At 44.3% G+C, this 54,042-nt stretch carries 41 protein-coding genes and 1 riboswitch; of the genes, 10 read left to right on the forward strand and 31 right to left on the reverse strand.

What is annotated here, in order from left to right:
• Positions 1 to 246 precede the first annotated feature (246 nt).
• The 5 genes from ACWB0I_RS08790 to mutT all read left to right on the forward strand — a co-directional run bounded on the left by ACWB0I_RS08790 (position 247) and on the right by mutT (position 4,208).
• On the forward strand, positions 247 to 879 hold the full coding sequence (locus tag ACWB0I_RS08790) for a DUF1684 domain-containing protein (RefSeq protein ID WP_479387684.1): 633 nt from the start codon (positions 247 to 249) through the stop codon (positions 877 to 879).
• Positions 880 to 894: 15 nt separating this feature from the next.
• The gene (locus ACWB0I_RS08795) at positions 895 to 1,851 is read left to right on the forward strand and encodes a 3'(2'),5'-bisphosphate nucleotidase (protein ID WP_479387685.1); all 957 of its coding nucleotides are present in this window, start codon (positions 895 to 897) and stop codon (positions 1,849 to 1,851) included.
• Positions 1,852 to 1,853: 2 nt separating this feature from the next.
• Positions 1,854 to 2,651 carry an inositol monophosphatase family protein gene (locus ACWB0I_RS08800; protein WP_479387686.1) on the forward strand — a complete coding sequence of 266 codons (798 nt, stop codon included), beginning with the start codon at positions 1,854 to 1,856 and terminating at the stop codon, positions 2,649 to 2,651.
• Positions 2,652 to 2,667: 16 nt separating this feature from the next.
• Complete coding sequence (locus ACWB0I_RS08805) at positions 2,668 to 3,714, forward strand: ribose-phosphate diphosphokinase (protein WP_479387687.1); 1,047 nt, start codon at positions 2,668 to 2,670, stop codon at positions 3,712 to 3,714.
• A gap of 74 nt (positions 3,715 to 3,788) precedes the next feature.
• Positions 3,789 to 4,208: an 8-oxo-dGTP diphosphatase MutT gene (gene mutT, locus ACWB0I_RS08810; RefSeq protein ID WP_479387688.1), complete on the forward strand. Its 420-nt coding sequence runs from the start codon at positions 3,789 to 3,791 to the stop codon at positions 4,206 to 4,208.
• An 11-nt stretch (positions 4,209 to 4,219) separates the two neighbouring features.
• On the opposite strand, the gene ACWB0I_RS08815 is transcribed toward mutT, so the two are convergent.
• From ACWB0I_RS08815 to ACWB0I_RS08865, 11 genes are all read right to left on the reverse strand, one after another.
• Positions 4,220 to 4,972 (reverse strand): Nif3-like dinuclear metal center hexameric protein, encoded by a 753-nt coding sequence (locus tag ACWB0I_RS08815; RefSeq protein ID WP_479387689.1) that lies wholly within the window; start codon positions 4,970 to 4,972, stop codon positions 4,220 to 4,222.
• Between the two features lie 27 nt (positions 4,973 to 4,999).
• Complete coding sequence (locus ACWB0I_RS08820; protein WP_479387690.1) at positions 5,000 to 6,010, reverse strand: TRAP transporter substrate-binding protein; 1,011 nt, start codon at positions 6,008 to 6,010, stop codon at positions 5,000 to 5,002.
• A 14-nt stretch (positions 6,011 to 6,024) separates the two neighbouring features.
• Positions 6,025 to 6,897, reverse strand: coding sequence for a TRAP transporter TatT component family protein (locus ACWB0I_RS08825; protein ID WP_479387691.1), 873 nt, complete (start codon positions 6,895 to 6,897; stop codon positions 6,025 to 6,027).
• Between the two features lie 236 nt (positions 6,898 to 7,133).
• Complete coding sequence (locus ACWB0I_RS08830; protein ID WP_479387692.1) at positions 7,134 to 7,919, reverse strand: slipin family protein; 786 nt, start codon at positions 7,917 to 7,919, stop codon at positions 7,134 to 7,136.
• A 16-nt stretch (positions 7,920 to 7,935) separates the two neighbouring features.
• A complete protein-coding gene (locus tag ACWB0I_RS08835; RefSeq protein ID WP_479387693.1) occupies positions 7,936 to 9,240 on the reverse strand; it encodes an NfeD family protein in 1,305 nt (434 codons plus the stop codon).
• Between the two features lie 608 nt (positions 9,241 to 9,848).
• Entirely contained in the window at positions 9,849 to 12,491 is a 2,643-nt protein-coding gene (locus ACWB0I_RS08840; protein ID WP_479387694.1) for a DUF5916 domain-containing protein, read from the reverse strand.
• A gap of 88 nt (positions 12,492 to 12,579) precedes the next feature.
• A complete protein-coding gene (locus ACWB0I_RS08845) occupies positions 12,580 to 13,974 on the reverse strand; it encodes a DUF4352 domain-containing protein (RefSeq protein ID WP_479387695.1) in 1,395 nt (464 codons plus the stop codon).
• Between the two features lie 4 nt (positions 13,975 to 13,978).
• Entirely contained in the window at positions 13,979 to 14,512 is a 534-nt protein-coding gene (locus ACWB0I_RS08850) for a hypothetical protein (RefSeq protein ID WP_479387696.1), read from the reverse strand.
• Between the two features lie 2 nt (positions 14,513 to 14,514).
• Positions 14,515 to 14,988 carry a hypothetical protein gene (locus tag ACWB0I_RS08855; protein WP_479387697.1) on the reverse strand — a complete coding sequence of 158 codons (474 nt, stop codon included), beginning with the start codon at positions 14,986 to 14,988 and terminating at the stop codon, positions 14,515 to 14,517.
• 15 nt (positions 14,989 to 15,003) lie between these two features.
• Positions 15,004 to 16,371 carry a MotA/TolQ/ExbB proton channel family protein gene (locus ACWB0I_RS08860; protein WP_479387698.1) on the reverse strand — a complete coding sequence of 456 codons (1,368 nt, stop codon included), beginning with the start codon at positions 16,369 to 16,371 and terminating at the stop codon, positions 15,004 to 15,006.
• An 18-nt stretch (positions 16,372 to 16,389) separates the two neighbouring features.
• On the reverse strand, positions 16,390 to 21,174 hold the full coding sequence (locus ACWB0I_RS08865; RefSeq protein ID WP_479387699.1) for a tetratricopeptide repeat protein: 4,785 nt from the start codon (positions 21,172 to 21,174) through the stop codon (positions 16,390 to 16,392).
• A gap of 305 nt (positions 21,175 to 21,479) precedes the next feature.
• Between ACWB0I_RS08865 and pepF the strand changes: the two genes are divergently transcribed.
• Positions 21,480 to 23,348: an oligoendopeptidase F gene (gene pepF, locus ACWB0I_RS08870; protein ID WP_479387700.1), complete on the forward strand. Its 1,869-nt coding sequence runs from the start codon at positions 21,480 to 21,482 to the stop codon at positions 23,346 to 23,348.
• A gap of 31 nt (positions 23,349 to 23,379) precedes the next feature.
• Here pepF and ACWB0I_RS08875 read toward each other — a convergent pair whose 3' ends face one another.
• The 9 genes from ACWB0I_RS08875 to ACWB0I_RS08915 form a co-directional block, all read right to left on the reverse strand.
• Positions 23,380 to 23,643 carry a hypothetical protein gene (locus tag ACWB0I_RS08875; RefSeq protein WP_479387701.1) on the reverse strand — a complete coding sequence of 88 codons (264 nt, stop codon included), beginning with the start codon at positions 23,641 to 23,643 and terminating at the stop codon, positions 23,380 to 23,382.
• 74 nt (positions 23,644 to 23,717) lie between these two features.
• Positions 23,718 to 25,082, reverse strand: coding sequence for a TrpB-like pyridoxal phosphate-dependent enzyme (locus tag ACWB0I_RS08880; protein WP_479387702.1), 1,365 nt, complete (start codon positions 25,080 to 25,082; stop codon positions 23,718 to 23,720).
• 33 nt (positions 25,083 to 25,115) lie between these two features.
• On the reverse strand, positions 25,116 to 25,385 hold the full coding sequence (locus ACWB0I_RS08885) for a Trp family transcriptional regulator (RefSeq protein ID WP_479387703.1): 270 nt from the start codon (positions 25,383 to 25,385) through the stop codon (positions 25,116 to 25,118).
• Positions 25,386 to 26,021: 636 nt separating this feature from the next.
• The gene (locus ACWB0I_RS08890; protein ID WP_479387704.1) at positions 26,022 to 26,738 is read right to left on the reverse strand and encodes an SDR family oxidoreductase; all 717 of its coding nucleotides are present in this window, start codon (positions 26,736 to 26,738) and stop codon (positions 26,022 to 26,024) included.
• Complete coding sequence (gene folE / locus ACWB0I_RS08895; protein WP_479387705.1) at positions 26,719 to 27,291, reverse strand: GTP cyclohydrolase I FolE; 573 nt, start codon at positions 27,289 to 27,291, stop codon at positions 26,719 to 26,721. Before folE ends, ACWB0I_RS08890 begins: the two co-directional genes overlap by 20 nt.
• A gap of 1 nt (position 27,292) precedes the next feature.
• Entirely contained in the window at positions 27,293 to 27,709 is a 417-nt protein-coding gene (locus ACWB0I_RS08900; RefSeq protein ID WP_479387706.1) for a 6-carboxytetrahydropterin synthase, read from the reverse strand.
• Positions 27,706 to 28,131: a 6-pyruvoyl trahydropterin synthase family protein gene (locus ACWB0I_RS08905; RefSeq protein ID WP_479387707.1), complete on the reverse strand. Its 426-nt coding sequence runs from the start codon at positions 28,129 to 28,131 to the stop codon at positions 27,706 to 27,708. The genes ACWB0I_RS08900 and ACWB0I_RS08905 overlap by 4 nt, the downstream gene beginning before the upstream one ends.
• 349 nt (positions 28,132 to 28,480) lie before the next feature.
• Positions 28,481 to 29,566 carry a glycosyltransferase family 4 protein gene (locus tag ACWB0I_RS08910; protein ID WP_479387708.1) on the reverse strand — a complete coding sequence of 362 codons (1,086 nt, stop codon included), beginning with the start codon at positions 29,564 to 29,566 and terminating at the stop codon, positions 28,481 to 28,483.
• Positions 29,559 to 31,337 carry a response regulator gene (locus ACWB0I_RS08915; protein ID WP_479387709.1) on the reverse strand — a complete coding sequence of 593 codons (1,779 nt, stop codon included), beginning with the start codon at positions 31,335 to 31,337 and terminating at the stop codon, positions 29,559 to 29,561. The genes ACWB0I_RS08910 and ACWB0I_RS08915 overlap by 8 nt, the downstream gene beginning before the upstream one ends.
• A gap of 128 nt (positions 31,338 to 31,465) precedes the next feature.
• Here ACWB0I_RS08915 and ACWB0I_RS08920 point away from each other — a divergent pair, with 128 nt between their 5' ends.
• The 4 genes from ACWB0I_RS08920 (at position 31,466) to ACWB0I_RS08935 (ending at position 36,928) form a co-directional block, all read left to right on the forward strand.
• Positions 31,466 to 31,900, forward strand: a complete 435-nt coding sequence (locus ACWB0I_RS08920; protein WP_479387710.1) for a hypothetical protein — start codon at positions 31,466 to 31,468, stop codon at positions 31,898 to 31,900.
• A 35-nt stretch (positions 31,901 to 31,935) separates the two neighbouring features.
• Positions 31,936 to 32,042: riboswitch (TPP riboswitch) on the forward strand.
• Between the two features lie 203 nt (positions 32,043 to 32,245).
• Entirely contained in the window at positions 32,246 to 34,702 is a 2,457-nt protein-coding gene (locus ACWB0I_RS08925; RefSeq protein WP_479387711.1) for a TonB-dependent receptor, read from the forward strand.
• Positions 34,703 to 34,908: 206 nt separating this feature from the next.
• Positions 34,909 to 35,541: a thiamine diphosphokinase gene (locus ACWB0I_RS08930; RefSeq protein WP_479387712.1), complete on the forward strand. Its 633-nt coding sequence runs from the start codon at positions 34,909 to 34,911 to the stop codon at positions 35,539 to 35,541.
• Entirely contained in the window at positions 35,534 to 36,928 is a 1,395-nt protein-coding gene (locus tag ACWB0I_RS08935; protein WP_479387713.1) for a sodium:solute symporter family protein, read from the forward strand. The genes ACWB0I_RS08930 and ACWB0I_RS08935 overlap by 8 nt, the downstream gene beginning before the upstream one ends.
• Here the strand turns inward: ACWB0I_RS08935 and ACWB0I_RS08940 are convergent.
• The 11 genes from ACWB0I_RS08940 to ACWB0I_RS08990 form a co-directional block, all read right to left on the reverse strand.
• Positions 36,906 to 38,135, reverse strand: a complete 1,230-nt coding sequence (locus tag ACWB0I_RS08940) for an ABC transporter permease (protein WP_479387714.1) — start codon at positions 38,133 to 38,135, stop codon at positions 36,906 to 36,908. The two genes, ACWB0I_RS08935 and ACWB0I_RS08940, sit on opposite strands and share 23 nt — an antisense overlap.
• A gap of 12 nt (positions 38,136 to 38,147) precedes the next feature.
• Positions 38,148 to 39,383 carry an ABC transporter permease gene (locus ACWB0I_RS08945; protein WP_479387715.1) on the reverse strand — a complete coding sequence of 412 codons (1,236 nt, stop codon included), beginning with the start codon at positions 39,381 to 39,383 and terminating at the stop codon, positions 38,148 to 38,150.
• Positions 39,383 to 40,063 (reverse strand): ABC transporter ATP-binding protein, encoded by a 681-nt coding sequence (locus ACWB0I_RS08950; RefSeq protein WP_479387716.1) that lies wholly within the window; start codon positions 40,061 to 40,063, stop codon positions 39,383 to 39,385. Before ACWB0I_RS08950 ends, ACWB0I_RS08945 begins: the two co-directional genes overlap by 1 nt.
• Positions 40,063 to 41,262, reverse strand: a complete 1,200-nt coding sequence (locus ACWB0I_RS08955) for an efflux RND transporter periplasmic adaptor subunit (protein WP_479387717.1) — start codon at positions 41,260 to 41,262, stop codon at positions 40,063 to 40,065. Before ACWB0I_RS08955 ends, ACWB0I_RS08950 begins: the two co-directional genes overlap by 1 nt.
• Before the next feature lie 157 nt (positions 41,263 to 41,419).
• Positions 41,420 to 42,832, reverse strand: coding sequence for a TolC family protein (locus tag ACWB0I_RS08960; RefSeq protein WP_479387718.1), 1,413 nt, complete (start codon positions 42,830 to 42,832; stop codon positions 41,420 to 41,422).
• A 15-nt stretch (positions 42,833 to 42,847) separates the two neighbouring features.
• Positions 42,848 to 43,615 carry a Yip1 family protein gene (locus ACWB0I_RS08965; protein WP_479387719.1) on the reverse strand — a complete coding sequence of 256 codons (768 nt, stop codon included), beginning with the start codon at positions 43,613 to 43,615 and terminating at the stop codon, positions 42,848 to 42,850.
• A gap of 348 nt (positions 43,616 to 43,963) precedes the next feature.
• On the reverse strand, positions 43,964 to 47,104 hold the full coding sequence (locus ACWB0I_RS08970; protein WP_479387720.1) for a DEAD/DEAH box helicase: 3,141 nt from the start codon (positions 47,102 to 47,104) through the stop codon (positions 43,964 to 43,966).
• A gap of 544 nt (positions 47,105 to 47,648) precedes the next feature.
• Complete coding sequence (locus ACWB0I_RS08975; RefSeq protein ID WP_479387721.1) at positions 47,649 to 48,098, reverse strand: hypothetical protein; 450 nt, start codon at positions 48,096 to 48,098, stop codon at positions 47,649 to 47,651.
• Positions 48,099 to 48,106: 8 nt separating this feature from the next.
• A complete protein-coding gene (locus tag ACWB0I_RS08980) occupies positions 48,107 to 50,905 on the reverse strand; it encodes a LamG-like jellyroll fold domain-containing protein (RefSeq protein WP_479387722.1) in 2,799 nt (932 codons plus the stop codon).
• Between the two features lie 669 nt (positions 50,906 to 51,574).
• Positions 51,575 to 52,423: a hypothetical protein gene (locus ACWB0I_RS08985; RefSeq protein ID WP_479387723.1), complete on the reverse strand. Its 849-nt coding sequence runs from the start codon at positions 52,421 to 52,423 to the stop codon at positions 51,575 to 51,577.
• A 647-nt stretch (positions 52,424 to 53,070) separates the two neighbouring features.
• A complete protein-coding gene (locus tag ACWB0I_RS08990) occupies positions 53,071 to 53,847 on the reverse strand; it encodes a T9SS type A sorting domain-containing protein (protein ID WP_479387724.1) in 777 nt (258 codons plus the stop codon).
• Positions 53,848 to 54,042: the final 195 nt, after the last annotated feature.

Consider the following 54,042-nt stretch of genomic DNA (forward strand, 5'->3'; position numbering starts at 1 on the left):
TAAAATTTGTTGACATGTAAGGCGAAGACTCAGCAAAGCGGCACAATTCGCTCCCCCTTCCCTTTATTAAAAAAGGGAAGGGGGCCGGGGGGTTAGGATCTTTAACATAAAAATTTTCGCATCCCGCCTTGGCGGGACTAGATCTTTTAAAGGAAGTATTCTAAACATCCGGCCCCGCCACACAGATTTGCAAAACAAAGATGACTTCAATAAATTTGAGCCGACTTCTTAATACCTGGAGAGAAGATGAGACAAACGAGACTGAGTTTATTGATCGTGTTCATGGCGGCGTTGATGCACTTTTCCTGTAAGACAAGGACTAACAAACAGCAAGAGCAATGGGCGTTAAACTGGCAGAAATACGTTAGTGAAAAGGATTCTCTGTTCAAAAACGCCGAATGGTCGCCTTTGCCTGTAGAAGACCGACTCCATTTCGAAGGTTTGAACTATTTTGACTACAATCCATCGTGGCGTTTTGAGCTGGCACTTTATCCCTATCCTTCGCCTCAAAAAATGATGATCAAAGGGTCTAAACCAGGGGATGAACGGCCGGCCCTGCGCTTTGGCTATTTTCAATTTGCTTACCATGGCGTTCCGATCAAGCTGGATGTCATTAAGATTTTGCCGGAAGAACCGGAGGGAGAGGACCATCTCTTTCTGGGTTTCTGGGATAAAACTTCCGGCAAGGAGACCTATGCCGGTGGCCGTTACCTTGATCTAAAAAAGAATGACAAGGGGACGTACATCGTCGATTTCAATTACGCATACAATCCGTATTGCGCTTACAGCGATCGTTACAGTTGCGCAATACCTCCTTTTTCCAATCAGATACCGGTGGCTGTCAATGCCGGAGAAAAGAACTACAAGCTACACCATTAAATAAGGAAACAGAATATGAAAAAATATTTAGACGTTGCTTTGCAGGCCGTTGAACAGGCGGCTCAGGTTTGTCGCGCTGTGCAGGCTCAGTTAGTGGCTGAAGACACATTGACCAAAAAAGACCGCAGTCCGGTGACTGTAGCCGATTTTGCCTCACAGGCATTTATTTGTAAAACCTTAACAGATCATTTTCCGGAAATTGAAATCGTTGGTGAAGAAGACGCGCAAAGTTTGCGCCAGGAAGACAATCGGGAAATCGTCAATAAAATTCAACAATTTTTACCCGGCTGGACTTTGGCCGAGATAATGGACAGCATCGATCTGGGCAACGGTCAACCAGATGGATTATTCTGGACTCTGGATCCCATCGACGGTACCAAAGGCTTTTTAAGACAGGATCAATACGCTATTGCTCTGGCTTTGTTAAGAGACGGCGAACCAGTATTGGGCGTTTTGGGGTGTCCCAACCTTCCTTTTGCAGAGAATGGGGAGCTGCAGGGCACGCTGATGTGGGCCGTCAAAGGTCAGGGGAGTTTTACGCGTCCACTGGCAGGAGGCCATTCCAGACCGGTCCATGTGTCTGGTCATGAGCCTCATGAAATCGTGCGAATTTTAGAAAGCGTAGAGGCCGCTCACAGCGATCATTCCTTGCAGAGCCAATTGATGGCCCATTTTGGCCAAAGAGCGCAATCGGTTCGTTTTGACAGCCAGGTGAAATATGCCGTGCTGGCCAGCGGGCAGGCCGAGGTTTACTTACGTTTACCCAATCCTGCCAGCCCGGGCTACCGTGAAAAAATCTGGGATCATGCCGCCGGCGCCATTATTGTTCAGGAAGCCGGAGGCCGGGTTACCGATATGTTCGGCAAACCTCTGGAATTTAATCATGGTAAACGATTGGAAGCCAATAGGGGACTGGTGGTGACCAACGGCAAATTGCACCAAAAAATTATTGAATTGCTCAATCGGGGATGACCATGATCCAGGTTGCTAAAGAAGCTGCCCTTCAGGCTGGTCAGATTTTGATGGAGCATTTTCGTAAAATTCCCGCGCATCAAATCAGGCGCAAATTAAAAAATGATTTTCTCTCCTTTGTGGATGAACAGGCAGAACAAACCATTTTAAATGTGATTCGCCGGACTTATCCGGAGCACGCTTTTTTAGCCGAAGAAAGAGGCGCTTCGCTTGCTCAGAACGATTACCTGTGGATTATCGATCCCTTAGACGGCACAACGAACTTTCTACAGGGCATTCCCATATTTGCCGTTTCGATTGGTCTTTTGCACAAAGGGACGCCCCAACTCGGCGTCATCTATGATCCGGTTCACCGTGAAATGTTCTGGGCCGAACGGGGAAAGGGCGCCTTTTTAAATGATGATCCCATTCAGGTCAGTAAGAAAGCCTCGCTGGAAGAGAGTTTTATTGCCACCGGTTTCCCCTTTAAAGCCAAACATTTCTTAGCGCAATATCTGAAAGCCTTTGAAGGGTTGTTCAAAGAGTGCATCGGTCAGCGACGGATGGGAGCCGCAGCCATTGATCTGGCCTACGTGGCTGCCGGACGGTTTGACGGCTTCTGGGAATTGGGGCTAAGCCCCTGGGACCAGGCCGCAGGCTGGATCCTCATTCAGGAAGCGGGGGGCAGGGTAACCGACTTCTGGGGCAATCCCGATTTTTTGTACAAACACTACACTCTGGCCAGCAATGGACTGATTCACGAACAAATGATCAGTAAAATCAAAGAACATTTTCAGGAATTTAAAGAAGTGTACACTTAAAAATAGGAGAATCAAATTGGATTCTACCACAATCGTTCGTACCAAAGGTGAACGGGGCGCCATGAGCATTATGGCCTGCGCATCCGGTCAGGCCTTTGCCCAGCGTATTATTCACCATTTAAATGAAATTATTCAGCATGAAATCCATAGCTTACCCTTGCGCTTGATTAAATCCGAAGAGATTACCTTTTCCAATGGCGAAATAAAAACCGTTTTACACGAAAATATTCGCGGCGACGACCACTACATCGTTCAATGCATCGACGATCCGCTGAGCGGCAAGACAATTAATGACAATCTGATGGCCCTTCTTACAGCCATCAATGCCGCCTTTCAATCCGATGCCGATTCCATCACAGCCGTGATTCCTCAATTTCCTTACTCTCGACAGGAACGCAAAAAAACGCGCGAGTGCATTACGGCCAAGCAGATTGCTCAATTCATCGAGGTCTCCGGCGCCAATCGCGTCATCACGCTCGATGTGCATGCCGAAGCCATTATGGGCTTTTTCACTACAGCCAAATTGGAAAATTTACACGCTTCCAACTTCATTATTAAACATTTCAAGCAAAAGTATCAGGTACAAAATCTGGTCATTACCGCAGCCGATGTGGGCGGCGCTGAGCGAGCCCGTTACTATTCCAAAATGTTGCATGCCGACCTGGCTATTGTGGACAAGGCCCGCGATTATTCCCAGAAGAGTAAAATCAAAAGCATGCGTCTGGTAGGTGAGGTTAAAGGAAAAAACGTCCTGATTCCGGATGATATGATCAGCACCGGGGGGACAATCATCAATGCAGCCAGACTTTTAAAGGAAAAGGGCGCTAAGGATATCTATGTGGCCTGTAGTCTGCCCTTTTTTAATGGCGATGCCGTAGAAATATTGAGTAGGGCCTATGAAGAGGGGGTTATTTCGGGGGTTATTGGTACAGATGCCGTTTTTCACGGCTCTGATTTTGTAAAAAACACCCCCTGGTACGATGAGGTGTCCATCGCACCGTTGTTTGCAGAGGTGATTTACAATATTAATCAAAAACGTTCGGTTTCGGAGTTGTTAAAGTAAATGGGCCGCGACTAACTTTAGGCGGAGTCTGGTGTGTTTGGGAATTTCATTGTCAGCCAAATTGCGGGGGGCTTTTGACAGACAGAACGCAGATTAAGGTTGTTGCCGCAGTGATCGTCAACCAGCAGAAACAGATATTAATTACCCAACGTCTCCCGCAAAGCCATTTGTCCGGTTACTGGGAATTCCCGGGAGGCAAGATTGACCACAATGAAACCCCGGAACAGGCTTTGAGACGGGAAATCAAAGAAGAGTTGGGAGCTGAAATCGAGGTGAATGAGCTGCTCTGGAAGGAACGCTTTGCTTACCCGCAGAAGGAGATCGAAATTTCCTTTTACGCTTGTCAATTACATTCGCCGACTCAAGAATTAAAAGCGCTGCAGGTCGCTGATTTTCGCTGGATTTCGATTGGCCAGATCAATGCTTTTCAATTTCCACCGGCCGATGCTGCCTTTATTAAAAAATTGAAGGAAGAATTTTCTACTCTATTTTAGAAACATTTGGGTTAAACAGGATTCGGAATGTCGATGAATTCCACTTCCAGGTTGAATTTGCTCCTTAAATGACGGCTCAGGGCAATAATGCCATAGCGTTCTGTGGCGTAGTGCCCGGCGGCAATAAAGTGAATACCTTCTTCTTTGGCAAAATGCATGATGTGTTCGCTCACTTCCCCGGTAATGTAAACATCGAGTCCTTTTAGCACGGCCTGCTTAACTTCTTTTTGCGCACCGCCGCTAATAATGCCAACCGATTTGATTTTTTGTGGGCCAAAGGGAAAGATTAGCGCGTTTTCATTGATTAAGGTTTTAACGCGATTAAAAAACTGTTTGCTGGTAATGGGTCCAATCTGACCGCTAAAGCCAATGGCCCTGCCCTTGTAATCGCCAAAGGGTTCAATGTCTAAAAGTTCTAACTGTTTGGCGATTTGAATGTTGTTGCCCACAATTTCGTGCGCGTCCAGAGGCAGGTGATAGGCCAGCAGATTCAGATCATTTTCCAGTAGCAGTTTAATCCGTTTTTTGTAGCTACCGCGATAGATAGGCCGTTCAAAATTCCAGATGATGCCATGATGGACAATAACAGCCTGCGCATGGTGGGCTACCGCTTTTTCAAAGAGTTCGACACAGGCTGTTACTCCGCTAACAATTTTGGTTATTTCCTTTTGACCTTCCACCTGCAGGCCGTTTGGGCCCAGATCATCAAATTCATCAATCTTCAAAAAGCGATTTAAATAGTCAACTAATTTTTCACGATCCATTAAAAGATTCTCCTGTAAATGATTCAACTATTCCCTGTTGATCTTTGAACGGTATTCCTGCAAAGTCGTTTCAACGTCTTGCAATAATCCATTATCGTAGAGTTTGCCCACCAGCGCCTGTCGGGCCTTGCGCCCGATTTGTTCAAAGTGCTCTAAATTTTGCGGGGAAGAGAGATGCAACAGCTCAATACCGTTTTGCATCATCTGTTCTAAAGAACGGGCATTATCCTGGCGGCTGACCAGGGTTAATCGCCGGAAGTACTTGTAGCCCAGGTTTTTGATCAGTTCCTGATGTTCAGGGCTGATTTTTTTGAAGGCGCGATTAGAAATCAAAACCGCCCCATTGGAAATGGTTAAGGGAACATCGACCACATATTTTACTCTGGTAAACCATTGCAAAACCAGGCAGGCCAGGGGCGAGGTGTAAACCCCTTCGATAAGGCCGGTTTGCAAACTGGTTAAAACATCGGTAATGGAAAGCGGAATGGGATTAAGATCAAAAGCCTTAAAGGTGGCTTCGGCCACCGGATCGCCTTCCCAGATCCACATTTTGATGTGCTTAAATTCATCCACACCGCTGATTTTTTTGGATGTAAAAATGTACACTTTTCCCACTTCGGCCCAGCCAATGAGCGTAAATCCCTTTTGTTTAAAATGTTCTGAAAAATAAGGATCGAACTTTTGAATGACATAATCTAATTCATCAAAATCTTTAAAAAAGAACGGTGTGTCCAGAATGCGCACTTCGGGCAGAATTTCGCCCATGCCCACGCCCGTAAATCCGGCGCCCTGTAATTGATTGATTCGGATTTTACGCAGCACATCCTTTTCATCGCCTTGAATGCCGCCCGGGTAAATCTTAAACCGTACCTGGCCATTGGTTTGGGCCTGTACCTCCTTCGAAAACTGGCGCATGATTTTCATCCACGAAGAGCCATCTGGAGCAAGGGTGGCAAATTTAATGGTTACTGTTTGGGCCGAAAGGAGTACAATGGAACTGAAAAGAAGTAAAAATATGGTCTTAATCCATGTAAACATGAGCTGTTCTCCATTTAAAATAGTTCGCTCTTCCTGGACAGCAAGCGTCGGGCTTTCTGCCTGGCTACCTGGTTTAACAGATTGGCCTGCGGCAAAATGTCGTCCGGCGAATTTAACACTTTTTCCAAATATGCGTCAAATAGCTGTTCATCGAGGACTTTAGCTGCGTAAAAGCGAGCCGCGTACACATAGGTTAATAAAAATTTCCCTTTTGTGAGTTTTAGGTTTCGCTCAAAAAAGGACTTTGCTTTTTGGGGATTGCCTCCCAGCATGGGCGGCTTTTGTCCGTACAAACTCCCAAAAAAGAGAAAGACGGCTCCGTAAAAATATGTAGAATCCAGCTCCATAACCCGTTGCATGAGCGGTTCTACGCGTGACAATTCCATAATAGCCGCCGGGTCCTCAAGGGCCAGATTGATGTAAGAAGACCAGGTAAAGCCCGTCCAGAACAGAGCCGGCACATCTTCTTTGTCGGCTGTTTCTAAAGCTTTTTGCCAGCTCGACAGATCCGAATTCAGTTGTTTGTAAATGTCAGGATTCTGCAGTTTGAGAAAGCGCAGCGCATAATCACGGGCCCTAAGGTACAATTGGCGCGCCTGCACCGTGTTGGTGTCTTCCACAAACGACAGGGCATAGCCGGCATAGCCCTGGGCCAGAATGCGCAAAAGGTTTTTGTTTTGTGGATCGCTTTTCAACAGACCCTCAGCTAATTTGAGATTGGCCGCCAGCGCCTGCCTGGCGATCTCTAAATTCTGCTCTTCATAAAAAGCGTCCACCGTATTGAGCAGAATGGGCTCCATCTGCCTGATCACCAGTTTTTGCGTACTGCAGGCGGTCATTACAATTAATAACAGGAAAATGGTTGAAAACAGTTTATGATTCATCATTCTGTTGTCCTTAACGCCAATTGTCCCAGTTAACCATGTTCTGATTGACGGAGCGCCTCGTTCTTTTGCCTGAAACCGCAGGATCATTTACTACAACAAACGCACAAGATTTAGACTAACACATGTAAATGGAGCCAACCATTCTTCTATTGTTGCCGTGTCTGCTATTCAGAATGCAACTTTCCTCTCCATTCTTGAACCGTGTAAAGAATAAATCGAACATTGTTCACGCTCTGTTAGCTTTCATCACTCTTTTTCGATTTGTCCAGCAATTCCAGTAAACCCTTTTCGATAAAGGGTTTGAACAGATCGATCGGTACCGGAAAGATGGTGGTTGAGTTTTTCTCGGAACTGACTTCGATCAGGGTTTGCAAAAAACGCAATTGAAGCGCCGAGGGGGTCGAATCAATGATTTTAGCAGCCTGGGTCAGCTTATCGGCAGCCTGGAATTCACCTTCGGCGGCGATGATTTTGGCCCGGCGTTCCCGTTCGGCTTCGGCCTGTTTGGCCATGGCCCGTTTCATCTCTTCTGGCAGATCGATGTGTTTGACTTCCACCAGTGAAACTTTAATGCCCCAGGGATCGGAGTGCTGATCGATGATTTCCTGCAAGCGGGCATTGATTTTGTCCCGTTCGGTTAACAGTTCATCTAGCTCAACCTGACCAACCACACTGCGCAGGGTGGTTTGGGCTAGCTGCGAGGTGGCAAACAGATAATTTTCAACTTCAACCACGCTTTTTTCGGGATTGAGTACGCGAAAGTACAATACAGCATTGACCTGTACGGAGACATTATCTTTGGTAATGACATCTTGCGGAGGAACATCCATTACAACGGTACGCAGACTAACTTTGACCATGCGATCCACAATAGGAATGAGAAAAATAATGCCCGGGCCTTTACTGCCCACCAGACGCCCGAGTCGAAAAATGACGCCCCGTTCATACTCTTTTAAGATGCGGATGGCGCTGGAAAGAATTAAGAGCAAAAAGATAATTAAGGTAATAAAAAACTGTGGCATTTAAAACTCCTTGAGTTTATTTTACTGGTTTTACTTTTAAAACCAAGGTATTTCGATCAATTCCCACTACTTCCACTTTTTGTCCTTTTTTGCAGGGTTGGTCGCTAACGGCTTTCCAGAATTCCCCATGTATTTTAATGGTCCCTTCCGGATTGAGCGCTTTAAAGACTTCGCCTACTTCGCCAATCAGGCCCACGTCACCTGTAGTCGGTTTTTTACGATGTGTGCGAATAGCCATGCCAATGGCAAAGACAAAGAATAAGACGCTTAAGATAACCACAAAAGTGATCACCTGCCAGGAAACGCGTAAAAACGGTAACGGACTTTCAAATAACATAACGCTCCCCATGACTAATGAGATGATGCCGCCAATGGTCAGCAGGCCGTAACTGGGTATTTTGATTTCGAGTAAAAAGAGGATTACGGCAAAGATGATCAGGGCAAAACCGGCGTAATTGACGGGCAGGGTTTGCAGGGCGTAGAGGCCTAAAATAAGGCAGATGCCGCCCACCACTCCGGGCAAAATGGTACCCGGATTGTACAATTCGAAGAGAATTCCGTAAATGCCCAACATTAAGAGGATGTAAGCTACGTTGGGATTACTGATGATGTCCAGTAGCCGCTGTCGCCAGCTCATTTCGTAAGTAATTACCTCCGCTCCTGCGGTGTGCAGCGTTTTTTTTAGGCCAATATCCAATTCCACCTGATGGTTGTCGATCAGAGTTAATAAAGAATCGAGAGTGGGGGCGATGTAATCAATTACATGCAGTTTGAGCGCTTCTTTTTCGGTTATGTTGGCGCTTTCGGTAATGGCTTTTTCAGCCCAGTCCGCATTACGCCCGCGTTTTTCGGCCAGGCTGCGGATTTTAGCCACGGCATCGTTGACCACTTTTTCCATTAACGTATTAGTGGTGCTAGTATCGGGATGGGCACCGGTCGGGCTGCTACCAAACACGGGATGGGCTGAACCAATATTGGTGGAAGGAGCCATAGCTGCAATGTGAGCTGCATAGGTGATAAAAACCCCTGCCGATCCGGCCCGCGAACCGCTGGGCGCCACATAAACAACCACCGGGACCTCTGAAGCCTGAATGGCTTTGACTATTTTGTGCATGGATTCCATTAAGCCGCCAGGCGTGTCCATTTGAATAATGAGAGCCTGCGCTTCTCCTTCTTTAGCCCGCTCAATGGAGCGCGTGATGTATTCGGTTGCTACTGGATTGATGACGCCTTCGATAATAATACGATGGACAACGCTGGCCAGGATGGAGGAACTCATTGTGAGCAGCAAAACCAGACAAATAGTGACTCTTTTCATCATTACCCCATTCCGTTAATGATAGTCAAAAAATAGAGTAATAAAAGAATTAAGTCAAACTTTTTTAAAACAAAAAGGCTCCACTGGCGTGGAGCCGAAGGATGATGTTGAGGGTTTTGTTTTTAGGAGGGAGGATAAACTTTTTATCTTTTCCTAAATTTTCTTCCTCATGTCTTCCGTGCAAAAATTAATAAAAAATTACCCTTCTTGTCAAATTTAATTTGTTATTTTGTTGCCCATTCATTAAAAAAGTAGATTTTTCGAACATCTTCAAAATAGTATTCCTTTCTTCACCGGGCATGCCTTCTAACCCGGTACTGGCTGTATCGAAATCCCCTACACTTCCACACAACGCAAATGTCCTTGGTCAGCGCAACGTAACTCGAGTTTCAGCTCGAGACTTCGGTAAGGGCAATGAAAGATTTCTCCGCTCTACGCGTCGCTTTCGTTCCGCACATCGGTAGAAATGAAAATTAGTGGGCCCTGTGCCAACTGTCATTTCGAATCCCCGCGTTAACGTAACTCAAGATTTAGCTCGAGGCCTACACTGCCAGACAGAATTTCCCCCTCGCCCCGCTTTGCCGGAAAACGGGCAAGGGAGTGGAGGCTATTTAAAGAGATAGCCAGTAATTCAATTTAATCAGAAAAATATTGTCCGGCTTCGTGTCAAATAATTTTTGAATATCTGGTCCCATTCGGAATAAGCCTGAATTTACAAAATCATTACGATTCTGAGTCCAGACCAGAAAGAGAGTTGAGCCTGGTTGATATTCCCATCGAATTACCAGATTTGAGCGGAATTCTTTGAAGTTAAAGTCCGGGTTGGCAATGCTGTAATCGGTTAAACCATCCCCATTTTCATCAAACTCATAGGCTTCATCTTCAACAGAATAGTGCATTTGTTGGGCGTTGAATTCCTCAAAACGGCGGTCGCCATCGGCCCTGGGATTGGTGATTTGCTTGAAATGCGTGTACTTACCTGCAGAGATGAAGGGTTGGCCATAGTATTGTAGCGATAAGTTGGGGGTGGGGCTGTAATTTAAGCGAAATACCAGGCCCAGCGTATTTTGCGTGAGACGGGCAAAGATATAGCGATCTGCGTTGCTGAACGTCTCGGTGGAGACATATTGCAGATTGTCTTTATTGTAATAGTAAAATGGATCTAATTCAATATTGATTTGATTACTTATTTTTTGCGAAAGGCCCAGTTTCAGGTTGCGGTTTTTGGAGACCCGATCATCATTTTCAAAGAGCCGGATAAAAAGGTCGGCATTAAAATCTTTGGAGCGGTTGGAATAGGCATTGATCCAGAAATTCCAGCCACCGGTGTAGCGGGCCATGGGGCCGCCACGCAATAAGTAAGGAGAATAGCCGCTCTGCTCGCGGTTGATTCCCAGATGAACGCCCCACAGGTTGGTAAACTGCACACCGCCATTGATATTGCCGCCCTGGAACAAACGTTCACCGGCAAAATTCCAGCCCTGCCATGCATTGAAATTAATATTTGCGCGGCGCAAAATGCCCACTGGATTGTTGATCCTGTAACCAATCCACACATAATTCATAATTCGATCTGCCTGGCGTAAATAGCCCAGATCATTGAGCTCCAACCCCGGTGAGCGCCAGAGCACGCCGGTTGCAAAGCGCCAATTTCCATTGCCAAAGCGGCCAATATTAAATGTACCTCCATGGCCGGACAGGCTGCGGCGCGTTGTGTCCAGTGAAACGTGTTTGGCATCGGGCCGCTGGAAATAGTGGGCAGAAGATGTTTGTACCAATTCAATAGCCTCCGGATCGCCAATCAAATGTGAGCCAAAGAGTTTAAAGCTCAAAAAATAGGTTTTATCGGCCCATTGATGCCGGAAATCAAGACCACCGGTGTAAGCCGATTTGTTCAGGAAATTGAGGTGTTCATCTTCAATCTTTCGATTGGTAGCTGTAAAGATACCGCCTAACGATGTATTACCCCGCGAAAAATCTTTTTGTAAGCGGCTGACCATGAAGTTGGTTAAAGGTTCTACGGTAACCTGCTGTTTTTTGCCCTGCTGGTCGATGGTAGCCCTGGCAGGGCTGGTTACGGCATCCAGCAAACCGACCGACCAACCCGTTTTGGTTTTGCCACTTAATTTGGCAGCGCCTAAAATGCGCGTTTGTTCCGGCATATCGATGTAATCGTAGCTAAAGCCATCTTCTTCATCGGGGTAGTAGTGCGGACTGCGGCCAATGCGGCGGGAATAAAAGATCTTTTCCCTGGACATATCTCCGTCTCCTATGGCCAGGGGAAATTCAAAGATATTTTTCCCTTCAATAAAAAAGGGGCGCTTTTCTTCAAAAAAGGTTTCAAAAGCGGTAAGATTTACATCCGATGGGTCTGCTTCTACCTGCCCGAAATCGGGGTTTATGGTGTAATCCACGGTCAAATCCCCGGTCAAACCGATCTTCCCATCAAGCCCAAAGTCAAAGGTTACGTCTCTGCCACTGGTAAAGGGATTTCCTTCCTGGGCTGAAAAAGTGTGTAATTTGCTCACCGAGTAAGGTAAAAATTCAATTCTTTTGGGGGGGCGAATATTTTCGATGCCGGTTAAGTTTCCAAAATAGGATACCAGACCTGCGGCGTTTTTGGGAATGTACTGCCACATGTCTTCTTCCTGATCGCGGTAAATACTGCGTAAAACCTGGAAACCCCAGGTGTGTTTTTTATTTTTGGCAAAACGCAGTTGACTAAATGGAATGCGCATTTCGGCAATCCAGCCTGAATCGGTGATGGACGATTTGACCTCCCAGACCGGATCCCAGCTTTCGTCCTGACGATCGCCGTCTTCTGACATGAGCAGGTCAAATTTTACACCGGCTGGATTGGTGCCAAAGACAAAAGCAGTGCGCCGGTCAAAATAGGTGTCCAGGCCAATGGCCACAAAATCGGAATTGTTTACATCATCACGCCGTGTTACCCGCGATTCAATTTTGTGCGGTTCACGATCATAGGCAACAATGCAAAAATAGATGTTGTGGGCATCGTAAAGCACTTTAAAGTGCGTTTCCTGAGAGGGGGGCACGTTTTCTTCGGGATTGATCTGCACAAAAGAATTTTGAAATGGCACCTGTAACCAGCAAGGATCGTTTGCCCGGCCATCAATTTTGGGCGGATCAGAATGCAGGCGATAAGCCTGGCAGGTCTTTCTGGAGTAAGTATTATCGGCCAGAGATAAACAGGGTATTAAAAAACCGATAAGAAGCAGGTAAAAAGTCCGCATTCCATTCTTCCTTGTTGCACTTACATTTTCTACAATTAGCTTTACGGAAAAATCAGGTCAAGGTTGCCATGATGAAAACGTTTTTACCTTAAAATTTTTCCAGAGCAACGGGCGGTAAGGTTTCGTAAGTGATCCGGTACTTTTTGTAAGGCCGATTAATAATGAAAACGAAAACGCCTTTTATTGAACCTCCTGGTGAAATTTTCTTTTTAAAATAGGCCTCAGGATCGAGAGCCACATAATTTTCCAGACCAACCATCGGAGAGTGCGCGCCACTGGAGTCTATTACAAAGAAATTGGAGGAAAAAAACATGGCGTCTGTTTCAGAACGATTTTTGATTTCCGCACTAACTTTCAATAGTCTGGTGCCAGGTTCAGAAACATTGTATTCGTTTTCGCCAACTTTAAAAGAACGGGCCGTTCGTACGGAGCGAATACGTAACTCCCACGGTGAACGCAGGGCTACTTCCATGCTTCCCAGGCGTTTTAAAATCTGAAAATCGGTCAGGTCGAACAACAAAATGGTGCCATCGTCCGAGGCCGAGACCAGCTGTTTCAGAGAATCGATGATGGCTAATTGTGTAATATTAAAAAAGTGGCCATACAACGATGCCTTCAGCTCCAGGCGTTTTAGATCCCAGACCTTAATGGATTTGTCCATAGACCCGCTGAAGGCCATTTCCATGGTTGGTGAAACGTTTAAGGCTGTAATTGGGGCGAGATGGCTTTTGGGTAACAAACGGGCTTTTCGATTCTTCCAGTCAATAAGCCAGAGGTTTTCCCCTAACGCGGCCAGGCAGCGCTCACTGTTCAGGAATCGAATGAATCTTTGTTCCGTAGACCCGGGTTCCGCTTCTGGCAAGCGCACCGTAGCCAGTTTATTTCCATTTCTCGAATCTAATAATTGCGCGGCATTTCTGGTAAAAACCGCCAACAACGGTTGTCGTTCGTTCACGGCAAAACCATCGGCGCGGTTGAGTTTAATAGGCAGCTTTCTGGCAAGGAACCGGAGCGGATCAAAAAAGAAAAGGCTGCTTCCAGCCTTTAAGTACAGGGCTTGATCCGGTAGGAAAAGAGACAGCTGAGAAACGTTTTTTAGAGGCAGGGAAGCCTCCTTTTTAAGGGCCAGGTCTTGTCCATTAAATTGTTTTACCAGACCGTTTTGTAAAAAGACACTGAATGTTTTGTGCCCGGGAATCCAGGCTAAGCGTCGGGGCAAGGCCTCCAATTCTTTAAAAGCCAGAGCCTGAGCGGAATCTGTGTGCCAGACGATGAGTAAGCGATCCCGCCCAATGGAAGCCAGACGATGACCGGGCAAGGGCACAATATCCACAACCCCTTTTTGATGAGCGATCTCTTTAAGAGGCCTGGCCGGAACGGTACCCGGCGAAGCGGTCTTTTCCTGTTTGCGGCAGCCAAGGCAAAGTACAAACAGAATCCACAGAATAAAAAACCAACGTCGAATAGGCATTAATTTGATCATAGAATTAGTCCACAACTTTTGTCTTTTCACCATAGGGAGAAAACAGGATGATTTCGTCTTTAGGTTTGGGAGTCCAGCCCACTTCAATATCTTTTTCCCAGGCTAATTTTCGGGCTTCACGGAAAATTTCGTAGCTATCCGAGCGCACAATGAAGTAAAAGAACTGTTTGCTGGGATCGATTTTCGATAGGATCTGGTAGAACAGAGAACCGGGTTGGCGTATCTGGTTAATTGATTCGCCTCTGGCTTCTGGTTTAGGAATAAATACTTCCTGAAAAGCGGCGTACGTCCGGTAGTAATAGTTTTCGGCTTTCAAAGAAACAGGAAAGATCTGGTTGTTGCGGCATTCAAAGATTACGCTGGCCTTATGTGTTTCGTAAACCATGGGCGTTTCGAAAACAAATTCTTTGGTGCGCAGGGACAGACTGCTGATAATGCCAATGATGACCAGCATGCCCACAATGTTTGTGACAATGTCCATTAAGGAATCGATATTAAAGCTGAAAGCCTGACCCGATTTTTTTACTTTGCGTCTCATCCCTAATCCTTCTGGGGCTGTAAATGCCAGGATTTGTTAAAGGGCTCGTAGCCCACGTCAATTTTAGAACCTTTCGCGGCCAGTTGTTGATTAAGCTGGGCAATTAAGCGATAAGCCCGGCGAAAGGTGCGTTCTCCTTCCGGGTAAATGGCAAACACAATGTAGCTGCTGTCTGCCTTTTGTTTTATTTGCTCCAGAAATGTCCGATACGCTGACCGCGGGCCATCAATTTCGGCGTAAGGAACCTGAAGCTCCTGATTTACCAGAACCAGATATTGCGGATGACATTCTACATAAGCCGGTTTTTTAGGATGCACCACATTGGTGTCTCTGGATTTTACCATAATACTGGGCGCCAGCAAAGACACAACACTGATCGAGATGATAATAAAAGACAGCACGCCTGCCGTGCAAGTCAAAATACTTAAAAAAGGAAAAAGGGTTGGTAAAAATCCTTCTGATTTCTTTCTGGCCATGGGTCGTGCCCTGAATTATTTAGCAGCCGGTGTTTGATGCGATAAGGTAATTGTTACGGGTTTATTCAAGTTTTCCAGAATCGGATTCAATTCGCTCAATCGCTTGTGAATGCTTTCCAGTGTCTGCTGGAGCGTTTTTTTGATCTCTTCTTCAAACGTCAAATACGCGTTTAGTTTTTCGCTGGTTTTACTGTCTTTGCTTTCAAAGGTCTGAATGATTTTGTCCATTTCCTGCAGCAAATTCTGGTAGTAGTTCTCCTGGGTTTTAATCAGAACGGACTTTATGCCTTCCGGAATCATTTGTAGTGATTTAAAGATAGCTTCCAGGTGACTGTTAGCTTTTTCTAAGGATAAAATTTGATCGGCCCAGAATTCCTGGTTTTTGGATACCTGCAGCAAAGCGTTGCTGACCTCGCTGTATTTTTGCAGGGAATTGGCAAACAGGGTTTGATGTTTTTGCAGATTTTCGTTGAGCTGACCGAGCACCTGAACGGTATTTGAAAGCGCGGACAGATGATCATCCAGCACTTTTGGGTCCAGTTGTTCGATGATTTCTGCCAGATGTTTCTCTTTGCTTTTTTCCTGAAAAATGGGATCCAGAATCTCGTATTCACAGAATTCATCGATTTCCAGAAGCAGTTCATCCTCACGTTTTTTCAAAGCCGAGGTGTACATCATTAAGGGGACGGTGATGAGCAAACTTAAGAGGGTGGTGTCAAAAGCAACGGCCAACCCGGTGGTAACGCCACCCAAATGTCGGGTAACCTGTTCCAATTCTTTGGCCGATTCAATTACCGAAGAGAAATTACCCACAGCGTTACTGATGCCTAACACAGTGCCGGTAAAACCCAATAGCGGAATAACGGCCACCAAAACACGTAAAATGGTGTAACTGAGTTCTACGTTTTCCGAATCACGGTCGCTCTGTTCGAGCAGGGCATCTCGTAAATCGTTGCTTTCCATGCCGCTTTGAAAAGCGCTAAATGCGCGCTGGATACGCTGATACAGCCGGGTTTTTTCAACCCCTGGCACATGTTTAACGATTTCCTTCAGTGTTTCGTTAACATCGTCTTTGATGTTCCATCGGAAGTGCTTTTTGGTTTCGGCGGCTTTGTTTTTTTCCCAGTTCAGTTCGCGTTGTTTTAAAAAGGAGATGGCAAAAGACCAGGCGCCCAAAAAGGTGATCAGATATTGGATAAAACCGCGTTCCAAAAAGAGGGCGCGGATGTTCTCGAAACCTTTGATCTGGCCCAAATAATAGACCCCGATCAGGACTACCACAGTGATGCCTGCACCTAAAAGCAGACTTTGTGTTAAGGAAAGCGATCGCAGGGCGCTTTGCCGCTTATCGGTACCAGAAGATTCTGTTCTGCCTTTTTCCATAAGACAGGCCTCCAATTTTTAATGAATTTCTAAGCCGAATAGAGTCAGCTGGCTTTTAAAATTTCCTAAAACGATTTCATTACTGCGCGTTCTGGCTTTCAAATAGCGAAATATTTCCTCAAATGTAATTTTTTGGTCTTTGTTACTATCGGCTGCACCTTTTAAAGCCTTAATTAAATTGCTGGTAAACCGGCTGGGCTGGCCTGGTTTTTTGGAACCGTTGTCCAGGCCGTTACCCATGATCAGAAAATTGATGTAAGGCAATTTACCATTATCTTTAAAACCAAGCGCGGTGGGTTGCAGGGTTCTGGAAAATTTCAGATGTCCTGAGTTATTTAAAAACAGATTGGCTTCCAGGAAGCAACTCACTTTGGAAGCTGGAACGGATTTTAACATGAGGTGTAAATACTCAAGATTAATACTCGTACTGTAAAGGTTTTCAATCTGTGAATCCTGAACCAACAGGGAGATGTCCTGGGGCTGGGTGGTCTTATTTCCGTTGGAAACAATGCTTCCTAAATAGAAAATTAACACTTCATCCTGGGGTTCCACGTAACGGGCAATGGTTTTGATTCCATCAAGTACGGCTGCCCGGGTGGGCTGGATGCCTGTGGAAAGAGAAAGGACTAAGATGTTGCTTTCCGGGATGTCCAGGCCATTGACGTCCGTTAAAAAATGTTTAAAGGCTTTTACATCGTGCTGCGCGTTTTGTAAATCCTGGATGGCCGGGTCCTCATAATCTTCATTGGAAACTATGAGAGCCCAGCGATTAACGCCTTTTGCCTTCTTGGGAATCGTTTCAAAGGCATAGAGCAATTTGGCGATTCTGCCCACGCGAATGGTTGAGCTGGTTTCGTAACCGTCTTTAAACTTAGCGTGAACTGTTAAAAAATTGGCGCCTGGTACCAGGGGGAACTCATCTACGCGAAATGGGATGGCGCCGGGATAACGTTGCGGATCGGGCATTTTTTTAATGATTACGTTTTTGCCGATGTTTTTAATCTCTTTTCCGTTTAAATCGATGGCAAGCGGGCGTTTGTTTTGCGTAATAAATCCTTCAATACTGATCGAAGAGGCGCGTGTGTGGTGTCCGTCTTTGGGATCGGTGATGACAATTTTGGGTGCCTGGACCAATTTTAAGTGGCTGGAACTCTGCAAATGTTCTGGAGTAAGGCTTACGTCAAATTCCGATTGTTTGTCAATCTTTTCTTTAACCTTTTCGGTGAAAACTTCCGAAAGCTTATAGCGGTCGCCTAATTCCAGACTGGTAAAACGGTCTTCATATTTCTGAAAGGTATCCATTAAACCCTGTTTTTGTTGGGCGGCGATGACCTCTGGTTTTTCACTGATAGCCACCACTTTTAACGGAATGTCTTTTTTCTGATGAATTTCGTTGATCCAGAAGTCATTGGGGTACATTTTTTGGGCAATGGCCAGGTATTCATTTCTGGTCTTTTTGTCCTTATTTTTTTCATAAGCCAGAGAGAGGTAAAGCGCCAGGGTGCCCTGTTTGTAGCGGTTGTTGTCATTGTAATAGGTTTGCAGATCCAGTAGTCCACTGATGGCTTGTTTGGTCTTGTTTTCGTAGGCCTGTAGCAAAAAATCGAGCGCATTTAAATCTTTATTGTGTGGCGCCATTTGTAAGGCTTTGTTTAAGGCCAATCGGGCTTTTTTAGGGTCATGTTTAAAAAAGAGCAAAAAGCGTACGTAATCGATATGATTGGCCAGAATATGGGGATGTTTGTCAATTAAATCCAGGTAAATTTTTTCTGCGGTTTTCAGATTATTTAAGCGCAGTTCCACCTGAGCCAGATTGCGCTGAAAAACAGATTGTTCGGGATGATTTTTGACCAATTCCTGAAACAGCTTTTGAGCCTCTTTGAATTTACCCGTCCTCAAATACACCAATCCCAGGTTATTTTTGGCAAAATAGTACCAGGGAATTTCCTGAACGATCTTTTTGAACCAATATTCAGCGGAAATAAAGTCCTGAGATTCCAGGTAATAAGTACCCATCAGGTCCATGTTGTAGGGACTTTGGGGCGCGGCTTCGTAATATTTTCTGGTCCACACTTCGGCCTCCAAAAAATTGCCCATCTTAAAGTACAACTGGGCCAGTGCGCGGAGAGCCGGTGTAACACCCGATTGTAGCAAAATGGATTTCAGATAATTTCTTTCGGCTACAACGTAATTCTCTAACATTTCGTACAGACGAGCCTCCTGGTATGAGCGCATGGAAGATTCGGGAAAACTCTGCAACATCCCGATCAGGGTGTAAATTTCATCATCCTGGCCAAGTCCCCGGTAGCATTCGGCGATTGAAGTAAAGACCGAAAGGTCAGCGGGGCGGATGTTCCGGTAGAGTGCATAATAGTTGAGGGCTTTTTTGTAATCGTGCAAACGCAGATAAATATCGCCAAGTTTGTCGTAGCGCGCAAAAGCCGAATCTTTAGCCATGGCACGTTTGTAAGTGCTAAGCGCAGCATTTAAATCATCCATCTCTTCAAAGAGCAGACCCTGAAGCAGTAAAATATGGGCATTCCCTGGACTCTTTTGCAAGGCGGTCTGATAATTTTTCAGGGCTGTTTGGTAGTCGTTCATAATGTGCGCAATGTAGCCCTTGTAGTAGTCGATGTCTTCTTTTTTAATAAAGGGAGATCCTTTGATCTGTTCTTCCAGAAAGGCGTGAGCTTCTTTAACCTTGTTCTGGTACACCATGCTCAAAGCGATCCGGCGAAGAATGGTCAAATTTTGGGGGTGCAGGCGAAAGATTTTTTTGTACTCAATTTCAGCACGTTTGAAATCGCCGTGCCGGTACAGGTACTCGGCCAGCAATTGGTGCGCCTGAAGTTCATACGGGAAATCGCGAGCGTAGCGTTCCAGGGTGTTAAAAGCATCGGTTACTTTTCCAGAGGCTTCCAGAATTTTGCTTTTTAGTTCAAAAGCGTAAGGATCGGAGAAGCCGGCATCCGGCGTTACCTTTTTACCGACAATCTGGTTAACAATGGTCAAGGCCTGCTCAAAATAGCTCAGATCGTAGTAGTAGCGGGCTAAATAGTACAAATCGATGGGCCGAGGTTTCAGGGACAAGGACTGGTCGCGCAGCACATTCAGCCCTTTTTGTTTTTCATCCATTTTAGAGTACATGGTAGCCACTTTGTAACGTAAAAAAGGATCGTGGGGCGTTTCTTGCAACAATTTTTTGTAATAATACAGCGCTTCTTTCCAGTTTTCATTTTGTTCGTACAGCTGGGCTATTTCATTGTACAGGGCATGGTTATCGGGATCAAATTCGAGTAGTATTTCTAAAAAGATGAAATATTCCCGATTAGCGCCAGTCCAGCGTAAGGTCGTCAAATAGGGTTCGTAAATAGCAGGAGACAGAATATGTTTCCAGTTATCGTCGTGTAAAATGAGTTTGTGCGCTAATTCGGTTGCTTTATCGCCATAGCCGTTTAAACTCAAAAAGCGAAGGATGGAAGCGCCATTTTGTTTCAGCCAGGAAAGGTTTTGTTCAACATGGGTTAAAATCAGGTGAATGGCCTGATCATATTTTCTTTCAGATTTTAAGAATGAGAAATATTGATTTAGCGCTCCAATGTTCTGGGGTTCGCGCTTTAAGATTTGCTGATAGAGCGTTTCGGCTTTCTGTGGGAACTGTTTTTCGTAGAAGCGTGCTAATTCCAGGTCTGTTAAAGCTTTTTGCTTTTTTAACTGATCGATGATTTTCTGCGCTTTGCCGGTCTCCTTTTTTAGTAACAGTAATTTCAGTTTTGTTTTAAGATTTTGCTTATTTTTTGGCAGGCGTTTGTCCAGAATTTTGATGGCCTTGTCGTAATCTTCGAGGTTGGTGTACACCTTGACCAGAGATTCCCACATTTGTTCATTGGTTGGAAAACGCAGTAGCCCCTCTTTTAAACTTTTTTCGGCCTGTTCATATTGTTTTTCTAAGGTGTACAATTCGGCAATCCAGATGTAATAGGGCAAGGTGTGCGGTTCTTTTTTTAATTTCTGATTGAAATACTGAATGACCGCCGGTCGGCCTTTAAATTTAAGATAGACTTCAATGAGATTAAACTCCTCACCTGACTTTTTGGCGATCTTTTCGGCCGACTCCAATTGATTGGTTCTGATGTAAAAACGAGTTAACGCGGTGTACAAAAAATCGGATTTATTTTTTTTGAGAGCCTTTTTGAAGGTTTCTTCTGCCTTTTTTAATTGTCCCTCATTTTCATAGCAGCGTGCAAGGCGTACACTAAGCGTGTCGTTTACCAGGCCCTGCTTACTAAGTTTTTCCAGAATTCTGGCCGCTTGCGGGTAAAAGCGGTTCTGATAAAAGAAATGAGCTATCGTTTTTAAATAAGGGAAATCGGTGGCATGTTTTTGCGCTTCCTGGTTTAAAATGGTCACACAACGATCATTAAAACCGGCCTTCAAATAGGCGGCAGCTAAATCAAATAAATGATTTTGTGAATTTTCTTCCTGGAAGGCTCTATTTAAAAAGTGAATGGCCGTGGGGTATTGAAAATAGCCTAAATAGATTTTCCCGGCCGCATGGTTCCAGGCAGCGCTGCGTCGCGGAAATTTCAGGGCCTGTACTTCCCGGGCTGCTTCCGTCCGGAATAAACCCTGCCAGGCCTCTTTGGAAGTGAAATCCGCCCGCAAAACACCTTTGTAAAGTTGAATGGCTTGCTCAAATTTTTGCGTCCGCTCGGCTGCTCTGGCTTCAATTAGTTTTTGTTGTATCGTGGCCGATCCCAGAGCGACAAAAATAAAAATTCCAAGGAAAAATTTAGGAACCACGTCATCTCTCCTCATTATTCCCCAATGTAAGGTTTTTAATGATGATTAAACCCAAAAAATGAAATAGTTGACGTCCGTATCAAACTAAATAAAAATTAAATATTCCAGAAAAAGAAGGATTAAATGTATCAATATATCAGCACAGAATTAAGTGCTTAAGATATGTAGAATTAGTAAATAAATCAACCCACAGTTGAGATAATTTGTTTTTTCTATTAGAATTTTTTATTAAATTGTCTTGTTCAATGCTTTTAGTCACAAAAAAAAGGAGACGAAAAATGTTAAAAAAATGGGGAGTATTCATAATGACATTGTTCATGCTGATGAGCTCAAATTTGATGGCAGGCGGGCAGGGGAAAACATACGAGAGCAGGGATCAAATCCCTGAAAAATACAAATGGGATCTAAGCCAGTTATTCGCCAGTAAGGCCCAGTGGGAACAGGAGAAAGAAGCGGTAGAAGCCGAAATTCCAAAGTTCAAAAATTTCCAGGGCAAATTAGGCCAATCTTCTGAAACGCTGTTAAAATGCCTTGACTTTATGACTGATGTTTTGAAACGTTATTACAAATTAAACGCTTACGCCTCACAACTTTCGGATCAGGATACACGGGCCTCAGAACCCATGGCCATGCGACAGCAAATTGATCAGGTGGGCAATAAATTGTCGGCAGCCATGGCTTTTATTGAGCCCGAAATATTGTCCATTCCTTCCGACGTGATTAAAAAATTCCTGGCCGAGAACAAAGGTCTGTCCGTGTATCGCCATTACATCGACAATATTCAGCGCATGAAACCCCACACCCTTTCGCCTGAAGAAGAAGAAATTGTGGCTCATGCCGGATTGATGAGCAGTTCGCCCTATGACATTTACGGGGTGTTTAAAAATGCCGACATGCCCCGTCCGGAAATCACCCTGCCGGATGGCAAAAAGGTCAAACTCGACGATGCTTCTTACACCTTGTATCGTGCCGATGACAACCGCGATTTGAGAATTAAGGTTTTTGAGCAATTTTTCGGCGCCTACAAAAATTTTGAAAGAACGTTTGGTACCGATCTTTACAGTGAATTAAAAAAGGATCTGTTCTACAAAACAGTTCGTAAATATAACTCCTGTCTGGAAGCGGCTCTCACCCCCAATAATATCCCCACTTCGGTTTACATGAACTTGATTGAGAGCGTACACGACCATTTGCCGACCTTACACCGCTACCTGAACCTGCGTAAAAAATTACTGGGTGTAGATGAATTGCATTATTACGATATGTACGCCCCATTGGTGCCCAAAGTCGATCTCTCTTTTACGGTGGAAGAAGCGGAGAATGAAATTCTGGAAGCCCTGCAGCCTCTGGGAGAGGAATATCAGGCTGTTTTGCAAAAGGCCTTTCATGAGCGCTGGATTGACATGTTCCCCAACACGGGCAAACGTTCCGGGGCCTATTCTTCGGGCTCTGCTTATGACGTGCATCCCTACATTTTGATGAATTTTATGGGGAAATACGACGATGTGAGCACCCTGGCCCATGAGCTCGGCCATACCATGCACAGCTATTTTTCCAACAAAAACCAGCATTTTATCAATGCCCATTACCCGATCTTTCTGGCCGAGGTGGCTTCCACCTGTAATGAGGCCCTGTTGATCAATCATATTCTGAAAAAAATTAAAGATCCTAAAAAACGCCTTTCGATTCTGGGCAATCAGCTGGAAACCTTCCGCACCACCCTCTTTCGTCAGACACAGTTTGCTGAATTCGAATTGAAGGTTCATGAGCTGGTAGAAAAAGGCGAAGCTCTGACCGGCGAGCGGCTTTCTCAAATCTACCTCGAAATCTTGAAAAAATATTATGGTCACGATACGGTTACGAAAATTGAAGATCTGTACGGAATTGAGTGGGCTTACATTCCCCATTTCTATTACAACTTTTACGTGTTTCAATATGCCACTTCGCTCAGCGCTTCGACCGCCATTTCGGAAAAGATCTTAAAAGAGGGCCAACCCATGGCAGAAAAATATGTCAAGGAATTTTTGAGCGCCGGAAGTTCTGATTATGCGATTCCCATTTTAAAACGCGTGGGCGTAGACATGACAACCAAAGTGCCTTATGAAGAGGCTTTCAAAAAGATGGATCGCATTATGGATGAGATTGAAGAGATATTAAAACAGATGGGAAAATAGAAATTGATCAAGCCCCGCATGTTCGGGGCTTTTATTTTTGTTCCTGGGCTTTTTGAATTAATTCAAAAATGCTGACGATTTTAGATTTGGGCGGCTGAAAAAGATGGGCAATTTCTTCCCTGGAATAATACGTGGTTAGGTAGTCGTCGATTGCCATGGTTTCAAACCAGCAATCACGCACTTTTGAGCAAAATTTACCGAAATTCTCGCGGCGACAATATTCGAATTTAACCTGATGCCCCAGTTTGCGACAATACAGTGTTAATCTGTCGTATTTGCTTTTTTCTGAATCCATTTTACGTCTCCTGAAAAAGATTTGCGGAGCAAAAACGCCCCGCAAATTCTTTGTTCTTTAATCGTTAACAACAATTATGGTTTAGGTAAATTTTCCAGTACTTTAATCGATTTTTGCAACTCTTCATCCGGCAGAGCATAATCGTGTAATTCGCCTTCAAAGTATTTTTGGTAACCGCTCAAATCCATTAAGCCATGGCCGCTCAGGTTAAAGAGGATGACTTTTTCTTTGCCTTCTTCTTTAGCTTTCTTAGCTTCCTGGATGGCGGCCGCCACGGCATGGCTGGTTTCCGGAGCGACAATAATACCTTCGGTACGGGCAAAGGTAACGGCAGCTTCATAGCATTCCAGCTGATGGAGCGCCCGCGGGGTGATTAATCCGGCGTTAATGGCCCCGCTCACCAAAGGAGCCATACCATGGTAGCGCAATCCACCGGCATGAATGGGCGGGGGAATAAAGGCGTGGCCCAGGGAATGCATGGGCAGTAAGGGCGTCATTTCTGCGGTGTCACCAAAATCATAGGCATAAGGTGCACGCGTCATTGTGGGACAGGAAGCCGGTTCAACGGGAATGATATCGATCTGGGCTCCGTTAATCTTATCATAAACAAAGGGGAACGACAAACCGGCAAAATTGCTGCCACCGCCCGCGCATCCAATAACCACATCCACTTTTTTCTCGCCGAGCTTTTCCAGCTGTTTTTTGACTTCAAGTCCGATGATGGTCTGGTGTAACATGACATGGTTCAACACACTGCCCAGAGAGTAGCGCGTTTTTCCCGAAGGATCGGTAACGGCTTCTTCAATGGCCTCGCTGATAGCGATGCCCAGACTGCCCGGCGTGTCCGGCTGCTCTTCAAGAATTTTGCGTCCAGCATTGGTGTGGGGACTGGGACTGGGGATGCATTTTCCGCCCCAGGTTTCCATCATAATTTTGCGGAAGGGCTTTTGGTCAAAACTGATGCGTACCATGTACACTTTAATTTCCAGCCCGACCAGAGCGCCGGCAAAAGACAAAGCACTGCCCCACTGCCCGGCGCCAGTCTCTGTGGTCAGTTTTTCGATGCCAAATTGCTTGTTGTACCAGGCCTGTGGCACGGCCGTGTTGGGTTTGTGGCTTCCTGGCGGAGAGACACTTTCGTTTTTGTAGTAAATCTTGGCGGGTGTGTCCAGGTATTTCTCCAGCGCATAGGCGCGATGCAAAGGTGTGGGACGCCAGCGTTTTAAAATGGCCAATACTTCTTCCGGAATATCGATCCAGCGTTCCTGACTGACTTCCTGTTCGATTAAATTCATGGGAAATACCGGAGCTAACATGTCCGGAGAGATGGGTTTGCCATCCGGGCCCAAAGGTGGGGGGACAGGCACGGGCAGATCCGGCGCCAGGTTGTACCACTGACGCGGCATCTCATCATCACGTAAAACGACTTTTACTTGCATTGATCCTCCTTAATAAGTTAAAAGTTCTTCCATTTATTGAAATTGCTTAACGGCATTTTTAAGGATTGAATTCCGCTTTTTAAGCTCTTTTGACCCTCGGGTAATTTTGCAAAGACTTAAATGCAGGTCTTTGGCGATCTTTCTTTGCGGAACGCCCTTGTCCAGCAATTTGACAATTTGCCAGCGGGAAGAGAGGGTTTTCATCTCCTTTGGCGTTAACAGACTCTCCAAAAATTTGTAGATGGTACGCGGATCATCTGTTCCGGCCAGGAATTCACAGACTTCAAGTAAATGCTTGTCCATAGCGCTCGTTTCTGTAAATAGTAACTGTTACTATTAATAGTAACGAAAAGATTACGAAAATATGTGTTCCAGATCAAATAAATGTGGAAATATTTTTTTAGAGTGGAAATAATTTTTACCTCTGCAACAGATGGCCGGGGAGTAAGGATCGTACCGTGAAAAGGGTAATAGGTTTAAATGAACTCTGCAAGATGAAAATTTTAGGGTCATTGCGAGGATCTTCGAGCAACGGGAAGAAGAGAAATCTTTATTAGCCCTCACCCCAAACCCCTTCTCCCCGCTTTGTGGGGCGAGGGGGAATTCAGTCAGTCGGTAGGCGCAGGCTTTGAGCCTGCGCTTGATACTTTCTTCGCTATTACACAAGGCTCGAGCTAAAGCTCGAGTTACGTTAACGCAGGGATTCGAAATAACAGTTGGCACAGGGCCCACTAATTGTCATTTCTACCGATCTGCGGAACGAAAGCGACGCGTAGAGCGGAGAAATCTTATCAGGTGTAAGGGCGAGTTACATTGTGCTTGCGAATTGTTTGCCGGAATGAAGGATTCCTCCCTCCGATGAATCGGGTAATTTGAATGCCAAATTTTACACAACGTTCAGCTATTACCGGAGGTTTCGATTTAATTGTCTATGTTTAATTAAAATAGGCCGTTCACATGTTCCAGACTGATTTCATTGAGATTGACGTGGGGCGGGGCGGTAAAAATCCATTCTACACAGCGTGCCACATCTTCTGGTTGCAACATGCGTTGGCGATCCCAGTCCAGATTTAACCGGTCGTGCAGCGAGGTATTGACCGACGCCGGGAAGACCGAGGTGACTTTAATCTTTTGTGGGGCCAGTTCCTGGCGCAGGGTTTCGGCCAGGGCACGCAGTGCAAATTTGGAAGCAGCATAGGCTCCCCATTCAGGAAAAACCATTTTGCCGGCAATGGAATTGATGAAAATAATCCGCGCCTGATCGGTAAAAGACTCTTTTACGGTTTGTAAAAATGCCACGTGAGCCAGTAAATTGCTTTCCAGAATCTGACGCCAGTCTTCCACCGGCATTTCCAGAGCCCGACCCGTTTTGGCCAGGCCGGCATTCAGCACCGCGCCTTTGATGGCCAACTTTTTGGATTTTAACCAGTCGCCGAACTGATTCAGATCATTGCTGCTGGTCAGATCGGCACGGAACCACTCGGCCTGAACGCCGGCCTGATGGATGTAATGGCTCAGTTCACTAAGGTGCGATTCATTTCTGGCGATGAGAATCAGCTTGTGGCCCGCTGAAGACAAACGCAGGGCTGTAGCGCGACCAATCCCTTTACTGGCGCCGGCAATCACAATCCAGTTATCAATAGGGCGATTCGACACGAGGGCTCCTGATCAAATTTAAAAATTCGGCGCGGGTTTTTTCATCGTCTTTAAACGATCCCAGCATAGCCGAGGTAATCATTTTAGCCTTGTCCTTTTGAACGCCGCGCATCATCATGCACATGTGCTGACCTTCGACCACCACGCCCACCCCATCGGGTTCCAGGGCGTCGTTGAGCAGGTGGGCAATCTCCAGCGTCATTTTCTCCTGAATTTGCAGGCGTCGGGCAAACATATCGACAATGCGCGGTATTTTGCTAAGGCCCACCACTTTACCTTTGGGGATGTAGCCCACGTGCACTACGCCGTAAAAGGGCAATAAATGGTGCTCACACAAGCTGTAATATTCAATATTAGCCACGACCACCATTTCATCGTAATCAACATCAAAAATGGCATTATTAATGATTTTTTGGGGATCGGCATGGTAACCCTTGGTCACTTCGCGGTACATCTTGGCCACACGAAACGGGGTGTTTTTCAATCCCTGACGCTCAGGATCTTCTCCGATGCCAATTAAGATTTGTCGTACAGCCTCTTCCATGCTTTTCATTTTAACCTTTCCTTTCCAGTTCAAAATAGTTGTTGTTTGTCTCCCACAATTTAATCCTGAATAATCGATTTCCTAAATATTTTTCCAGTTCCTGCCACAAATACTGGATGATCTCCTCACCGGTGCTGCGGTGCGTTTTAAAATAGGCAATTTCCAGATCAAGATGTTTATGGTCCAGGGCAGCGATTACTTGTTGGACACCGGCATCCAGCTGCTGGAGGGGAATGATCATGCCTGTGTCGGGATCGACCGTACCGCGCAGGGAAACTTCCAGATAGTAATCGTGTCCATGACCGTTGCGGTTGTTGCACTTGTCGTAGATCTGTTGATTGAACGATTCATCCTCTTCCGGGATGTGCAGGCGGTGGGCCGCACTAAACGAATAGATTTTTGTCAGGCAAACGCTCCGCTGGCTCATTTCTCCCCCTGCCACACATCCACGTAAAGGTCGTGTCTTTCGTAAAGGCGAATGCGTTCCAGCGTAATGCCGGCTTCCTTGCGAATCTGCGCGTCGAGTAGATCGAACAGGACCAGGGCAATGTTTTCTGTGGTCGGGATGCGATTTTTAAAATAAGGCGTGTCCAGATTTAAAAATTTGTGGTCGAATTGCTCCACAATTTTACCGGCAATGGCTTTTAAGGTCGAAAGGTTAATAATCATGCCCGTCCTGGGATCGACCGGGCCGCTGACGGTTACGTGTAATTCGTAGTTGTGGCCGTGACCATAGGGAGAGGTACAAAGGCCAAAGACCTCTTTGTTTTTCTCTGCTGACCAGTCCTCTTTCCAATAACGGTGACTGGCCGAAAACTCAAATTTTTTGGAAATTGTTACGTTTTTCATGTTCTTTCCGGGCTTGTTTAAATCAACTTCTTGTAACGGTTTAATGCGATTTCATATTCCTTGAAAATCAGGCCCACGGCCATCCATCAAAATACAAAAAAAACAATGTACGGTAAAAGAAAGCCAGGCAAATAAATTTTGCCTGCTACTCCGCACGCGATAGCCTGTTTTTCTGTCCAACTACTCATCGTTTTCGACGGCAGCAGGAGGACAGGCCTCTTCTGTCTTGCGCTGTAACGTCCGGTTTTGCTCAGCCGCCTGAACCGGGCAGTAATGGTTAAGGTTCTCTGGGGCTCAGTTCCGGGCCGCTGGGTTCGAATTTACAACGTTCTCCATGGTAAAGTAGCCTTTATTGAATTTCGGGCAACAGGTCAATTAACTTTTTGGCCGAAGCCAGCCAGCTAAAGCGCATGGAGCGCAGATGGCCCTGCTGGCCCATCTTTTTTCTCAGGTACGGAGCCTGCACCAAAGTTAGTAATTTTTCCGTTAAGCAGGCAACATTTCCCGGAGGGCACAGAAAACCGCATTCCTCGCTAACCACTTCTGGAATGGCGGTGCTGGCGTACGTGACCACCGGTAATTTGAAAAACATGGCCTCTAAAAAAACCAGTCCAAACGTTTCGTGGTAGCTGGGTAAACAAAAGATATCGGCCTGGGCGTAATAAGAAGCCAATTGTTGTTGATCAGCCAGATCGCCCACAAAGGTAACCTGCGATTCCAGGCCAAGTTGTTGTGCCAGCGTTTTGTTTGCAGGAAGTTGGGGACCGCCGCCAACGATGATCAACCGGGTTTGCGGTTGTGATTGGGCCACATGGTAAAAGGCGCGTAGCAAATCGGCAATGCCTTTTCGGGGGTATTGGTGCGCCACGCTGAGTATCTGGATGCCATTTCTGAGTTGTGGCTGGCAATGTTCAGCCAGGACATTCCAGTAGGCATGGTCAATGCCCAGTGGAATCACCGAAATCCTTTCGCGGGGTACATGGTAGTATTCTACGATTTTTTGTGCGGTGTAGTTCGAAGGTACGACAACGCGGCTGGCGCTGCGTACGTTCTGGGCCTCTCTCTGCACCAGATGAGCGAGGATTCGTGCCGTTTGTCCTTTTTCAAATTGCACGATGTCGGCCAGAATGCCGGCATTGAGAACAAATTTGGGTTGATTTAAATGGTTAAGGGCAAAGCCGTCAAAGTCGCTGCCCACAATCAGATCAAAGTCATGCGGCGCAAATTTCAGCGTTTTGTTGAAGGTCAGACGTTGCACAGCCAGGTTTAAATAGGAAGCTGCACTAAATTGCGGGTGCAGGAGAGTCACCTGATGTCCGAGCGTTTTTAAGGCCTGGCTGTAGCCTAAAATCATGCGCACCACTCCGGAGCCGGTGGTTAAATCCAGAGGGAAAGAGGTAATGAGCGCGATTTTTAGGTTCTGACGTTTAGACATTGCGGAAGAATTCGTCCAGTCCGTTGTTGTACGAAGGTTCCTGCAGCGCATCGCTTAAATCGTTTTCACGGGCGATTTTTTTGGCAAACACCTGAATTTGGCCGGCGATGTGATCGTCTTCTCCCCTGAGCAGAACGGCCAGAAAACGCTCAAAAAAGTGTTGCGGCTGTCCCCAGATTTTATTGATCTTTTCATTGCCCAATTCACATTTAGCCATCAAAAAGGGATCCTGACGCAATTTACCTTCGATCCAGGAAAAGGGGAAAAGTTGCTGTACCTGTACAATGAGTTGGTTGCAAGCTTCGAGTACGCGGTCAACCTGTTGAAAACTGCTCTGATCGAGCAGCAGATCAATGCCCGTTTCCAGATAGTACATGCGTTCCAGAAACAGATTGACCGTCAGGCCGCGCCAGATCATTCCAAACTGCGGGGCAATGATCAGCGGTGAAGGGGTTAATTTTTTAATCTGATCGACCGCGTATTTTAAAACGCTGCCTGATGGGATATGGGGCTGGTGAAATTTACGCACCACATCCCAATCCTCTTCCAGGGCGTAAAGACGGCCGGCCTGAGGAAAATCCACAAGAGAGCTGAACAAAATACCGGAAAACAGAACACGCGACTGCACATCATAAATCATAAATGATTCCTGATCCGGGGCAAAGGGCACGTTAATGATTTGCAGAGTATGATCGGTAGCCAGTTTAAGGATGTTTTTTTGTAAAGTGTCTGTTGGCTTAACGTAACGGGGATTGACGCCCAGCGGCTTCATGTAGGAAAGAATTTGTCGGCTGGTCAGGTAGATCAGCTTTTTGTTGGCCTCATTAAATTTCTGGAAATTAAGCAGCAATTCCGGCGAGCCACTGGTAATAGCCAGTACGTGAACCTGGGATAGGTTGTTGAGCAAAGCGGTGATCTTTTCCTGATGTGGCTCAAAATAGCGCACATCTCCAGGATAGAACAGCATATTGATCTTCTTTTCGGTTGATTCAAACGTACGTACGAAGCTGTTCACCTGGAGATGCTGGTCGAGATCGCGATGCCCAACCCACCACAGGCTTTGCTCGACGACAGGAATCAATTCATTGAGTTTGGGCTGTACGGTTTTGGGCAATTTGCGCTTAATGAGTTCCGGTTTTAGCCCGATGTCGTCCGGCCGAATGACAAACAGGCCGTGATTCCACATGCGCAGATGGTCCAGGGCGCGCGTGGGCGAAAAATCGGAGTAAACGACCTCGGCAATATCGCCCTTCTCCAGAATAATTTTTCCGGTTTCTCCCTGATTGTACAGAATGATGGCCCCACTAATGCTTTTTTCATGGCAAAGTTGAAGAATGTCGTCCAAGGAGTAATCTTCCAGGGTTCCTTTAAGCTGAACGACCAGCTCGCGCGTATTTTTGATTCTGCGGAAAATAGCTTCGATTTTAGCCATGACTTCATCGAGATTAAAGGGTTTGAGGATGAAGTCGTCGCCGCCGGCTTTGATTCCTTCCAGCAACTGATCGCTTTTAGCCGTTAGAAAGATAAATGGCAGGTTGCGCGTCAATTCATTGTTGCGAATCATCTTGCAGAATTCAATGCCGTTCACTTCGGGCATGGCAATGTCGGAAATGATCAGATCTGGCAGAGTGTTATTAATCGCCTTCCAGGCTTCTTCCACATTCTGGGCTGTGATCACTTCGAAGTCGCCGGAAAGTTCAAAAATACGCTGTAAAGACTGCAGGATGGATTCTTCATCATCCACAATTAAAACCGTGCGTCTGCTTGACATGACTGTTTCCCTGAATATTAATTTTAGGCAAAAGATAGGCATAAAATAAGCATGATTCAAAAGATTTGATTTTTCACTTAAAATTTGGCAATTTTATTATTCAATAAAAAGAAAAAAGCGAGGATTTTATGGCCGATTTAGTAACCAAAATTCGCAAGGCAATAGAAGACACCCTGGACACGGCGAAAAACAACGCACAAAATCTGAAAGAGATCGCTCAGGATTACGGAAAGACCGCCCGTTTAAAGTTCGAATTGCACCAGTTAAAAATCAGTAAACGCAAGAAATATGAGTTGTTGGGCAAAACGGTTTTTCCTTATTTAGCGGCCAATGATTACAAGGGCTTAAAAAAACACGAAACGCTCAATGTGTTACTGGATGAAATTAAAAATTTGATTAATCAGATCCGGTTGACTCAAAATGAGCTGGAAGAGCATCTAAAGAACAGAGAAGCCGGAAGCGAGCGAGAGCCAAAAGAAAAAATTAAGGAGGAAATCCAACAGATTGAGTCGGAAATTGAATCGCGATTAGAAGAAATCAAAAAAATTCAGGAAGGGACCTGATTTAAATAGTTAAGATACGAAGAACATAACATATCCCGAGTCCGTGGGGGTGCTTCTGACTGAGTTGTGGTCAGAGGCTGAGAACATACCCCTTGAACCTGATCTGGGTAATACCAGCGCAGGAAACGGCTAAGCAACATTTTGAAGAGCCATTTCCTGCGAGGGAAATGGCTCTTTTTTTTGTTGGGCACAAGCTAAAGCTTGTGTTACGAGTTGATGGTGGAAGTTGGAGGAGGTGGAACGAGCTGAAGCTCGTGTTACGAGCATAAGCTAAAGCCCTGGTGTAGGGCGAATGAGGAATTTGTGTAAAAAGAAAACATGTTTCATTTGATAGAGGAGAATATCATGCGTTCTGTTTTAATCCCTCTTTTATTTGTTTTGGTTCTGGCAAACTTGTTGTTTGCGCAAAACAACTACGTCATCTCCGGCATTGTAATAGACGCCAGCAATGGACAGGGATTAGCCGGAGCTAATGTTTTTATCCCTTCTACTTCCATTGGAACTACAACGGATCCGGAGGGTTATTTCCGCCTACCGGCTTTACCGGCTGGGGAGTACGACCTGCATGTTACTTACATGGGTTACAGTGAACGGACTATTCATCTGAAGCGGCTGACAGCAGACACCTCAATCACCATTTCACTGGATCAGGATGTGTTAAAAGGGCCCAGAATTACCATTACTGCCACACGGGCCATTGAACGCGTTACGCCGGTTACCTTCAGTTCCCTGCAGCGTCAGGAAATTGCCACACGACGAACCATCCAGGACATTCCCGAAGTGCTTTCGGAATTACCTTCCACCACCTTTTATTCCGAAAGCGGAACGGGCATGGGCTACAGCTATTTGAGCATTCGCGGATTTGGTCAACGCAGAATTTCGGTCATGATCAATGGCGTGCCGCAGAACGATCCTGAAGATCACAATGTGTACTGGGTGGATTTTCCTGACTTCCTGAGCAATGTGGAAAATATTCAGGTACAGCGCGGGGCAGGAAGCGCCTTTTACGGCCCTCCGGCCATCGGCGGCTCAATTAATATTTTGACCAACTACTTTTCGGTTCAAAGAAGTCTGACCGCCTCGGTGGGCATCGGTTCGTTTAACACAAAGCGCTATTCTCTGGCTTACAATTCCGGGCTGTTAAAAGATCGTTTTGTGCTTTACGCCCGACTGTCCCGCATTCAGACCGATGGCTATCGGGATTTAGCTTACATCGATTTTAAAAGTTACTTTTTAGGCGCTGCCTATTACACCCAAAACAGTACCCTGCGCCTGCAGTTTTACGGCGGCCCCATTGAAGATGGCCTGACTTACACTGGTATTCCCAAAGAGTACAATTCAGATGCCAAACTGCGAAAAATGAATTTTAACTGGTGGGATTACGCTGATGATGGAAAAACGATCTATTATTCCCTCCGACGCAAAGATGAGATCGAAAATTTTAATCAACCCCATTTTGAAATTTTGCATGAGTACCGGCTTAACGAAAAGATAACCCTGAACAATACGCTGTTCTACATTAAAGGCTACGGCTTTTTTGATTACGATGGCAGCTGGGGAACCCCGGAATATTTCCGCCTGACCCCGGAATATGGCTATGATGTGCAGGAGATTCCGGCCGACGCGCTGATACGGGCCTATGTGGACAATGACCAGCTGGGCTGGTACCCGCAGTTGTACATTAAGTCGCAATTAGGCGAATTTGTGCTGGGCGCAGAATTGCGCGCTCATCGGTCCCTGCACTGGGGACGTTTACAGAAAGGGAGTGGTTTGCCAGCCGATGTGGTTGGGGATGGCGCGCGGCGTTATTACCAGTACAAAGGGGCTAAAGACATCGCATCCGTTTATCTGCACCAAACGTCGCGCATCAGGCCGCGGCTGATGCTCATGTCCGATTTACAGTACACTTACAAAAGATACCGCCTGTACGACGAAAAATATGTGGGCAACGATTTCAGCGTTCCCTACCACTTTGTAAATCCACGCCTGGGATTAAATTACAATCTGACTTCGCGGCTTAATGCCTACACCAATCTGTCGTACACCCAGCGCGAACCGCGTCTAAAAAATCTGTACGACGCCGCTGAATCCAGCTATCCGGAAGACTGGGGCTACAAGGTTCCGCAGTTTGCCCTGAATCCCGATGGCACCTACAACTTTAACAAGCCGCTGGTCAAGCCCGAGGCGCTGACCGACATCGAATTCGGGATCGGTTATCATGCCAATGATCTGCAACTGAATCTGAATTACTACTACATGAATTTTAAGAATGAGATTATTAAAAGCGGACAGCTGGATCGGTTTGGTCAGCCCATTACCGGGAATGCCGACCGCACACGGCATCAGGGCGTGGAGTTCAGTACGCGATTACAATTGACGCCTCGCTGGAAACTCCACTTAAATTTCACCAAGAGCGAAAACAAATTGCTCGACTACAAGGTGTACGATTGGTCGGGTCAGGCCACAGACCTGAGCGGCCACACCATTGCCGGTTTTCCGGATGTGATTGCCAATGGTCGGTTGACCTATAACTGGCGTAAGTGGTACGCTTCCCTGCAATGGCGCTACCAGTCTGCTTTTTACACCGATAATTACCAGGACGAGCACAACAAGGTCGATGCTTTTGACCTGTTCAATTTTGATCTGCGCTACCAGTTTCATTTGACGGGCGGCGTAAACCTGACGGCGCAGTTGCACGTTGCAAATGTTCTGAATAAAAAGTACCTTGTCCATGGCGAGGGGCAGGAATTTTTCCCCGGTGCGCCCAGAAGTTATTTTCTTAACTTTAAAATTACCTACTAATTTTAATTTGGGTAATCGCGATCTGGGGAAAGACCCAATGTCGGTCGGGGAGGAAGACTCTCCTCCCCTTGCCTTTTTGGCCAGAGAGCGAAATAGATGTCAGACATTTAAATCACCTACAGGGGCAAAAGCGCTAAAGGGTACCGTCGTCACTAAAAAAAGGAGCGACAAAGCATTTTCCCCTGCTTTACCATAAAGGAGCAACCATGAAAAAAACTGTAGCCATCATTCTGAACGGAGAGGGCCTTGAAGCTGAGCGATTACAACAGGCGCTGCAAGGGGTTGCCGTGCTCATTGCTGCGGATGGCGGGGCAAATTATTGCCGGCAGCACAAAATACCGCCTCACTACATTATCGGCGATCTGGACTCCATTAAAAAGGCTTCCAGAAACCGGTTTGAACAGAGCGAACTGATTTACCTGGCCGATCAGTATTCCACAGACCTGGAAAAGGCTTTAATCCTGGCCGAAAGCAAAAAACCCGATTGCTTACGCATTTTAAACGCCACGGGTAAGCGAAGCGATCATGCCCTGGCCAACCTGTTATTTCTGGCTCAAGCGAGTAAGCGCATGGAAGTTGAGGTCATCGATAATTTCGGCCGCTTAACATTTTTACAGGCAGGCGAACACCGTTTCGATCTGGCCAGAGGACAGACCATCTCCTTTTTGTCCGTTTCTGCGGTGCGCAATCTGACGCTTTCCGGTTTTCAATATCCTTTAACCGCGCAGACGTTCGATGATTTTTTTGTAGGAATCAGCAACGTGGTGGCCGAATCGCCCTGTTCGGTTGCTTTTGATGAAGGCACATTGATCATGTACGAGGTGCAACGTTTTGAGTAAAGCACTATGGCTGGATCTTTTACCTGTTGTGCTTTACGTATTATTGCTTTTGTGGGTCGGATTTCGCGCCCGTAGCCAGGATGGCGATGAAAAGGAATTTTTGCTGAGCGGGCGCCGATTGACCCTGCCCGCATTTGTGGCCACCCTGGTCTCCACCTGGTACGGCGGTATTTTGGGCATTGGCGAGTTTGTCTATCAGGCCGGGGTTTCGGCCTGGCTGGTGATGGGATTGCCCTACTACCTTTTTGCCCTGCTCTTTGCGTTGTTCCTGGCCCCGCGCATCAGACGCGCTGAAAATGTTTCCATCCCTGACATGATGTACCGCATGCATGGCCGAAAGGTAGGAGCCATCAGCGCTTTGTTTATTGTGCTCATGACCTCGCCGGCGCCCTACATTTTAATGTTAGGAGTTCTGTTACAATATTTTTTCCATCTGAATCTGTTGCCGGCCATTGTACTGAGCGCCCTTTTTTCCATCATCTATGTTTACTGGGGAGGTTTCCGATCGGTGGTGGAAACCGACAAGCTGCAATTTATTTTCATGTTCAGCGGTTTTCTACTGCTCGTTGGCTACCTGAGCACCACACAGCCAAGCCCCTGGCAGGTCTTCCAGCAGCTGGACGGGCCGCACGCATCACTTAAGGGCACGCTCTCCTGGCAGCAGATTATTGTCTGGTTTTTCATTGCCAGCTGGACGTTTATTGATCCTGGTTTTCATCAACGCTGTGCGGCGGCCCGTTCGCCTCAGGTGGCGCGACGCGGCATCCTGATCTCCATTGCCTTCTGGGCCCTGTTCGATGCCTTAACCCTGACCAGCGGCCTGTACGCCTTTGTGCTGTTGCCAGACATCAGACCCATTTTAGCCTACCCGGCCCTGGCCACTCAGTATTTGCCGCCCTTTTTGCGCGGATTGTTCTTTGTCGGTTTGTTGGCCACCATCATGTCCACCATCGATAGCTACACATTCTTGTCGGCCATTGGCATTGGCCGCGATTTAATCTGGGAACTGAAAAAGCAAAAGACAAAAAGCGCCAATTCGTTCGTCAAGGTAGGACTGATTCTCACCGGATTTGTGGCCGTAGGCATGGCCTATTTAATCCCTTCGGTTGTGCAGCTCTGGTACAGTCTGGGCAGCCTGTTCATTCCGCCGTTGATCTTTCCGGTCATCGGAGCCTACTTCTCTAAATTAAAATTGCCATCCGGCTATTTTGTTGTGATGATGGGGGGGAGCTTTACAATTGGACTGGCCCTGTTTTTGTGGGGCAACCTGCACGCCAGAGGCGGCGTAGCCCATTACCCTTTGGGGCTGGAGCCTTTCTTCCATGCGCTGATTTTTTCGGTAGGTATTTTGGTACTGGGGTTAATCACTCGTAGCGCAAGGCATTGATGGGGTTCATGTTGGCGGCCCGCGATGCCGGATAAAGGCCGGCCAGAATACCTACCAGCGAAGTGACCAGCAAAGAACTGATCACAGCCCACAGCGGAATAGTAAACGGAATTTGCAATGAACTGCCCACCAGGGCAGCCAGCAAAAAGCCGCTTACCATACCGACCAGGCCGCCCACAAGGCTTAGAACAACCGATTCGCTGAGAAATTGCATTAAAATCACCGCCCGCCGCGCGCCCACGGCTTTACGAATGCCAATTTCACGCGTACGTTCTGTTACGGTAACCAGCATGATGTTCATCACGCCAATGCTGCCGACCAGTAAGGAAATCAGCCCTAAAAAGATGCCTGCCAGGCGCACTTTACTGGCAATGTTGTTAAACGATTGAATGAGGGTATCGTTGGTAAAAATGGAAAAATCGTTTTCTTTGCCGGGCGGAATTTTACGCTCTTTGCGTAACACGCCGATCACCTGATCCATGGCTGCCTGCATGTCCGCTTGGGGCTTAACCATCACCGTAATTTTACAAGAACGTTTTTTGCCCCTGATGTCTTCAAAGGTGGTGATGGGGATGATCAGACGGTTGTCGCGGCTTTCGCCAAAGGTGGAGCTGCCCATCTTTTCCAGGATGCCGGTCACGCGAAAGCGCTTGCCAAACAGCTTAATCTCTTTGCCCAACGGATCTTCAAAAGGGAACAACTCTTCCACCACATCCATGCCCAGCACCACCACATTGCGGTGGAAACGCACATCGTCCCTGGTGATGGGCCGTCCTTCGCTGACAAAATAGCCGTTGTTGGGAAAGAATTCTGGTTCAGCGCCGGCCACGGAAATGGTAGGATTGGTTGTTTTGTCTTTGTACTTTACACTCACATTGTACTCCCAGATTTCCGCGCCAACAAACTGCACCAGATCGCAATTTTGGCGAATGGCCCGGGCCAGCGCCTTGTCCAGCCTTTTGCGTGGTTTCTTTTTTCTAAAGCCCACCTGAATACCGGTAAAAATTTCATCACGTTGAACCTGAAAAGTGTTGGCCCCCAGAATATTCAGCTCTTTCTGGATGGAATGGTTGTAACCTTCCAGAATGGACACGATGAAAATGACTGTGGCAATGCCAATGCTGATGCCCAGGGCCGTTAAAAACGACCGGAACTTGCTACTACGAATTTGGTCCAGGGCGATGTGTAAATTTTCTTTGATTAACATGATCGTTTGTTCTCACTCGTAGCGTAATGATTCAATGGGATTTAAACGGGCTGCTTTGTAAGCCGGGTAAAATCCGGCCAGAACCCCGACAAACCCCGAAAAACCAAAGCCAATTAAGATCGAGGTCAGGCTGACCGTGCCGCTCAAATTCATCTGAGAGAGCACCATGCTTCCGGCAAAAAAGCCCAGCACAATGCCAATTAAGCCACCGATGGAAGAAATGACGATGGCTTCGAACAGAAACTGGCTTAAAATGTTGTTGCGCGTGGCGCCAATCGCTTTGCGGATACCGATTTCCCGCGTCCGTTCTGCCACGCTGACCAGCATGATGTTCATGATGCCAATACCGCCCACAACTAACGAAATTCCGCCAATGACAAAGACAATGGCAAACAGGGTGGTGGTCAAACTCCTGTACAGATCGGTCAACATGTCCTGCTGGTTAATGGAGAAGTCGTCTTCTTTGGTCGGCGGCACTTTGCGCACGCGGCGTAAGATGCTGCGAATCTGATCTTTCATTTCTTCCAGGCGCTCAGGTTGGGTGGTGAGGGCAATCCGCATTTCGCGATGGCCGCCGTAAACGCGCCGGAACGTACCAAAGGGCACAATCAGGAAGTTGTCCATGCTCTGGCCAAAAAAGTTGCCCTTGCGTTCCAGAACGCCGATTACCAGGTACTTGCGATCACCAATAAAGATGCGCTTGCCAATGGGGTTGGCTTTTTCAAAGAGCTGATCGGCCACTTCGCGGCCCAGAACGCAAACATAGCGGTTGTAATGGACATCCAGTTCCGTTAAAAAGCGGCCCAGCTCCGGAGCGACATTTCCGGTGTACACATATTCCTGATTGGTGCCAATGACGAACAAGTTTTCAAATTTTTTATTTTTGTAGCGAATGGATTTCATGGAAAAGACTTCCGGCGAGATGTGTTCCGCTGCGCGACAATATTTGGCCAGGGCCTGGTACTCCTTGTAGGTAATGGGCTTACGGTTCCTATACTTCCAGAAATCGCCTTTAATGACCCAGGGATATTTCTGCACGTAAACGGTGCTGGCTCCGATATTGGAGAGCTGGCCGAAGACGTATTTGTTCAGGCCTTCGATTGTGGTCCAGATGGTGATGATGGTGGTCACGCCGATTAAAATGCCCAGGGTGGTCAAAATGGAGCGCAGCTTGTGACTGACCAGCGCCTGCCAGGCCATGATCAAATATTCTGAAAGGTGCGAGAAAAAAGCGTTTAAGGTTGTCATCAGCGATTTAACTCGTCTTTGATGATTTCACCATCCAATAAGCGAATGATGCGCTGGCATTTTCGGGCGATCTCTTCTTCATGGGTGACCAGAATAATGGTGTTGCCTGCCTGGTTCAATTCCTCAAAAATTTGCATGATCTCTTCGCCGGTTCTGGAATCCAGATTGCCGGTCGGTTCGTCGGCTAAAATAAGCGAAGGATTGTTAACCAGGGCGCGGGCAATGGCCACGCGTTGGCGCTGACCGCCCGAAAGTTCATTGGGCCGGTGATGAGCCCGATCGGCCAGGCCCACGCGTTCCAGCATTTCCATGGCGATTTCCCGGCGTTTGGAACGCGGGGTTCCGTTGTAGATCAAAGGAAGCTCCACATTGTGTAGAGCGCTGGCCCTGGGTAACAGGTTGAACGTCTGGAAAACAAAACCGATCTCTTTGTTGCGAATGTGGGCCAACTGGTCGTCCGTCAGGTTGTGGACATCCTGATCGTTCAAAATGTAACGGCCGCTGGTTGGCACGTCCAGGCAACCGATGATGTTCATCAGAGTCGATTTGCCGGAGCCGCTGGGCCCCATGACGGCGACGTACTCGTTGCGCTCAATGGTCAGATTAATGTTGTTCAGAGCCCGGACTTTAACTTTTCCCAGTTCATAAATTTTGCTCAGGTTTTCAACGCGGATTAACATCAGTCTTTTTTCACCTCTTTTTTAACTCGTACGGTCTGCCCGTTTTTCAGGGTTTTGGTTAACAGGCGGAACGGCCCGGTGATGACCTCTTCCCCTTCTTGCAAACCTTCCAACACCGCGTAATGTGTGTCATCGCTAATGCCCAGTTTAACCGGTCTGATCTCGGCTTTGCCGTCTTTGACGACAAAAACCACTTCGCGCAAGTCTTCTTCTTTAACGCTGGAAGGGCGGTCAGGTTTTGAGGTCTTTTTGGGATTTTGCCCTTCGATTTCATCTTTGCTGCGCACCGTTACGGCCTGAATGGGCACTTTAATAACGTTGTCCAGGCGTTTGGTCAAAATATCGACCGTGGTGCTCATTCCCGGGCGGAAGCGCGGATCGGGATGGTCGATGGTAACCGTGACCTCAAAATTGGTTACCTGTTCTGTGGTGCCCTGGCCGCGGGTGATGGCGGAATGGGCAATTTGCGTCACCACGCCCCGATAGCTGGTGTCCGGGAAGGCATCCACCTCAACAATCGCCGAATCGCCCGGCTCAATATTGACCACATCATTTTCGTCGATTTCCACCACGGCTTCCATTACCGAAAGATCAGAAACCACCAGAATAACGTCTTCCTGAAACTGGGCGCCTAAGGTCATTTCGCCTTCTTCTTTGTTAACGCGCGTCACAACGCCATCGATGGTGGCAAATAGCCGCGTTTTGTCCAGCGAATCCTGGGCTTCCTTTAAGGCTGCTTCGGCCTGCAGACGGTTGCTCATGGCTGCTTCGTAATTCGCTTCGGCAGCTTCTAAATCGGCCTGTGAAACCAGCTTGCGTTCGTACAATTGTTTGGTGCGCATTAACTCGCTGTGCGCTTTTTTTTCGTTAGCTTTGGCTGCCAGCAGTTGCGATTCGGCCTGCTGAACGCTGGCAATGTAACGCTCCGGATCCAACTCCACTAAAAGCTGACCTTTTTTAACAGAATCTCCTTCGCGCACATGAAGACGCACAATTTTACCGGCAACCTGAGCGCTAACCTTGACCTCCGTGGCTGCCTTGATTTGCCCTGAGCCGGTTACTTTTTGCTGGACCGTGCCTCTGGTTACCTTCTCGGTGATGACAAGCGGACCGCGGTCTCTTTTTAAAAGATTACCTGCAACAAGCAAAGCAATGAGCAGCAGAATGCCTGCGCTAATTAAAATTTTTTTCTTTTTCATTGTCGGGCTTCCCCATTTTTTCTGGTTAATATGGCGCTCCTGTGCTTGTTCGTCGGATGGCCCGTCCGGTTAAGACGCGCAGGAGCGCGCTTGCTGTAAGAAGAGTCATTCATAAGCAACATCATCCAGCTAATTCTTCATTGCCGGGTTGAAGCGATTATCTGTTTTCGATCTTTTCTTTAATTTTGGCGTAACTCAATCCCAGTTGATTATCCAATTGCGCTAATAACAGCTGCGCATTGTACTCTGTAGAAACCAGGGTCTCTTCGGCTCTGGTTAAATTGACCTGCGCTTCACGAACCTCTAATTGCGTTCCGGCGCCGATGTTGTAGCGTTCCTGAGCCAGACGGTACTCTTCCTTAGCCGCTTCTAAATTTTCCTGATTGATTTTGATCATTTCCAGGGTGGAAAGGTAGTTTTGGTAGGTTTTATGAATTTCGGATTTTAAACTGCGTTTGTAATCTTCCAGCTGTTCCATGGCCATTTTCCGGTTCAGTTGCGCCTTTTGAATATCGGCATAATCCGAAAAGCCGTTGAAAAGATTCAATGAAAGATTGATGCCGTATCGGATCTGATAGTTTTGATCGTAATCAGAAAAGACCTTAATGGCCGATTCGTGAAAGCGGTCGTAATTGAGGTACACGGAGATTCTGGGGAAATTTAAGCCTTTGGCCATTTTCAGAGAAAGGGTACTGGATTTGATGTTCAGCAGGTCCTTTTTCAATAATGGCTGATGCTGCCAGGCGGTCTTAAAGAGTTCGTCCAATTGGGGAATTTCGCCGGGCAGATCAAATTCCGGTTGCACTTCAATCGGGGTTAGGGGATCGCGTCCCAACAGCAGATTCAATTTCTTGCGCGCTTCTTCGTAAACATTCTTCTGGTTCAGATAATTAATCTTGTCGTTGCCTAAATTTACCTTGGCGCGGTACACATCGACCTGTGCCGTGGCCCCCAGTTCAAACATTTTTTGCGAGCGTTCCAATTGGGCCTGGCTACGTTCAATAGCTACTCTGTACACATCGAGTAGTTTTTTTTGTTTGATCACGTCAAAATAGGCCTGTTGTACCTGAAAAATAATGGTATTGCGATCGCTCTCGTACTGATGCTTTGTAGCTTCGTAATCGGTTTTTGATTTACGAATTTGGTTCCACCAGATTCCGCCGTCGAAAATGGTTTGCGAAATGGTCAAATTGGCTGAAGACGAGGAGCGCGTTTGCTTTTCAATTTTACGCGTTCTCTGCTCGTAGATCACATTACCGGTTTCCGGATCGATGCCCACCGGTTCGTTGCTCAGGTATTCTGAAGGCCCGGTTTCAATTTCGCCCCTGCCAGCCGATACGCTGACCTGAGGCAAAATGCCCCGATAGCTCTTCAACACGTCAAAATCAGCGGCTTTTTTCATGTAATAGGAAGCGCGTAAGGTGTAATTGTTTTGCAGGGCCAGTTCGATACACTCTTCCAGGGTTAGCAAGGATGTTTCCCCTCTGGCTTGCTGCGCTTTGCCCCGGCCAGGGAGGCTGATGACCAATAGTAATATGAATAGTATTGCACCACGAATTCCGTGCCTCATTACAAACTCCTTTGTTTAGATAAACAAGCGGCTAAATCCCAGGCTGATTAATACATAAATAATGTAAAGGGAAATAACCGTAATGTACGATTTTTTTGCGCTAAACCGATAGATCATGCCAAAACCGATGGCCCACAAAATGACCTTCCAGATGGCGAAAATGTCGACGGCATTTAAAAGTTGAAAGAGCACCGTTTTGTTTTTCTGCGGATCCATGAATAAGGCCAGACTGGTGTACACCTCCATGGAGTTTTTTTGTAGAATCATAAACATTTTAACGGGCATTTCCACAAGACTAACGATGTTGCCCCATACATAGAGCGCAAACATCTGCTTAAAGGTTGCCTTTCCTCCCAGAAAGAAATTGCCGACTAACAAAAACAGACCGGCTGCTATGGCGTAAACAACAGCAATGCCAATCACGCTACCCAAAACGGATTGAATATAGTAGGTGGTTGGCGACATATTGTCGATTTGCTCCAGAGCCATGTCTTTCATCTCTTCGGTCATCTTATTGGAGTCGAGGATCATTTGTTTGCGATATTCCAGCATCTGGTCCTTGGTCACCACGGTAAACACAATGCTCATTAAGATAATCAAAAGAAAAGGTAATAACCAGGTGGGATTATTGCGCAAATGGTCAAAGAAACTTACCGGATCGCTAAACACTTTAACCAGTTGCTGACTGGCAGAAAGTTTGGCAACCACGGGTTCGTTTTTAACTTCTGACGATTCATCAGGTTGTTTGTTTTGATCATTGTGGTTGTTTAAGATTTCAGTCATTTTGTACCCTTTCATTTTGATTAGGTATTAACGTGTAATTTTAACAAAAGTTGCTATTAATACAAGTGTGAAATAAAAAAATTCAAACAAATGTGTCAGGGTGCAAAATTTTGAACCGTGATTGGCTTGATTTAGGGATTAGCGTGATTAGAATACTTCATCCGAAAGGGCTGACGTCTTAGCCTGCGAAAAACTTGGTTAATGCGTAACGCGCGACGAGTAATGAGTTCCTCCCACAAACGAAAGCTTTTAATCATCACCGATCAGTCTCAAAAACTTTAAACCTATTTCAAGGTTTGACAGTCAAGGTAATCCGCAAATGCCTTTACTGCCAGTTCAATACTATTTTCAAGAAAACAACTGCACAATATCTTCTTTTTCGAGATTCTTAAAGAAGGCGGCGTCGGTGGTAATCAATTGTTCCGCCAGATTTTTCTTTTTTTGCTGCAGGGCCAGAATCTTTTCTTCTACGGTGCCTCTGGTAATCATTTTGTACACAAACACCTTTTTGCTCTGTCCGATGCGGTGTGCGCGATCCATGGCCTGCGCTTCTACAGCCGGATTCCACCAGGGATCCAGATGAATCACATAATCAGCTGCCGTAAGATTTAAACCCAGCCCGCCGGCCTTAAGGGAGATTAAGAAAATTTTGATCTTAGAGTTGTCCTGAAATTTATCCACCAACTTCTGACGATTTTTGGTGCGCCCGTCCAGATAGAGGTAGGGAATAAGACGCTGATCCAGCCCTTTACGCACCAGGGTAAGCGCTTTGACAAACTGCGAAAAGAGCAGAACTTTATGGCCTTCTGAAAGCACTTCTTCCAGGATGTCAAACAGGGCATCGAATTTACCAGAATCCGGTTTGCTGTTTTTTTCAACCATGGCCGGATGAATGGCCAGCTGACGCAAGCGGGTTAGCCCTTCTAATACTTTCATTTTTGAGCGATTAAGTCCCTTTTCATTAATGGCTTTTAAGATCAGCGCGCGGTAGTAGTCGCGCCATTTTACGTAAGCCTTTTGTTGTTGTTCGCTCATGTCGCAAAACAGGATGTTTTCCACTTTAGGCGGCAGTTCTTTGGCCACCATGTCTTTGGTCCTTCTCAGAATGAAGGGGTAGATGAGGCGGCGCAGTTGTTCCGCTTTTTCCTGATCGCCCTTTTTTTCGATGGCTGCGCCAAAGTGCCTGGTAAACGCCTTTAAGGGGCCCAGCATGCCCGGATTAATGAACTGGAACTGCGACCACAGCTCTGCAAGATTGTTCTCAATGGGCGTGCCGGTCATCACCAGCCGATGTCGCGCTTTTAAGCGGTAGGCTGCGCGCGCCGTAACAGAGAGTGGATTTTTTATCTTTTGCGATTCGTCCAGAATGACGTAATGGAAAGAGATATCTTTTAATAGGTCAAAATCGCGCCAGAGAAGGGCGTACGAGGTGATGATTAAATCAAAATCTTTAAAGTGAACCGCGTCCTTCTTTCTCTCCATGCCAGAATGGACATAGACCTTTAACTCCGGCGTAAATTTTGCGGCTTCACGCTGCCAGTTAAAAATGACTGAGGTGGGGGCAACGATTAGTGACACCAGATTTTTTTTCAATTTTTCTTTATGCCATTGTAAAAGCGCCAGGGACTGAATGGTTTTGCCCAGCCCCATATCATCGGCCAGACAACCGCCCAGACCATATTCATTTAAAAAGACCAGCCAATCGAGGCCGGCTTTCTGATAGGGTCGTAGTTGTCCATGGAAGTTTTTGGGTAAATCCACTGAACGGATGTTTTTAAAGCTCTTTAATTTTTGTAGGTGTTCTTTAAAGGCCTGATCGGTTTCTGCCTGTGCCGAATCGTTTAGAATTTCTTCGATTAATAAGGCCTGAGTTTTAGAGAGGCGTACTGTACCGTCCTGCTTTGAATTACTGCCAAAGGTTTTAATCAGGCCTAACTTTTTAAGTGTGTCCTGGTCGATCCTTACCGCAGAACCGTCGCTTAAGCGAATAAAATTTTTGTTGTTTCGCAGGGCTTTCAGCGCTTCCTGATAGGACATGCGCAGTCCATCGAAGTCGATTTCCACATTAAGATCAAACCAATCTTCTCCGGAAGACACCTGTGTAATCAGTCGGGGTGCTACCCGGCGCACCTTTAATTTTTCCAATTTTTCTTCGCCGTAAATCTGGAATCCTTTTTTGGCCAGCTCCGGTAGAACGTCAAACAACCATTCTAAAACGTTTATTTTGGGGGACAAAACAAATTCTTTACCCTGCCTGACTAGATGATGCTCGGCCAGTATGTTCAAATAAAAGTTTTCCACTTCCTCCTGGCGGACAATGAGGAAGTATTGGTTTTCTTGCTTTTGTATTTTGTACTTTTTAAAAGGCAGCGCCGCTATTTCTATGGGTTTAACGGATTCTTGCTGCTCGCCATACGAAAAAGAAACGGAAATGAGCAGTTCCCCATCTTCTTCCGACAGATAAAGGGCTTTGTTTGTCAGGCTGTCCATTATGTTTAATTGTACAGAATTCGGAAGTTCTATGTTGATATTCGCTTCCAGATATTGAGGATAAACGGCATTTAAAAAATGGGGCATCTCTTTTTTTTCAATGATTAGTCCGGCTTCCGTTTTGCAAAAGGGAAAAAGGAGTCGGGCAGGAATATTTTGCCTGACCGGCCAGATTTTCATGTCATGGAAAAAATAGACCTGTTCGGAAGAGAGCAGGAAGAACGAATCATTTACCATTATTTTTTGCTTGCCATTTCCCTTTGTTAAAAACAGTTTAAGTACATAATGATCTTCTTCTTGTTCGATGGCAAAATGGAGGTCATACGCTTCTTTTAAAAATGTAATGGGAATCTTTTCGCCCATAGTTTTATAGTAAAAAAGGTAAGAATCACTTAAATAGCTTAAAATCTGGCCGTATTCGCTGCCATATTGGAAATTGGCATAGTTGGAAAAGCGGGATAGGCCATTTAATAATCCTAAAGCCATCAATTCATTGGGAGTGTTTTCGAAATCATACGAGCTGAAATAATTTAAATTGAAGTTGAGAGTGCGTCCCAGCATGCCATTCTTTTTAATATAATGTAAGTCGACTTTTATTTGCCAATAAGATGAATAAAAGGTAAATAAAAAAACCAGGCGATTGCGGGATTTGTTTTCAAGTTCAGGCTCTTTAGGTGGAACAAGCGCTTTCCAGGTCGGTTCTGAGTGAACAACATGCGCATCGGATTTTTGCCTTTGATCATATTCTAAAATTGTAGCAACGATATGTTTACAAATTTTGTCACTGGAGGTAAAAAAGGGGCAGGTGCAATCCACATGATAAGTATAATTTCTTTTTTGTATTTTTACTTCATATTGATTGGTACCAAAAACAATGCTTTCCACCTCGTCATCGGAAGTTCTGAGAATTCTGACGCGGTGGTTCTTGAAATAGGCTTTTCCCTTATTGAAAATCCTTGGCCCGACGACTTCTTTGAGATGCTCTAAATCGAATTCCATTGAAATTAAATCCTGCTTTAACTTGCTTTTTATTTAATCCTTTAAATTATAAATGAACAAAGGAAAAAGAAAATATTTTTATGGAGCTATTATACTTTAAAGCGGCAAACGGCTGAACTTTTTGAATTTTCTTTGTTGTGCTGTCGGAAATTCTGAAAGCAAATAAGAAAGTAACTGTTCTGAGAAATATGACTTCCTTAGTGGAGTTTGGTGTTGCTTGTTCTTTCTTAGGTGCATGAGATTAGAGAAAAGCGTAATTTTGCAAAAGATTAATATTCATGTTGCTGAGAGATGAATAATCTGTTTAAATCCTGTTATTAAAATGGATTAGTCCAGACTATTTGCTCTGAAACAGAAGAATTATTTGTCTTTTGCTCCCACAAAGCAGCAAACGGCTGTGCCCTGTATTAAACCTTGATGAGCAAGGCCAAACCTTTGGGATTATGTTCGTTTTCCTTACCAAGTGATATTTTAGAGAGAATAACCGAAGGTCCTGTCAACAAAATATCAGAACTTTTTGCCAGGAAATTTTTATGGCAAAATGTTAAGTTTGCGTAGAGTTTTTAGTTCTTCCTGAATATTTTATTTTTTCGTTTTCTACTGATTCAAGAAAATCAATAATGGTTTCTCTACTCATGGAGGTCATTGGTAACTGAATATGTTGTCCACCATTTGATGAAATTATAATAAAAGCTTTTCTTGTAATGAAATAAATTACTAAAAATATTAGAAACAATACAAAAGCGAGTATTTTGCCATCATTTTCAACCACGAATATACCAAATATAGAAATAAAAGCGAGAATTAAAAATACGGGATATGACTTTGTTACCAGACCACAGGAGGAAACCGAGTCCAGTGTTATGCTTATAAAATCAGATCCTCCCATTTTTTCATAATCATAACGTATTCGTTTATTTGTCAATGTTAAAATTTTATTATCGGATTCAAGAACGACTTGTTCGTCTGGTAAAAGATTATAGTTGTACTTCATATTTCCTCCTATCGTATCAAAATCATTTTCTTGCTTTCTATTTTATCGTTAAATCTGATCTGGTAATAATACACGCCACTGGAAACCGGTTGTCCAGAATCATTGGTGCCATCCCAGGTAACTTTGTAGCTGCCGGGTGATTGAGTTTTGTGAATGAGAGTCTTTACCTTTTGCCCTCGATTGTCATAAATATTCAATGTAATATTTCCTGTTTTGGGAAGGGAATATTGAATGGTGGTTGTGGGATTGAAAGGATTGGGATAATTCGGCGCTAAATTAAACCGTATAGGTCCTTGCAATGAATGATTAATAGTTGTTAGATCAGTACCAAATTCAAAGGAATATAAGCTGTCTTCAGAAACTAATAAAATTTCATTGATACCATTACCATCAATGTCACTAACAATTGCCTGTTTAATCTCACCGCTCACCTTTTTTTGTGCAATTAATTCTAAATTATTAGAAATAATTTTTAAAGTATCCGAAGAGGTTAGCCCAAACTCTATTTCTCCATCACCATTAAGATCGTTACCAAAAGCTATCCAACCTGAAATTGGGGATTGTTTCAATAGAGAAAGACTGTTATCCAGAATAACTTGATTGGTGAAGTATTTATTACCATTGGTGGCAATTATTTCTTTAACACCATCATGATTAATATCACAGGTAACGGCTCGCCAGTCAGCGTTATCTTTTCCATCGAAAGTATTTTCAATGGTTCCGGATAAATTAAAAACATGTATTTGACTTTTACCGTGGTAATAAGTTGGGTCGTGACCTTCAAATCCAATGATTTTATAGCTATTCGTATTATAAAAATCCACAAAACGATGGAAAGCGGCACCGTCATTGGGGTAATCATATATTTTATTCAACTCTAATTCACCATTTTCGTTTAATACCACTAACCGTAATTCGCCATCATTTATGTTATGACCTACAGCACCATTGTGCGAAGTGTAAACGGGTTCTGTAAATTCTAAAACATCATCATTGTCTATATCGGCAATTGAAACTCTGCTATTTCTAAAACCAATAAGCCCCATGTCAAAATACCAGAGAATATTTCCATCTAAATTATCAAAACAGACAACCCCTCTATTTGGATCAGAACCACCGTAATACCAGCCAGTTTTTGATGAAATTAATTTTCCATTAATAAAAACCTTGGGGTAAATTGATGCAGCAGCGGATGTTTGCTGAATAAATTGTTTCAAAAGTGTTCCATTCGCATCAAAAAAATATATCCCCGGATCGTCTAAATTTTCACTCCCTATTCCAATGTCAAGAATTCCGTCTTTATTAATATCAATTAAACTTGAAATGGCGCAGTTTCCATGGGGCAGAGTTTTATCTAAAATGGTAATGCCGTCTCTATCTAAAATTTTTAAATGATCATTCTTAACATATACTATTTCCAAAGATTCATCGCCATTAACATCACCAGTTAAAATAGTTATGCCACCTCCAGCAAAATCACCAAACACATCATCATTTATCATAAATTTTAAATTTAAAACATTATTAGTGGCTTTAGCGGTCGGGAAAGGATAAAAATAATTATCTTCTAAATCATAGCCAACATAATTCCAACCTTCTTGCTTATCAGTATAAAGATTTCCATATCTATCCACATTGGATATTCGTATTTCATCTATAATTCCTCTAAAATAATGAGGTTTTGCTGCATAACCATTTTTCCCTAACCAAATCATATCATCAGGGTTAGCAAGATTTAAGTTTTCAATGGATTCGTCCTGTAATTCGTCATTTAGAAATAATCGTTCTGTTTCACCATCATAAGTCAAAGCAACTTTATACCAGGTCTCTGGTTGTATTGCTTTTGATCTTAGATTCTTCATTGGATTCATTGAGTTATCAGGAAAGAAATATCCATCAACAACTAATGAATCTTTTTGATTCACATAGGTTACTAAAAGAGTTGCTAAAGGATTACTGCTCCCATAACGAGTAAGTACAAATTGATAACCATAATCGGTAGCTTTCTCATTTAATTTAAACCACATTTCAATAGTGCATTGTTCAAAATTTTGTAAAGATGATGAGACTGGAACCTTGGAATAAGATGTTCCATCAACTTTAAATTCCAGTGCATTTCCAAATAAGCCATGGGATGTCCAAAGAGCGCTTTCTAAGTTGCCATCGTTGTGATTATTTGTTGCGTCATAAAAAATGCTGCCCGATCTTTCATTAAAATGCCACAATGCTGCAGTGAACTCGTCAAGTGTGAATTCCTGTTTATTAAAAGTTTCAAATTTTCCGACTGTTATACTACTTCTATATGCTCCCATTCTGGTAGAATTTCCATCAGGTTGATATAACGCTCTATTGATAAAACCTGCATTATCAATATAATTTTTGTCCGTCAAGCCAAACCCAAGTTCATAATTGGTTATTTTTGTGGCATATTTTTTGGTCCCATCTTTATACACAAGTTCTATGGCATCAATATTACTGCCTACCTGATCATTAAAATATTTATATGGGAAAAAGCAATCAATTGTAATACAATCTCCTGTATTTGTTTCATTTCCCAAACTGTCACTAATGTAAACATCATAGAATTCAGTACCTGTAGAAAAATCATTTTTAAATCTGTTTTCCTTATTAATGTTTACAAATAAACGTTGATCATTGACATCAAAACTATGAACATGCACCCCACTACTTTCTTCATAAATGTTTAATTGGGCAAGATTCTGTGTCAAGCTTTGACCAAAGGTTAACAATATAAATACAGAATTAAGGATTAAGCTGATAAAAATATTTCGATATAATTTTTTCATGATGCGCCCCTCCTAAAGTTTTTAATAATTTTTTACAAAACATCAAAATTTACTTTATTCTCAAATTGAAAAAATCTTTATCTAAATTCATGTTTGTGACGTTGAATCATGAAGTGTAATAAATTCAGTTCTCTAATTATTGTTTAAATATTGCTTAATTCAGAGATTTTTATTCTCTGTTATTTAAGCTTTTCTCAATAATCGATTATTTTGTAAAATTTATGTCATCTTTAATAATATAAAATATTGTTAAGTTTCTTGTTATGGATATATTAGACTCGCTGCCTTAAATTTTAAAAATAAATAAATAGTCAATTCACAGGACGAATACGAATATTTTTTTATTCTAATTTAAAATTTAAATCCAAATGTAGCGATTAACGCGCCATTTCCCGCCTCAGATGAAGTCAGTCCAATTGCGCCATCATAACCTATTTTTAAACTTAACACGGGAATGATCTCAAATTCAAAAGCGCCACCAACAATTAGGCCTAAAGCATCTTTACTATAATATTTATAATCATAATATCCCCAACCATAAAGATCATCTATGTAATACTTTTATTCCCAGCTATCGTTTATATAACCAATACCTATTTTGGGCGTAAAGGCTATTCGTTTGGATAAATAATATGGTTTCTCATATTGTAAGGTTATATTTAACATATTTTATTCCATAGCGAAAATAATATTGGCGCCAACTCGTCCCCAGGATTTACCGCCATAGCCTATTGTCCCGCCCAGTACAAATTCTTCACCACCTTGGCTAAATCCCAGGCCGGCGCTGGGAGCAAAATAAAAATAATTTTCACTGGTTGGAGCCAATTTCTTTAAGTGAACCATTTCCTTTGGCTGCAGGGGATAGTCATATGGAAAGTAAGAATAATGAAAATTCGCCAGTTGATTCACAAATTCTTTGCGAATGGTATCCGTAAATTTTCCATTTACATTCTTTGCGATCAAAATCTGTCCATTAGAGGTATCGTAAACCCTGATGTGCAAACGCACCAGTCCTTCCCGCAGGTTTTGTTTTGCGTCTTTGTCACGATATAACAAACCACATTCTAAGATTCGGTAAGCAATGATGTAATCTGCGGAGGAGAGTTGGGTCTCCAAAAATATCAAATTATCGATATTTTCTGAAGAAGGTTTTATTTCAATATTTTTATCACCAAAATAAAGAGAATAATTTTTATTCAATTTTTCGCGAATCAGATTTTTAATTGAGTGAGCATCTCGTTCAAGTACTTTGTAGCCATTGTCAATCAAAGATTGAATTAATTGATCTTCTATCATTGCTACAATCGGTTTATCAATCGTCTCTTTTGTTTCAATGGATACTAACGAGACCTTACTCCCATAAGGAATTTGAGATTTTACAATTGAACTAAGATCAATCTTGCTAACCGTTTTTTCGATAAACAATTGGTTCGAATCTTCAAAGCGGGGATAAATGGTAATACAGCTATTTAGAAAAAAGATAAATAAAATAACCACTAATGTTTTTCTTGTTTTCATAAGAATCTCCTTATTTTATTTCACGTAGTGTCAAAAGTTTTTAGTTAATTTAATGTTTAATTTGAATGTTATTAATAAATTATCTAAAATTGGCTTGTCCTCCCCATAAAAGTAAAAAGCCTAAAAAACAAATTTACTCGCAGCCGGACAAGCAGTGTTAAAATTACGTATCCATCCGAAAAGGAATTCCAAAGCCATTTAAAATAAGAATCCGGGGGTATTGGTTTTGAACGGAAAACTGCTATTGTCACGAAGTTTGAATTTTCTGAAATTATTTGCGTTACTAAGACCAGTAATAAAGAAAGAATTTGCATACTTTTTCTCATATAATTGTTTTATTTTTTAGTTAAACATTGAATTTAAAAATCTATATAAAACTACTTCCTTCTACAAAATAAATAGGCACTTAACAGGACAGATAGTTTGTTATAGTGAAAATCCTGTTTAATTTGTTGGCTTGTCCTGCTGTTTTTTTTTGAAATTTTATGGTCGATATGATATTCCAAAAAGTAAGAGTTCATTCTGAAATTTCATCCTCCCGCTTCATTTATTCTCAATTTTTCAATTTTATCACTTTTGAAGAGCTTAGGCTTAATATAATCATTAAGCTATTTTCCTGTATTAGTAATGTTGCAGAAGTCTTATAGTTATCGTATCAAAATCATCTTTTTTGTTTGCACAAAATCTTTTGTTTTTAATTGATAAAGATAAATCCCAGTAGCAACATTTTTTCCTAATTCATCTTTACCATCCCAGGTAATTGAATATCTGCCAGGAATTTGTTTTCTATTAACTAAAGTAATAATCTTTCGACCTAATAAATTATAAATATTTAAAGTTACAGTATTCATTTTAGGAAGATCATATTTAATTATTGTCTTTGGATTAAAAGGATTAGGATAATTTTGATAAAGTATAAAATTTTTAGGAATCCCATTTGTTCCATCGCCAATGTCGGTTGAAGGCATAATGTTAATATATATTGTATCAACATCTGATAAATTACCTGGATCTATAACTGTAAATATTGATTGAACTTTGTCATTTACTCCTGGTGCTTTTATTATTAATAATGTATCACTTTGATACGAGTAAACATTTTTATTATTAAATGAAATAAAAATATTTAAATTCTTCAATGAATCATCCGGATCGTAGATAATATTGTTTAAATTGTAAATAAGAGAGTCATTATTATAAAATGTGGTGTCCTTTAATGATATCCACTTTGGAGGATCATTTTCCAGGTTCACAAAAAATGAAAAGCTAGAATTGTTACACCATTTATATGCACCGAAATTGTCGTAAGCCTTAACTTTCCAAAAATATTTTGTATTATCTTCCAGATTTTGCTCTAAAATTAAAGATGTATCTATAATATTTTTAATTTTAATTGAGTCTATGAAATCTTCAGTTTTTGACAAATATATTTCATACTTCAAGGAATCATAAGGGTCTGGATCATTAGATTTTTGCCAGACAAGCTTTGGAAGAATAGTATCAATTACACTATTATTTTCTGGCTCAAGTAAAGAAAACTGAGAAGGTGCTTCATTTTTGCTATTAATACAAAATTGCCAATATGAAGAATCATTCCTCCATGTCTCTCATCCATATTT

This window comes from Caldithrix sp., assembly GCF_056497305.1.

What these genes read in the sequence shown, in the direction of transcription:
- ACWB0I_RS08790 (WP_479387684.1), top strand. Translation starts at nt 247, where the DNA reads ATGAGACAAACGAGACTGAGTTTATTGATCGTGTTCATGGCGGCGTTG.
- ACWB0I_RS08795 (WP_479387685.1), top strand. Translation starts at nt 895, where the DNA reads ATGAAAAAATATTTAGACGTTGCTTTGCAGGCCGTTGAACAGGCGGCT.
- ACWB0I_RS08800 (WP_479387686.1), top strand. Translation starts at nt 1,854, where the DNA reads ATGATCCAGGTTGCTAAAGAAGCTGCCCTTCAGGCTGGTCAGATTTTG.
- ACWB0I_RS08815 (WP_479387689.1), bottom strand. Translation starts at nt 4,972, where the DNA reads ATGGATCGTGAAAAATTAGTTGACTATTTAAATCGCTTTTTGAAGATT.
- ACWB0I_RS08820 (WP_479387690.1), bottom strand. Translation starts at nt 6,010, where the DNA reads ATGTTTACATGGATTAAGACCATATTTTTACTTCTTTTCAGTTCCATT.
- ACWB0I_RS08825 (WP_479387691.1), bottom strand. Translation starts at nt 6,897, where the DNA reads ATGATGAATCATAAACTGTTTTCAACCATTTTCCTGTTATTAATTGTA.
- ACWB0I_RS08830 (WP_479387692.1), bottom strand. Translation starts at nt 7,919, where the DNA reads ATGCCACAGTTTTTTATTACCTTAATTATCTTTTTGCTCTTAATTCTT.
- ACWB0I_RS08835 (WP_479387693.1), bottom strand. Translation starts at nt 9,240, where the DNA reads ATGATGAAAAGAGTCACTATTTGTCTGGTTTTGCTGCTCACAATGAGT.
- ACWB0I_RS08840 (WP_479387694.1), bottom strand. Translation starts at nt 12,491, where the DNA reads ATGCGGACTTTTTACCTGCTTCTTATCGGTTTTTTAATACCCTGTTTA.
- ACWB0I_RS08845 (WP_479387695.1), bottom strand. Translation starts at nt 13,974, where the DNA reads ATGATCAAATTAATGCCTATTCGACGTTGGTTTTTTATTCTGTGGATT.
- ACWB0I_RS08850 (WP_479387696.1), bottom strand. Translation starts at nt 14,512, where the DNA reads ATGAGACGCAAAGTAAAAAAATCGGGTCAGGCTTTCAGCTTTAATATC.
- ACWB0I_RS08855 (WP_479387697.1), bottom strand. Translation starts at nt 14,988, where the DNA reads ATGGCCAGAAAGAAATCAGAAGGATTTTTACCAACCCTTTTTCCTTTT.
- ACWB0I_RS08860 (WP_479387698.1), bottom strand. Translation starts at nt 16,371, where the DNA reads ATGGAAAAAGGCAGAACAGAATCTTCTGGTACCGATAAGCGGCAAAGC.
- pepF (WP_479387700.1), top strand. Translation starts at nt 21,480, where the DNA reads ATGACATTGTTCATGCTGATGAGCTCAAATTTGATGGCAGGCGGGCAG.
- ACWB0I_RS08875 (WP_479387701.1), bottom strand. Translation starts at nt 23,643, where the DNA reads ATGGATTCAGAAAAAAGCAAATACGACAGATTAACACTGTATTGTCGC.
- ACWB0I_RS08880 (WP_479387702.1), bottom strand. Translation starts at nt 25,082, where the DNA reads ATGCAAGTAAAAGTCGTTTTACGTGATGATGAGATGCCGCGTCAGTGG.
- ACWB0I_RS08885 (WP_479387703.1), bottom strand. Translation starts at nt 25,385, where the DNA reads ATGGACAAGCATTTACTTGAAGTCTGTGAATTCCTGGCCGGAACAGAT.
- folE (WP_479387705.1), bottom strand. Translation starts at nt 27,291, where the DNA reads ATGAAAAGCATGGAAGAGGCTGTACGACAAATCTTAATTGGCATCGGA.
- ACWB0I_RS08900 (WP_479387706.1), bottom strand. Translation starts at nt 27,709, where the DNA reads ATGAGCCAGCGGAGCGTTTGCCTGACAAAAATCTATTCGTTTAGTGCG.
- ACWB0I_RS08905 (WP_479387707.1), bottom strand. Translation starts at nt 28,131, where the DNA reads ATGAAAAACGTAACAATTTCCAAAAAATTTGAGTTTTCGGCCAGTCAC.
- ACWB0I_RS08910 (WP_479387708.1), bottom strand. Translation starts at nt 29,566, where the DNA reads ATGTCTAAACGTCAGAACCTAAAAATCGCGCTCATTACCTCTTTCCCT.
- ACWB0I_RS08915 (WP_479387709.1), bottom strand. Translation starts at nt 31,337, where the DNA reads ATGTCAAGCAGACGCACGGTTTTAATTGTGGATGATGAAGAATCCATC.
- ACWB0I_RS08920 (WP_479387710.1), top strand. Translation starts at nt 31,466, where the DNA reads ATGGCCGATTTAGTAACCAAAATTCGCAAGGCAATAGAAGACACCCTG.
- ACWB0I_RS08925 (WP_479387711.1), top strand. Translation starts at nt 32,246, where the DNA reads ATGCGTTCTGTTTTAATCCCTCTTTTATTTGTTTTGGTTCTGGCAAAC.
- ACWB0I_RS08930 (WP_479387712.1), top strand. Translation starts at nt 34,909, where the DNA reads ATGAAAAAAACTGTAGCCATCATTCTGAACGGAGAGGGCCTTGAAGCT.
- ACWB0I_RS08940 (WP_479387714.1), bottom strand. Translation starts at nt 38,135, where the DNA reads ATGTTAATCAAAGAAAATTTACACATCGCCCTGGACCAAATTCGTAGT.
- ACWB0I_RS08945 (WP_479387715.1), bottom strand. Translation starts at nt 39,383, where the DNA reads ATGACAACCTTAAACGCTTTTTTCTCGCACCTTTCAGAATATTTGATC.
- ACWB0I_RS08950 (WP_479387716.1), bottom strand. Translation starts at nt 40,063, where the DNA reads ATGTTAATCCGCGTTGAAAACCTGAGCAAAATTTATGAACTGGGAAAA.
- ACWB0I_RS08955 (WP_479387717.1), bottom strand. Translation starts at nt 41,262, where the DNA reads ATGAAAAAGAAAAAAATTTTAATTAGCGCAGGCATTCTGCTGCTCATT.
- ACWB0I_RS08960 (WP_479387718.1), bottom strand. Translation starts at nt 42,832, where the DNA reads ATGAGGCACGGAATTCGTGGTGCAATACTATTCATATTACTATTGGTC.
- ACWB0I_RS08965 (WP_479387719.1), bottom strand. Translation starts at nt 43,615, where the DNA reads ATGACTGAAATCTTAAACAACCACAATGATCAAAACAAACAACCTGAT.
- ACWB0I_RS08970 (WP_479387720.1), bottom strand. Translation starts at nt 47,104, where the DNA reads ATGGAATTCGATTTAGAGCATCTCAAAGAAGTCGTCGGGCCAAGGATT.
- ACWB0I_RS08975 (WP_479387721.1), bottom strand. Translation starts at nt 48,098, where the DNA reads ATGAAGTACAACTATAATCTTTTACCAGACGAACAAGTCGTTCTTGAA.
- ACWB0I_RS08980 (WP_479387722.1), bottom strand. Translation starts at nt 50,905, where the DNA reads ATGAAAAAATTATATCGAAATATTTTTATCAGCTTAATCCTTAATTCT.
- ACWB0I_RS08985 (WP_479387723.1), bottom strand. Translation starts at nt 52,423, where the DNA reads ATGAAAACAAGAAAAACATTAGTGGTTATTTTATTTATCTTTTTTCTA.